Source organism: Micromonospora sp. NPDC048843 (genome assembly GCF_040649965.1).
Classification (GTDB): Bacteria; Actinomycetota; Actinomycetes; order Mycobacteriales; family Micromonosporaceae; genus Micromonospora; species Micromonospora hortensis.
This window is the reverse complement of sequence record NZ_JBEZGJ010000023.1, coordinates 1-56,726: the sequence shown is the minus strand read 5'-3', so window position 1 is coordinate 56,726 and position 56,726 is coordinate 1. Positions and strand designations below refer to the sequence as shown.

The 56,726-nt window shown below is 69.9% G+C and carries 51 protein-coding genes and 4 pseudogenes (1 of these 55 running past the window's edge); 20 read left to right on the top strand and 35 right to left on the bottom strand.

Going from position 1 to position 56,726, the window contains the following annotated elements:
- From AB0C20_RS08570 to AB0C20_RS08535, 8 genes are all read right to left on the bottom strand, one after another.
- On the bottom strand, positions 1-310 hold the 5' portion of the coding sequence (locus AB0C20_RS08570) for a DinB family protein (protein WP_357567647.1). It extends 272 nt beyond the left edge of the window; 310 of the gene's 582 nt are visible here — the first part of the coding sequence; the start codon lies at positions 308-310; the stop codon falls past the left edge of the window.
- A gap of 95 nt (positions 311-405) precedes the next feature.
- Positions 406-1,149, bottom strand: coding sequence for a dihydrofolate reductase family protein (locus AB0C20_RS08565; RefSeq protein WP_357180566.1), 744 nt, complete (start codon positions 1,147-1,149; stop codon positions 406-408).
- Positions 1,146-1,847 carry a GTP cyclohydrolase II gene (gene ribA, locus AB0C20_RS08560; protein WP_238682384.1) on the bottom strand — a complete coding sequence of 234 codons (702 nt, stop codon included), beginning with the start codon at positions 1,845-1,847 and terminating at the stop codon, positions 1,146-1,148. The genes AB0C20_RS08565 and ribA overlap by 4 nt, the downstream gene beginning before the upstream one ends.
- Positions 1,848-1,905: 58 nt before the next feature.
- Positions 1,906-2,844, bottom strand: a complete 939-nt coding sequence (locus AB0C20_RS08555) for a lysylphosphatidylglycerol synthase transmembrane domain-containing protein (RefSeq protein WP_238682385.1) — start codon at positions 2,842-2,844, stop codon at positions 1,906-1,908.
- Positions 2,845-2,910: 66 nt separating this feature from the next.
- Complete coding sequence (locus AB0C20_RS08550) at positions 2,911-3,729, bottom strand: class I SAM-dependent methyltransferase (RefSeq protein WP_357180561.1); 819 nt, start codon at positions 3,727-3,729, stop codon at positions 2,911-2,913.
- The gene (locus AB0C20_RS08545; RefSeq protein ID WP_357180558.1) at positions 3,726-4,772 is read right to left on the bottom strand and encodes a glycosyltransferase family 4 protein; all 1,047 of its coding nucleotides are present in this window, start codon (positions 4,770-4,772) and stop codon (positions 3,726-3,728) included. Before AB0C20_RS08545 ends, AB0C20_RS08550 begins: the two co-directional genes overlap by 4 nt.
- Complete coding sequence (locus AB0C20_RS08540) at positions 4,769-5,167, bottom strand: 6-carboxytetrahydropterin synthase (protein WP_112590267.1); 399 nt, start codon at positions 5,165-5,167, stop codon at positions 4,769-4,771. The genes AB0C20_RS08545 and AB0C20_RS08540 overlap by 4 nt, the downstream gene beginning before the upstream one ends.
- 2 nt (positions 5,168-5,169) lie before the next feature.
- Complete coding sequence (locus AB0C20_RS08535; RefSeq protein ID WP_357180555.1) at positions 5,170-6,153, bottom strand: zinc-binding alcohol dehydrogenase; 984 nt, start codon at positions 6,151-6,153, stop codon at positions 5,170-5,172.
- Between the two features lie 201 nt (positions 6,154-6,354).
- On the opposite strand from AB0C20_RS08535, the pseudogene AB0C20_RS08530 reads away from it, so the two are divergent.
- The 4 genes and pseudogenes from AB0C20_RS08530 to AB0C20_RS08515 form a co-directional block, all read left to right on the top strand.
- A pseudogene (locus tag AB0C20_RS08530) lies at positions 6,355-7,455 on the top strand (choice-of-anchor A family protein); the annotation flags it as partial.
- Positions 7,456-7,530: 75 nt separating this feature from the next.
- Positions 7,531-11,205: a hypothetical protein gene (locus tag AB0C20_RS08525; protein ID WP_357567651.1), complete on the top strand. Its 3,675-nt coding sequence runs from the start codon at positions 7,531-7,533 to the stop codon at positions 11,203-11,205.
- An 87-nt stretch (positions 11,206-11,292) separates the two neighbouring features.
- Positions 11,293-11,991: pseudogene (locus AB0C20_RS08520) on the top strand (transcriptional regulator); the annotation flags it as partial.
- Positions 11,988-12,566: an HD domain-containing protein gene (locus AB0C20_RS08515; protein ID WP_357180552.1), complete on the top strand. Its 579-nt coding sequence runs from the start codon at positions 11,988-11,990 to the stop codon at positions 12,564-12,566. The pseudogene AB0C20_RS08520 and the gene AB0C20_RS08515, both read left to right, overlap by 4 nt.
- 395 nt (positions 12,567-12,961) lie before the next feature.
- Here the strand turns inward: AB0C20_RS08515 and AB0C20_RS08510 are convergent, their stop codons facing one another.
- The 4 genes and pseudogenes from AB0C20_RS08510 to AB0C20_RS08495 form a co-directional block, all read right to left on the bottom strand.
- The gene (locus tag AB0C20_RS08510; protein ID WP_357567650.1) at positions 12,962-13,606 is read right to left on the bottom strand and encodes a HEPN domain-containing protein; all 645 of its coding nucleotides are present in this window, start codon (positions 13,604-13,606) and stop codon (positions 12,962-12,964) included.
- A gap of 30 nt (positions 13,607-13,636) precedes the next feature.
- Positions 13,637-13,867: pseudogene (locus AB0C20_RS08505) on the bottom strand (hypothetical protein); the annotation flags it as partial.
- A complete protein-coding gene (locus AB0C20_RS08500) occupies positions 13,807-14,382 on the bottom strand; it encodes a hypothetical protein (RefSeq protein WP_357567646.1) in 576 nt (191 codons plus the stop codon). The gene AB0C20_RS08500 and the pseudogene AB0C20_RS08505, both read right to left, overlap by 61 nt.
- A 275-nt stretch (positions 14,383-14,657) precedes the next feature.
- Positions 14,658-15,122: a hypothetical protein gene (locus tag AB0C20_RS08495; protein WP_357180547.1), complete on the bottom strand. Its 465-nt coding sequence runs from the start codon at positions 15,120-15,122 to the stop codon at positions 14,658-14,660.
- A gap of 280 nt (positions 15,123-15,402) precedes the next feature.
- On the opposite strand from AB0C20_RS08495, the gene AB0C20_RS08490 reads away from it, so the two are divergent.
- Positions 15,403-15,609: a hypothetical protein gene (locus AB0C20_RS08490; RefSeq protein WP_146755391.1), complete on the top strand. Its 207-nt coding sequence runs from the start codon at positions 15,403-15,405 to the stop codon at positions 15,607-15,609.
- A gap of 277 nt (positions 15,610-15,886) precedes the next feature.
- A complete protein-coding gene (locus AB0C20_RS08485; RefSeq protein WP_357180545.1) occupies positions 15,887-16,783 on the top strand; it encodes a hypothetical protein in 897 nt (298 codons plus the stop codon).
- 103 nt (positions 16,784-16,886) lie between these two features.
- Here AB0C20_RS08485 and AB0C20_RS08480 read toward each other — a convergent pair whose 3' ends face one another.
- Entirely contained in the window at positions 16,887-17,204 is a 318-nt protein-coding gene (locus tag AB0C20_RS08480) for a hypothetical protein (protein WP_357180542.1), read from the bottom strand.
- Between the two features lie 929 nt (positions 17,205-18,133).
- On the opposite strand from AB0C20_RS08480, the pseudogene AB0C20_RS08475 reads away from it, so the two are divergent.
- Positions 18,134-19,932, top strand: a pseudogene (locus tag AB0C20_RS08475) (IS481 family transposase).
- Between the two features lie 39 nt (positions 19,933-19,971).
- Here the strand turns inward: AB0C20_RS08475 and AB0C20_RS08470 are convergent.
- Entirely contained in the window at positions 19,972-20,589 is a 618-nt protein-coding gene (locus AB0C20_RS08470) for a DUF2625 family protein (RefSeq protein ID WP_357180539.1), read from the bottom strand.
- A gap of 272 nt (positions 20,590-20,861) precedes the next feature.
- On the opposite strand from AB0C20_RS08470, the gene AB0C20_RS08465 reads away from it, so the two are divergent.
- Complete coding sequence (locus tag AB0C20_RS08465; RefSeq protein WP_357180721.1) at positions 20,862-22,625, top strand: IS481 family transposase; 1,764 nt, start codon at positions 20,862-20,864, stop codon at positions 22,623-22,625.
- A 15-nt stretch (positions 22,626-22,640) separates the two neighbouring features.
- Here the strand turns inward: AB0C20_RS08465 and AB0C20_RS08460 are convergent, their stop codons facing one another.
- The 5 genes from AB0C20_RS08460 to AB0C20_RS08440 all read right to left on the bottom strand — a co-directional run bounded on the left by AB0C20_RS08460 (position 22,641) and on the right by AB0C20_RS08440 (position 26,562).
- On the bottom strand, positions 22,641-23,021 hold the full coding sequence (locus AB0C20_RS08460) for a hypothetical protein (RefSeq protein WP_357180536.1): 381 nt from the start codon (positions 23,019-23,021) through the stop codon (positions 22,641-22,643).
- 271 nt (positions 23,022-23,292) lie between these two features.
- Positions 23,293-23,763 carry an Imm26 family immunity protein gene (locus tag AB0C20_RS08455; RefSeq protein ID WP_357180534.1) on the bottom strand — a complete coding sequence of 157 codons (471 nt, stop codon included), beginning with the start codon at positions 23,761-23,763 and terminating at the stop codon, positions 23,293-23,295.
- 723 nt (positions 23,764-24,486) lie between these two features.
- Positions 24,487-25,191, bottom strand: coding sequence for an HAD family hydrolase (locus AB0C20_RS08450; RefSeq protein WP_357180531.1), 705 nt, complete (start codon positions 25,189-25,191; stop codon positions 24,487-24,489).
- Positions 25,192-25,298: 107 nt separating this feature from the next.
- Positions 25,299-26,138, bottom strand: a complete 840-nt coding sequence (locus tag AB0C20_RS08445) for an alpha/beta hydrolase (RefSeq protein ID WP_357180528.1) — start codon at positions 26,136-26,138, stop codon at positions 25,299-25,301.
- A 58-nt stretch (positions 26,139-26,196) separates the two neighbouring features.
- Entirely contained in the window at positions 26,197-26,562 is a 366-nt protein-coding gene (locus AB0C20_RS08440) for a hypothetical protein (RefSeq protein ID WP_357567645.1), read from the bottom strand.
- Here AB0C20_RS08440 and argJ point away from each other — a divergent pair.
- The gene (gene argJ / locus AB0C20_RS08435) at positions 26,561-27,709 is read left to right on the top strand and encodes a bifunctional glutamate N-acetyltransferase/amino-acid acetyltransferase ArgJ (RefSeq protein WP_357567644.1); all 1,149 of its coding nucleotides are present in this window, start codon (positions 26,561-26,563) and stop codon (positions 27,707-27,709) included. The two genes, AB0C20_RS08440 and argJ, sit on opposite strands and share 2 nt — an antisense overlap.
- Before the next feature lie 17 nt (positions 27,710-27,726).
- Here argJ and AB0C20_RS08430 read toward each other — a convergent pair whose 3' ends face one another.
- Positions 27,727-28,323, bottom strand: a complete 597-nt coding sequence (locus AB0C20_RS08430) for a helix-turn-helix domain-containing protein (protein WP_357180522.1) — start codon at positions 28,321-28,323, stop codon at positions 27,727-27,729.
- Between the two features lie 76 nt (positions 28,324-28,399).
- On the opposite strand from AB0C20_RS08430, the gene AB0C20_RS08425 reads away from it, so the two are divergent.
- The 3 genes from AB0C20_RS08425 (at position 28,400) to AB0C20_RS08415 (ending at position 33,562) form a co-directional block, all read left to right on the top strand.
- A complete protein-coding gene (locus tag AB0C20_RS08425; RefSeq protein WP_357567643.1) occupies positions 28,400-29,974 on the top strand; it encodes a bifunctional NAD(P)/FAD-dependent oxidoreductase/class I SAM-dependent methyltransferase in 1,575 nt (524 codons plus the stop codon).
- 247 nt (positions 29,975-30,221) lie between these two features.
- Positions 30,222-31,934 carry a hypothetical protein gene (locus AB0C20_RS08420; RefSeq protein ID WP_357180516.1) on the top strand — a complete coding sequence of 571 codons (1,713 nt, stop codon included), beginning with the start codon at positions 30,222-30,224 and terminating at the stop codon, positions 31,932-31,934.
- A gap of 233 nt (positions 31,935-32,167) precedes the next feature.
- Positions 32,168-33,562, top strand: coding sequence for an FAD-dependent oxidoreductase (locus AB0C20_RS08415; RefSeq protein WP_357180513.1), 1,395 nt, complete (start codon positions 32,168-32,170; stop codon positions 33,560-33,562).
- Positions 33,563-33,597: 35 nt separating this feature from the next.
- Here AB0C20_RS08415 and AB0C20_RS08410 read toward each other — a convergent pair whose 3' ends face one another.
- From AB0C20_RS08410 to AB0C20_RS08400, 3 genes are read right to left on the bottom strand one after another with little or no spacing between them, the layout of a single operon-like run.
- Complete coding sequence (locus AB0C20_RS08410) at positions 33,598-34,365, bottom strand: nucleotidyltransferase domain-containing protein (RefSeq protein WP_357180510.1); 768 nt, start codon at positions 34,363-34,365, stop codon at positions 33,598-33,600.
- A gap of 37 nt (positions 34,366-34,402) precedes the next feature.
- Positions 34,403-35,743: a hypothetical protein gene (locus tag AB0C20_RS08405; RefSeq protein WP_357180507.1), complete on the bottom strand. Its 1,341-nt coding sequence runs from the start codon at positions 35,741-35,743 to the stop codon at positions 34,403-34,405.
- 5 nt (positions 35,744-35,748) lie between these two features.
- Positions 35,749-36,225, bottom strand: coding sequence for a hypothetical protein (locus AB0C20_RS08400; protein WP_357180504.1), 477 nt, complete (start codon positions 36,223-36,225; stop codon positions 35,749-35,751).
- A gap of 103 nt (positions 36,226-36,328) precedes the next feature.
- Here AB0C20_RS08400 and AB0C20_RS08395 point away from each other — a divergent pair, with 103 nt between their 5' ends.
- Entirely contained in the window at positions 36,329-37,195 is an 867-nt protein-coding gene (locus AB0C20_RS08395; RefSeq protein WP_357180501.1) for a copper resistance protein CopC, read from the top strand.
- Positions 37,196-37,443: 248 nt separating this feature from the next.
- The gene (locus AB0C20_RS08390) at positions 37,444-39,849 is read left to right on the top strand and encodes a ricin-type beta-trefoil lectin domain protein (RefSeq protein WP_357567642.1); all 2,406 of its coding nucleotides are present in this window, start codon (positions 37,444-37,446) and stop codon (positions 39,847-39,849) included.
- Positions 39,850-39,924: 75 nt separating this feature from the next.
- Here AB0C20_RS08390 and AB0C20_RS08385 read toward each other — a convergent pair whose 3' ends face one another.
- Together AB0C20_RS08385 and AB0C20_RS08380 are read right to left on the bottom strand one after the other, a co-directional pair.
- Positions 39,925-40,884, bottom strand: a complete 960-nt coding sequence (locus AB0C20_RS08385; RefSeq protein WP_357180718.1) for a hypothetical protein — start codon at positions 40,882-40,884, stop codon at positions 39,925-39,927.
- A 171-nt stretch (positions 40,885-41,055) separates the two neighbouring features.
- Entirely contained in the window at positions 41,056-41,442 is a 387-nt protein-coding gene (locus tag AB0C20_RS08380) for a DUF2267 domain-containing protein (protein ID WP_357180496.1), read from the bottom strand.
- A 181-nt stretch (positions 41,443-41,623) separates the two neighbouring features.
- Between AB0C20_RS08380 and AB0C20_RS08375 the strand changes: the two genes are divergently transcribed.
- The 4 genes from AB0C20_RS08375 (at position 41,624) to AB0C20_RS08360 (ending at position 44,003) form a co-directional block, all read left to right on the top strand.
- A complete protein-coding gene (locus AB0C20_RS08375; RefSeq protein WP_357180493.1) occupies positions 41,624-41,956 on the top strand; it encodes a nuclear transport factor 2 family protein in 333 nt (110 codons plus the stop codon).
- Positions 41,957-41,990: 34 nt separating this feature from the next.
- Positions 41,991-42,827 carry an oxidoreductase gene (locus AB0C20_RS08370; protein ID WP_357180489.1) on the top strand — a complete coding sequence of 279 codons (837 nt, stop codon included), beginning with the start codon at positions 41,991-41,993 and terminating at the stop codon, positions 42,825-42,827.
- 273 nt (positions 42,828-43,100) lie between these two features.
- Entirely contained in the window at positions 43,101-43,520 is a 420-nt protein-coding gene (locus tag AB0C20_RS08365; protein ID WP_357180486.1) for an ATP-binding protein, read from the top strand.
- A gap of 105 nt (positions 43,521-43,625) precedes the next feature.
- Positions 43,626-44,003 (top strand): nuclear transport factor 2 family protein, encoded by a 378-nt coding sequence (locus tag AB0C20_RS08360; protein ID WP_112672939.1) that lies wholly within the window; start codon positions 43,626-43,628, stop codon positions 44,001-44,003.
- 1 nt (position 44,004) lies between these two features.
- Here AB0C20_RS08360 and AB0C20_RS08355 read toward each other — a convergent pair whose 3' ends face one another.
- The 4 genes from AB0C20_RS08355 to AB0C20_RS08340 form a co-directional block, all read right to left on the bottom strand.
- Complete coding sequence (locus AB0C20_RS08355; protein WP_357180482.1) at positions 44,005-44,532, bottom strand: hypothetical protein; 528 nt, start codon at positions 44,530-44,532, stop codon at positions 44,005-44,007.
- A 158-nt stretch (positions 44,533-44,690) separates the two neighbouring features.
- Positions 44,691-45,161, bottom strand: a complete 471-nt coding sequence (locus AB0C20_RS08350; protein WP_357180479.1) for a molybdenum cofactor biosysynthesis protein — start codon at positions 45,159-45,161, stop codon at positions 44,691-44,693.
- 101 nt (positions 45,162-45,262) lie between these two features.
- A complete protein-coding gene (locus tag AB0C20_RS08345) occupies positions 45,263-47,365 on the bottom strand; it encodes a PQQ-dependent sugar dehydrogenase (RefSeq protein ID WP_357180476.1) in 2,103 nt (700 codons plus the stop codon).
- Positions 47,366-47,402: 37 nt separating this feature from the next.
- On the bottom strand, positions 47,403-48,350 hold the full coding sequence (locus AB0C20_RS08340) for a LamG-like jellyroll fold domain-containing protein (RefSeq protein ID WP_357180473.1): 948 nt from the start codon (positions 48,348-48,350) through the stop codon (positions 47,403-47,405).
- A 133-nt stretch (positions 48,351-48,483) separates the two neighbouring features.
- On the opposite strand from AB0C20_RS08340, the gene AB0C20_RS08335 reads away from it, so the two are divergent.
- A complete protein-coding gene (locus tag AB0C20_RS08335; protein WP_357180470.1) occupies positions 48,484-49,518 on the top strand; it encodes a LacI family DNA-binding transcriptional regulator in 1,035 nt (344 codons plus the stop codon).
- Between the two features lie 16 nt (positions 49,519-49,534).
- Here AB0C20_RS08335 and urtE read toward each other — a convergent pair whose 3' ends face one another.
- The 6 genes from urtE to AB0C20_RS08305 all read right to left on the bottom strand — a co-directional run bounded on the left by urtE (position 49,535) and on the right by AB0C20_RS08305 (position 55,893).
- Positions 49,535-50,227 carry an urea ABC transporter ATP-binding subunit UrtE gene (urtE, locus tag AB0C20_RS08330; RefSeq protein WP_357567641.1) on the bottom strand — a complete coding sequence of 231 codons (693 nt, stop codon included), beginning with the start codon at positions 50,225-50,227 and terminating at the stop codon, positions 49,535-49,537.
- The gene (gene urtD, locus AB0C20_RS08325; RefSeq protein WP_238682412.1) at positions 50,227-51,003 is read right to left on the bottom strand and encodes an urea ABC transporter ATP-binding protein UrtD; all 777 of its coding nucleotides are present in this window, start codon (positions 51,001-51,003) and stop codon (positions 50,227-50,229) included. Before urtD ends, urtE begins: the two co-directional genes overlap by 1 nt.
- Entirely contained in the window at positions 51,000-52,187 is a 1,188-nt protein-coding gene (gene urtC / locus AB0C20_RS08320) for an urea ABC transporter permease subunit UrtC (protein ID WP_357567640.1), read from the bottom strand. The genes urtD and urtC overlap by 4 nt, the downstream gene beginning before the upstream one ends.
- A complete protein-coding gene (urtB, locus tag AB0C20_RS08315) occupies positions 52,184-53,071 on the bottom strand; it encodes an urea ABC transporter permease subunit UrtB (RefSeq protein ID WP_112605839.1) in 888 nt (295 codons plus the stop codon). The genes urtC and urtB overlap by 4 nt, the downstream gene beginning before the upstream one ends.
- A 75-nt stretch (positions 53,072-53,146) precedes the next feature.
- Positions 53,147-54,391: an urea ABC transporter substrate-binding protein gene (urtA, locus tag AB0C20_RS08310; RefSeq protein ID WP_357180457.1), complete on the bottom strand. Its 1,245-nt coding sequence runs from the start codon at positions 54,389-54,391 to the stop codon at positions 53,147-53,149.
- A 419-nt stretch (positions 54,392-54,810) separates the two neighbouring features.
- A complete protein-coding gene (locus AB0C20_RS08305; RefSeq protein ID WP_357180455.1) occupies positions 54,811-55,893 on the bottom strand; it encodes a substrate-binding domain-containing protein in 1,083 nt (360 codons plus the stop codon).
- A gap of 96 nt (positions 55,894-55,989) precedes the next feature.
- Between AB0C20_RS08305 and AB0C20_RS08300 the strand changes: the two genes are divergently transcribed.
- The gene (locus AB0C20_RS08300) at positions 55,990-56,523 is read left to right on the top strand and encodes a MarR family winged helix-turn-helix transcriptional regulator (RefSeq protein ID WP_357567639.1); all 534 of its coding nucleotides are present in this window, start codon (positions 55,990-55,992) and stop codon (positions 56,521-56,523) included.
- Positions 56,524-56,726: the final 203 nt, after the last annotated feature.

Sequence of the window (56,726 nt, the reverse complement as noted above, 5' to 3'; positions counted from 1 at the left end):
CGCCCGCGCCCGGCCAGACGACGGCAGTGCGCTGTCGCGCCGCTCCACCCCGGAGATGGTCCATCGCCACTGTCCACCACCAGCCGACGTGCCAGGTGAGCCAGCCGATCGTCGCCACCGGGACCGGGTCGGGTTCGGTGTCGGCCCAGTCCGGGGTCCAGGTGCCGTCGGTGCTCTGCCGCACCGACCAGCAGTGATCGGCCGGCTCCCAGAGGAAGTCCGTGGGATCGAGTCGCTCGAGGTGGTACTCGAACAGCGACCACGTCAGGTCGAACTGCCAGCGCAACAAGGCCAGGCTCGGTACGGACATCCGGAGATCCTGTCCCAACCGACCCCCGCCGTCCACAAAATAAACCCACCCCACCCGGGGTGATCATGGGTTTGGCGGGTTCCGCGGAGATTGGATCACCCGCCAACGCCATGATCAACCGGTCGGGCGGCGGGGTTGGTGGGGCAGCGGTCGGAGAGGGCGTAGCGGAGCAGGACCACGTCGCCGATCTGACGGGCCTCGGCCAGGCGCGCGCGGCGACCCGGGTGCCAGGGGAAGCGGCCCTCGCCGACGAACCGGGGTGCCCGGCCGTCACCCACGAAGAACGGGGCGACCACCAGGTGCAGTTCGTCGGCGAGACCGGCGGCGAGGAACTGGGCGTGCACCGTCCCGCCGCCCTCCACCATCAACCGCTGTACGCCCCTCGCGGCCAGGTCGGTCAGCAGCCACCCCGGGTCGACGGGCTCACCCGCGTCGATCACGGTGGCCAGTCGGCCGACCCGCTCCTCGGTCTTCTCCCGCGCGCCAGTGGCGCAGTAGACGAGCCGGGCCGAATCACCGGCGGTGAAGAAGCGGGCGATCGGGTCGAGGTCGCCCTGGGCGGTCAGTGTGACCTTCGTGGGCGAGGCGGGCCGACCGGCCGCCACCCGCTCGGCCCGACGGCTCGGGGACCGCACCAGCAGCCGAGGGTCGTCTCGTCGAACAGTGCCAGCGCCGACCAGGATGGCGTCACAGCTGGCCCGGACCGCGTCGACGCGGTCCAGGTCCTCCTCGTTGGACAGCAGTAACCGCTGCTCGGAGGCGTCGTCGATGTACCCGTCGATGGAGGCGGCACAACTCAGCAGCACGTACGGCCGTGTCGGGCCCGGCCGCCAACTCATCGGGAGACGGGCCGCTCAGGCGCCCGGCCCGCGAGCACATCCGCCGCCTCGACCGCCTCGGCCGCCTCGACCTCCGCCGCCTTGGCCGCCTTCGCCGCCAGGTATTCGGCGTTTGCCGGCGAGAGGAAGACGCTGGTGAGCACCCGTTCGGCAACGTCCACGCCCAGCCGGGTCAACTGCTCGGCCTTGTCCGGGTTGCTGCTCAGCAGCCGGACCCGCGGCACGCCCAACGTGGCCAGCATCTGCGCGGCGGCGGTGTAGTCCCGCTCGTCCTCGCCCCGGCCCAGCGCGACGTTGGCCTGGTAGGTGTCCAACCCGGCGTCCTGCAACGCGTACGCGTCGAGTTTGGCGTACAGGCCGATGCCACGGCCCTCCTGCCGGAGGTAGAGCAGGAAACCGCCGGTCTCGGCGATCCGCTGCACCGCCTCGCGCAGTTGCGGCCCGCAGTCGCAGCGTTGGCTGCCGAACACGTCGCCGGTCAGGCACTCGCTGTGAGGACGGACCAGCGGGGCTACTCCCCCGGCGGCGAGCCGGTCCAGGGCGCCCGCCCAGTCGCCGAGGCCGAGGGCCAGGTGCTCCCGACCGTCCACCAGGCCCTTGAAGGTGAACACCCGGGCGGTCGTGGTGTAGCCATCCGGAAACGCCAGCGGCACCGTGACCTGCGTGCGGATCGTGGCAACCGGCAATGCTTCGGGCATGGGACTCCTTTGTCCGGCGCCACCGCCGTCCGGCGACGCGTACCGTCTCACAACCGACTCAACATCCGCCGCCGGAGGCGGCTTCCCGAGCGGCGACCGGAATTCGACGCCGACGGGCCAGCAACACGGCGGCCCCGGGCAGGCTGGCCACCAACACCAGTGCGCCGTAGACGGTGGCGGTGGCGATGCCCTCGGCCGCGCTGAGGCCGGCCGCGCCGAACACCCACGCCGCCACCCCCTCGCGCGGCCCGAAACCGGCCACGTTCAACGGCAGGCCCATGGCGAGCAGGGCGAGCAACGTCAACGGCAGCAGTCGGGACAGCGGGGCATCCGATCCGGCGGTACGCGCCGCCACCAGGAAGGTGGCCAGGTGACCGGCGACCATCACGGCCGAGGCGACAAGCACACCGAACCAGGTGCGCCGCGCCAGCAGGCCCGACCGTACGTCCGCCACGGCGGTACGCAGTGCCGTCGCCCAGCGCGACCCGCCACCGTTTGGGAGGACCCGGGCCAGCAGCACGACGACCAGCCCGCCGGCGACGAGCAGCGCGGCGGCGACCGGCAGGTACGGCCGGACCGGCGACGGGAAGGCGGCGAGCACCACCAGCGCGACCCCGACCAGGACCACCTGCCCGGCGGCACGCTCCCAGACCACGGCGCGGATGCCCCGGCTCACGTCGCCGGCGTCGCGGCCGTGGCGTACCGCCCGGTGCACGTCGCCGAGCACCCCGCCGGGCAGTGTGGCGTTGAGGAACACGGCCCGGTAGCAGTGCGCCACAGCGGTCGCCAGTGGCAGGCGTACGCCGAGGCCGCCGGCGACAAGGCTCCACCGCCACGCCGCGCAGACGGTGGTGAGCACCCCGATGACCAGCGCCGCAGCCAACGCTGACGCGTCGATCAGTCGTACTCCGGCGAGGAACGGGCCGCTGCCCACCTGCCACAGCAGGACGGCGAGCAGACCCACCCCGCCGACCACTCGTGCCCAGGCCCAGAACATCGGCGCCGGCCTCCCCTTCGAAGATCGTCCACTTGCCCTAGTGCACGTACCCAGGGCGTGAACGGTTCATCCACCGGCGAGCAGGTCAGTGTGTTCGACAATCACTGTGAGTCGGCCGGCCGCCGCGTCAGCCAACCGACGGCGGGCGTACGCCTGGGCGGGTTCGGCCAGGTCGGGGCGCTGCTCGCAGGCGGCCCCGACCCACCCTCGGAACCATTCGGCGGTCAGGTCGGCCTGCTCCGGGCCGAGACGCCACGGGCTGGGCCGTTCCCGCACGTCGACGCCGCGCCGGGCGAACGCGGCGGCGGTGGCGGCGACGGCATCCGGGCCGAGCAGCCGCCGGCCCTCGACGGTACGCCGCTGGTGGTCGTTGAACGCGGCCTCGACCGCGTCGTCGAGCGGGTCGGCCGGGGTGAACCGGACCCGCCCGGTCACCGAGATGGCGAACAGGGCTGGCCGGCCGACGCAGGCATCCGCCACCCGTTCGATCTCCTGGGCGGTGAGCATGTCCAGCAGCGCGGACGCGGTGACCAGGGAACCGTCGGCGAGGTCGGCGGCGGTCAGCCGGGTGAGGTCGCCGCAGCGGGTGTGGACGGTGACCGGGGCGCCGTCGGCGGCGGTCACCCCCCGCATGCCCTCGGCGGCCCGGGCCAGCAGGTCGGCGTCCCGGTCGTGCAGCACCCAGTGCTGTGATCCGGGTAGCCGGGCGGCCAGCCAACGACTCATCGACCCGGTACCGCTGCCCAGGTCGTGGATCACTGTCGGGGCGTCCCCGGTCAGCCGGGCCCGGATGGCGTCCAGCAGGTCCTCGGCACGTGCCGCCGCGTCGGCCGGCTCACGTAACCGCAGCCAGTCGGCGAACGGCAGGGTCTCCTCGGCGGTCATTCCGCCACCTCCTTCAGCACGCCGGCCAGCAACGCGGTGGTCACCGGCCAGTCGGTCAGGGTGTCGCGCCGGGCGAGAGCGGCACGCCGCAGCCGAGCGCGCAGCGCGTCGTCGTCCAGCCAGTGGATGAGCGCGGCGGCCAGCGCCGCCGGGTCACCCGGCGGGACCAGCAGTCCCGGGCGCTCACCGCCGGGCGCGTGACCGAGTGCCTCCGGCAGCCCGCCCACCTCGGTGGTGACCACCGGCAGGCCGCGGGCCAGCGCCTCGGTGACGACCATGCCGTACGTCTCGCCTCTCGACGGCAGCACCAGCAGGTCGGCGGCGGCGTACGCGTCGTCCAACGCCGCGCCGGTCAGCGGGCCGACCAGTCGTACCCGCTCGGTGAGGCCCGCGCCGGTCAACCGGTCACGCAGCCGGTGCACCAGATCCGGTTCCCGGGCCAGGGTGCCCGCGCAGACCATCGTCCAGGGCCGGCCGACGAGCGTGGCCAACGCGTCGACCAGCACGTCGTACCCCTTGTGCTGGGTGACCGCCGCGACGCAGAGCAACCGGTCGCCGGCCACCGAGCCGGCTGCCGGCGGCGCGGGCCGCACCCCGGGCGGCGCGGCCCGGGCCCGGCCGGCGAGGGCCGGGTGACGGGCCAGCAGGGCGCGGCGGGTCCACTCGCTGGTGGTGACGACGGCGCGGGCGGTGGCCAGGGCGCGGGCCTCCGGTTCGTCGTCCAGCGGCAGGTGCACGAGCAGCACCAGGCGCAGCCGACTGGCGTGCGGGGCGAGCAGGTCCGGCACGGCCGACGCGATCAGGCCGTCGACCAGCACCACGGCGTCGTCGGGCGCGGCGGCGAGCACAGCGCCCAGCGTCGCCCGGTCGGCCGGGTCGGGGTGCGGCCACGCGCCGGGCACCGGATGCTCGTGCACCGACCAGCCGCGCTCGCTCAGCCCCGCGCAGATCCGCCGGTCGTAGGAGTTGCCGCCGCTGGGAGTGGCCGGATCGTCGATGTCACCGGGCAGGACGACGTGCACCGCCCGGCCCGCATCGGTCACAACGACCGCTCGTAGCTCGCCCAGGCGATGTGCGACTCGTGCAGAGTGACGGTGATGCCGGTCAGGTCGCGCGCCCCCGCGCCCAGCTCACCGGCGTGCACCCGCTCGACCAGCCGGTCCGCGACAGTACGGGCCAGCACCTCGGTGGTGGTGTTCACCCCGGCGAAGGCCGCCTCGTCGTCGAGGTTGCGGTAGGTCAGCTCGCTCAGCACGGCCCGAAGCTGCTCGGTGGCCAGGCCGATGTCCACAACGATCCCGTCGGCGTCCAGGTCGGGCCGGCGGAAGGTCGCGTCCACCACGAACGTCGCGCCGTGCAGCCGTTGGGCTGGCCCGAACACCTCGCCTCGGAAACTGTGGGCGATCATCATGTGGTCCCGAACTGTCACGCTGAACACTGTCACTCTCCGTCTTCGTAGGTGATGAGGTGGCAGAGCGCGGGCAGGTCGCCCGAGGTCAGTCTGGCGAGCACGTCGGGCAGCTCCGCGAAGCGCGACGCGCCAGTGATCAACGCGTCGAAGGCCGGGTCGTCGAGCAGGTCCAGGGCGAGCGCCAGTCGGTCGGCGTAACTGCGCCGTCCCCGTCGGGCGGGTGCCACCATGCCGACCTGGCTGCTGCGCACGCTGAGTCGACCGGAGTGGAACGCGCCGCCCAGCGACACCTGCACCGGGCGGTCGCCGTACCAGCTCAGCTCGATGACGGTGCCCTCCGGGGCGAGCAGGTCCAGCGACTGTTGCAGGCCGGCGGCGCTGGCGCTGGCGTGCACGACCAGGTCCCGGTCACCGCGGGCGTCGGCCGGGTTGGCGAAGTCGACACCGAGGGCCCCGGCAACGCCGGCCCGCCGCGCGTCGGTGTCGACCAACTCGACGTGCACGCCGGGGAACCGGGCCAGCAGCGCCGCGACGCAGCAGCCCACCATGCCCGCGCCGATCACTGTCACCCGGTCGCCGACCAGCGGCGCCGCGTCCCACAGCGCGTTGACGGCGGTCTCCACAGTGCCGGCGAGCACCGCTCGGGCGGCCGGAACCCCCTCCGGCACCGGCACCACCGCACCCACCGGCACGACGTACGCGCTCTGGTGGGGGTGCAGGCAGAACACCGTTCGCCCGAGCAGCTCCGGCGGGCCCTGCTCGACCACGCCGACGCTGAGGTAGCCGTACTTCACCGGGCCGGGGAACTCGCCCTCCTGAAACGGCGCGCGCATCGTGGCGTACTGGTCGGCGGGCACCCGACCGGCGAAGACCAGCGTCTCGGTGCCCCGGCTGACCCCGGAGTAGCGGGTCCGGACCAGCACCTCGTCGGGGCCCGGGGCGGTCAGCGACACCGGCTGGATCTCGGCCACTCCGGGTTCGCGCACCCAGCAGGCGTACGCCTCGCGAATCACCGTCGCGCACCTCAGCTCTGCTCCGGGCCGAATCGATCGGCCGTGTCGGGTCCCCGGTCGGGGGTTGTCGATCATAAACACGGAAGTTCGGTGCGCACAGTTCGAAGCCCGCCCGGCAGGACCGCCATTCGGACAAACCCGGCATAAGGGTGTTTTTGCCCCTATAGGCTCCCCTGGCACATTCGAACCAACGGGGGCGTGATGAAGATTTCGTGGTGGGGTAGCCGCAGGTCACGAGCGACGGCGCTGGCCGCTGTCGCGGGCGTGCTGGCGGTCAACGGTCTGCTGGTGCCGGCACCCGGCGCGCCCACCCCGATCAATCCGGTGTTGGCCGCCGTCGACGACGCCATCGGCCCTGTCGACCCGGTCGCCGAGGCGCTGAGCTTCGGCGTGATGACCGAGGGCAACGCCACAGTGAACAACGACGAGAACGAGGGAACCCTCGCCGTCGGCGGTGACCTCACCTTCGGCAACTACCAACTCGCCGGGGCGACCGCCGGATCGTTCGTGGTGCCCGGCGACGCCAACCCCAGCGCCCTGGTCGTGGGTGGACGGGTCAACTTCGCCGGCAGCGTCGGCGGCAGCCGCCTCCAGGTGCTCTCCAACGGCTACGCCAAGGTCGGCAACCTGACCGGCACCTTCGTCCGCAACACCGACAACAACGGCGCCCAGGTCAACACCCGGATCCTGCCGGCGAACGACTACGACGCCTCACCCCGGGTGGAACTGGTCACCCGGCAGCCGGTTGCCAGCGTCGGGCCGACCTCGCCGATCAACTTCGCCGGGGCGTTCGCCGCCTTCCGCGACACCACGGCCGGCCTGGCCACCTGCGACAACACCGTGGTGCTGCGGACGCCGAACGGCGACGTGCTGCCCCGCCCGATCCCGCCAGGCAGCAACGCCGTCGTCACGTTGACCCCGGGCGTGACGAATGTGCTCAACCTGACCGCCGCCGACCTGGCCAACATCCAGACCCTGACCTTCGCGAGCCAGCCGACCGCCGACACGCCACTGCTGGTCAACGTGGACACCAGCGGGGTGGGCAACACGTTCGCCTGGACCGCGCCGAACTTCGCCGGGATCGGTGGGCCGCAGGCGCGCTACATCCTGTTCAACTTCCCGACCGCCACCGCGCTCACCCTCACCCCGAACGCCGCCACCGTCGAGGGCACCATCTACGCCCCCAACGCCAGCCTCACCGACCTCTCCTCCAGCAACACCGAGGGCAGCGTCATCACCCGTACGCTGGACCACCGCGGCGGCGAGATCCACTACTTCCCGTTCAGCACCACACTGTCCTGCGCGGGCGCAACCCCGGCCGATATCGCCCTGATCAAGTCGTCGACCACCACGCTGATCACCAGCGTCGGTCAGCAGGTGCCGTACTCGTTCCACGTGGTCAACACCGGCGGCGTCCCTCTGACCAACATCTCGGTCAGTGACACGCAGACCCCGCCGTCGTCGAACGCCAACCTCGGCCCGATCACCTGCGCCGCCACCACCCTGGCGCCAGGGGCGCAGACGGCCTGCACGGCCACCTACACGGTCACCCAGGCCGACCTGGACAACGGCGGCGTCACCAACGTCGCCACCGCACAGGGCAGCCCACCCACCGGTGCACCGGTGGTCTCCGATCCGAACTCGCTGACCATCCCGGCGCCGGTGCTCACCGCAGCCGTCACCGTGGTGAAGTCGTCCACCACCACGTCGATCACGACGGTCGGGCAGCAGGTGCCGTACCGGTTCCTGGTCGCCAACACCGGCGGTCTGACCCTGACCAACGTGGCCGTCACCGACGCGCAGACGCCGCCGTCGTCCAACGCGAACCTCGGCCCGATCACCTGCCCGGTCACCACACTGGCGCCCGGCGCGAGCACCACCTGCACCGCCACCTACACCGTCACCCAGGCCGACCTGGACAACAACGGCGTCACCAACGTCGCCACCGCGCGCGGCACCCCGCCCGGCGGCGGTACGCCGGTCACCTCACCGCCGTCGACGCTGACCATTCCCGAGGCCGGTCTGATCGCGGCGATCGCCATCCTGAAGACCTCGACCACCACATCGATCACCACTGTCGGGCAGCAGGTCCCGTACCAGTTCCACCTGCTGAACATCGGCGGATTCACCCTGACCGGCGTGAACGTGACCGACGTGCAGACACCGCCGTCGTCAAACGCGAACCTCGGCCCGATCACCTGCGCCGCCACCACCCTCGCCCCCGGCGCGCAGACCCTGTGCACCGCCACCTACACGGTCACCCAGGCCGACCTGGACAACGACGGCGTCACCAACGTCGCCACCGCGCACGGCACCCCAACGGTCGGCGCACCTGTCAACTCGACGCCCTCGACACTCACCATTCCGGAGACCGGCCTGGTCGCCTCCATCGCGATCCTGAAGACCTCCACCACCCCGTCGATCACGTCGGTCGGGCAGCAGGTGCCGTACCAGTTCCACGTCGTCAACACCGGTGGGTTCACCCTCACCGGAGTGACAGTGACCGACACGCAGACACCGCCGTCGTCCAACGCGAACCTCGGCCCGATCACCTGCGCCGCCACCACCCTCGCCCCGGGCGCGCAGACCACCTGCACCGCCACCTACACCGTCACCCAGGCCGACCTGGACTTCGGCTCGGTCCGGGACAGCGCGACCGTTCAGGGCACACCACCCGGCGGCAGGCCGCCCGTACAGTCGCCGCCGGCCACCCTGACGATCCCGAGCGACGTGGTCGTCCCCGGCATCTCACTGGTGAAGTCGTCGACCACCACGTCGATCACGGCGGTCGGTCAGCAGGTGCCGTACCGGTTCCTGGTGGCCAACACCGGCGGCGTGACGCTCAACGACGTGAACGTGACCGACGTGCAGACACCGCCGTCGTCAAACGCCAATCTCGGCCCGATCACCTGCGCCGCCACCACCCTCGCGCCGGGCGCGAACACCATCTGCACCGCCACCTACACGGCCACCCAGGCCGACCTCGACAACGACGAGGTCACCGACGTCGCCACCGCACACGGCACACCGGCCGGCAGTGACGACCCGATCGACTCGACACCCTCGACGCTGACCATTCCGGCGGCCGACCTGATCCAGTCGATCTCGCTGCTGAAGTCGTCCACCACCGTCTCGATCAACACGGTCGGGCAGCAGGTGCCCTACCGGTTCCTGGTGGCCAACACCGGCACCGTGACGCTCAACGACGTGAACGTGACCGACGTGCAGACACCGCCGTCGTCAAACGCCGACCTCGGCCCGATCACCTGCGCCGCCACCACCCTCGCCCCGGGCGCGAACACCACCTGCACCGCCACCTATACCGTCACGCAGGCCGACCTCGACAACAACGGCGTCACCGACGTCGCCACCGCACACGGCACACCGGCCGGCAGTGACACGCCGATCGACTCGACGCCGGCGACGCTCACCATTCCGGACGCGGGGATCGTCGCCGCGATCCAGGTCGTGAAGACCTCCACGACGGCGGCGATCAACGCGGTCGGGCAGCAGGTCCCGTACCGGTTCCTCGTGGTCAACACCGGTGGTCTCACGCTGAGCAACGTCAACGTGACAGACGTGCAGACACCGCCGTCGTCAAACGCCGACCTCGGCCCGATCACCTGCGCCGCCACCACCCTCGCGCCCGGCGCGAACACCACCTGCACCGCCACCTACACCGTCACGCAGGCCGACCTCGACAACAACGGCGTCACCGACGTCGCCACCGCACACGGCACACCGCCGGGCGGGGGCGCTCCGGTCGACTCGCCGCCGTCGACGCTGACCATCCCGGAGTCCGGCCTCGTCGCGAACATCGAGGTGATCAAGTCGACGACCACTGTGGCGATCGCCGCGCCGGGCCAGCAGGTGCCCTACACCTTCCTGGTCGTCAACACCGGCGGCTTCACCCTGACCAACGTGACAGTCAACGACACAGTGCTGCCGCCGTCCGAGCGCGGCGTGCTCGGGCCGATCACCTGCGGTCCGCAGGACATCCCGAACGGCGCTGTGACGTTGTCGCCGGGCGCCTCCATCCAGTGCCGGACGACCTACACGGTGACCGCTGAGGACTTCACCGGCTCGTCGCTGCGCAACGTCGCCACTGCCACCGGTACGCCACCGTTCGGGCCACCGCCGGTATCCCCACCGTCGCCGGTGGACATCCCGATCCCACACCCGGCGATCGCCATCACCAAGTCGGTGACGCCCACAGTGGTGTCCGCGGCCGGTGACGTGGTCACGTACCGGTTCGTGGTGAGCAACACCGGCACCACAGCGCTCAGCGCGGTGACTGTCGACGAGACCGACTTCTCCGGCACCGGGACGCCCGGGGCGATCACCTGCGGCACGCCGCCGGTCGCCAACGGCGCTGTCACCCTGGCCGTCGGGGCGAGCACCACCTGCACGTCGACCTACACGGTCACCGCGGCGGACATCGAGGCCGGCCGAATCACCAACACGGCCGTCGCGGCCGGCACGCCGCCGACCATCCCCGGCCAGGCCCCACCCGCACCGGTACGCTCCGCGCCGGCCTCGGCCGAGGTCACAGCCACCCGCGGCGCGGCGATCACCGTGGTGAAGTCGAGCAGCACCAACAAGATCGTCCGACCGGGGCAACACGTGCCGTTCCAGTTCGTGGTCACCAACACCGGTCAGGTGCCGCTGACCGGCGTGACGATCACCGACACCCTGACCGCGCCGGCCTCGGCGGCCAACCTCGGGCCGATCACCTGTGGTCCGGAGCGGACCCCGAACGGCGCCGTCACCCTCGCGGCCGGTGCCGCAGTGACCTGCACGGCGACGTACACGGTCAGCAAGGCCGACTACCACAACGGGTCGCTGCGCAACACCGCGACGGCGACCGGCATTCCGCCGGACGGCCCGGCGCCGATCTCGCCCGAGTCCACCATCACCATCCCGGTGAAGGGCAAGCTCCCGGTTACCGGTACGTCGTTCCCGGCCGGGCTCTGGATGGGTGCCGGCGTGCTGGCGGTGCTCCTCGGCGCGGCGCTGCTGCTGGTCGTCCGGCAGCGCAGGATCCGCGCCTAGCGCGGACCTGATCGCGGGGGTCGGACCGGAGGGGAACCGGTCCGGCCCTCGCGGCACGTCGCCAAAGGGCTACCCGCCGCCCATCTCCGACGGGATCCAGTCGCGTCCGGGCCTAGCCTGCCCGTCGACGAGCAACGTGCGTTCTTCGCTCACCTTCACATGCTCGCCGATCGCGCCGCAGCCGCACGGCATCGCAACCTACTGCCGCACCGGCAAGCGTGCTTCCTTGCCGGTGCGGACCCCACCAAGCCAGCAGCAGGTTGGCTCACCCAGACCACCGCCCGAGCACGCCGCACGACCACCTTTCGCACGTGGTCACCGCTGTGGCCCGACGCCCGCTCCGTTGTCACGTCCCTCGCTAACCAGGGCGACCCGGACCCGTTACGAGACTTCATCGCTCGCGCACACCCCGACGACGCCTGCGAGCGAGCGGCCCTCAACTACTCGGCCTACTGCGTGGGCGAGATCCCGCACCGCCACCGCGACGACTCCTTCATGCCCGAAGCGCTCGCTGACTGGCACGACTCAATCCTTCTTCGACACCTGGTCCATCGCCTCGAACCAGAGCGTCCTTTCGTCGACCTCACCATCCACAACGTCCGGGCTCTGCTGGCCGCACGACGCGGTCTCGCTCTCGACAACCCCGCCGCGACTCGGGCGCTCCTCGACCGCAGCGTCCCGCTCCTGGACAGTGACCGGATCTCCGCGCAGTCGCGGCAGGAACTAACCTCTATCGTCTACAGCCTGCGGGCGGACGGGCTCACCGGCACAGGGACGGGCAGATGACCGACGACCACGACGCCGCCGGAGCGATGAACTTCATCTTCGAAGCTGGCGTCCTCAAACGCGCCGCCCGGACCGGCTGGTGGTTCGCCGGCGTCAAGCAACCCGAAACCATCGCCGAGCACTCCTTCCGAACGGCGCTCATCGGAGTGATGCTCGCCGCCATGGAGGGCGCCGACCCAGCCCGAGTGTCGATGCTCTGCACCCTGCATGACACCCAGGAAACCCGAATCACCGACATCCCACACATCGCCAAGCGCTACCTCACCGCCGTACCAAACACCGCCGTCACCGCCGACCAGGTCGCCGCCTGCCCACCGGCCGTCGCCGACGTCATCACCGCCGCAGTCGCCGAATACGAAGCTGGCGAGACACTAGAAGCTGTCGTCGCTCGTGACGCTGACAAGCTGGAATGCCTCGTCCAAGCCGTCGAGTACCGCCACCAAGGCGTCGACAACGTGCAGCGCTGGATCGACAGCTCGCGAGCCGCTCTGAAGACCGCCAGCGCCCACCGCCTTGCCGACGCCGCCCTCAACGGACAACCCCTGGCTTGGCTCACACCCCCGCCACAGGAGTAAGCGTTCAACACTTGGCGTTGTATTGATCCCGACGATGAGCACAGCCGATCAAAGTGGACGAGACGCCTCGTGACCTAGGCTTGAAGAGGTCATAGCCGGTCATCGGTAGTCACTGCTGGTCTACCTAAGACGGCCTGGGAACGGCATGATCTTGGGTCTGCCGATGCCGGACCCCAGACGTGCCCCAGGCGGCATCAGACGCACACGGTTTAGGAAGGGGCTAGCGCCGGCAGGCGCACCCCTCGTCCTACCAGGACGTACGCTCGCCGACTTCCAAGCGGTGCGCTTGATCATTCCGCGCATGTTCCGGATCTTGCCGGTCACACCCGACCCGCCCCGCCGATGCCGGGCGGAGGTCGCCAGCAGGCGAGCAGGGCCAGGGCAGGGCCAGCGCTTCACAGAGCCGAACGACGTTGATCGAGCAGCTGACGTGCTCGGGTGAGGGCGTCATCGAGCCTGGTGCGATACCAAGTCGTTCTGCGCGATTCACCGATGTGGCGCATCACCGCTTCGCCGACACCTGCATGACGCAGCATGGATGCACGCGCCAGCGAGAACACAGACTCGGCTAGCCAATATAGTAGGGAGCCATCAAACGCATGCATCCCGGGGCGATCTTGATGCACTAACCTATTTCTGACCTCGGCAACAGTTATCGACCAACTCCTAACGTCAGGAACTAGCCCATCCAAAGCGGGTTCAACTTCGCTGGCAAGCGACTGCAGCCGATCGGCTAGAGTTGGCTCGTTGTACCGCAGTCTGCCTTTAATCCATGCTCGATCCTTTCCGTTCGGCATGCTCTCAATAGCCAGCTTCCGCAAGGTTTCAAACCGCGCTGGGGATATTTGAGTACCCCCGTAAATCAGGCGATGGAAAGCCTCCGCCGCAGCACAAATGTTCAGAAATCGGTTTTCGACATACACGCTTCTGTTTGTTCGGCCCGTCATCAACAAGCCCAAGACGTATCCCAAATCATCTGCATTATCGAGCCACTTGCATATGGTCTCGATTCCACCAACATCATCCAATCCGACCAGCATGCGATGACTATGAACAGTCTTCAATCCGTTGGGCGATTCGACCGGCTCATTGAAGTATTCAATCGGGTCTTGCGAGTTGGGAAACGGTTTCCCAGCCAGACTTATCTGCGGTAGGTCCGGTCGTTGCAATCTGATCGAGTTGATTTGACTAGGCGCATCAGTGCAAAGTGTGACTAGGTCTTGAACGTGCCGAAGATCCCTCAGAACTTCGCCGAGTGGGGTGGGGTGGGGTGGGGATAGGCAACTCGGACGCTGGGCCACTCGACAATTCGTCTTTCGCGAAGATCTTCTCCATCGGATCGCCAGCTGAAGTCTACATAGACGGTCCCGCGAGAAAATTGGCCTGTTAGCGCATCAGGCTGCTTGTATCGGATTGTGATCTCGTCCAGGCTATCGTGACGATCAAAAATGAAGCCAGTGCGATTGACCCATTGGGGAAGGTTATGATATCTCGCGTGAGCGGTTGTGAAAGATGGCTCATCTTCAGGTATGAAAGATTGGCCCATGAACAGGTGCTGGGGACGATATCTGCTGTACGCCAGGCCAGCACCGTAAACCGTTTCGGCGAATCGCCCGGAATCAAGTAGCGTTACTTTCTTATTTCTCACTTGCCCGAGGATGCGCGGAACGGCATCTCCTGATTGACGCGGGACGGCAAAACCTTCGAGTGCAACCAGCGACGCTCCGCCCTCAGCACTAAACTTCAGGTGGCCAACAAATGTTTTTTCTGGTGAGCCAGGCAGCCAGAATATGCCGTTTTCGTCAATGTCTTCCATTGGTACGCCTCCCCCGATGAAATTGTCTTCCCCTAAGGCAGCGACGCACGGAGCCAGCATCGACGGTCTTACGTGACGTTGGCCGAGAATAACCCCGTTGGTCTCTCGCCCCATCCCGATGCTCCTATGGATGTCAACCCCGCGACCCCTTGACCCCCAGGCAACCAACACGGCTCGCTGACCTGCGCTGTCCTGGGCGTGTACCTGCGACAACGGTCCACGATCGTCCGTGCACGTCCGCCGCCGCTCGTGCCCGTCGTCACCCAGATAGTCACTCAGCCATTGCTGGGGCTGGAAATCCCTCGTTCCGCAAAGGACGCCGCGACCTCATCGAAGGCGCTGACGGCAAGCTCCATCTGCGTGACGGCATCCGACAACGGCAACTCCAGCTGGGGGTCGTACCCGGGTAGGCCCGTGACCGCCTGGACGGCTTCGCCGAGTTGATACATCGCCGTGACGACCGCCCGAGCATCTCCGCCTCGGTACCAGTAGGGAACCGTGATCCCAGCCTCTTCTGCGTAGTAGCTGACCTGGATGCCAGTCGGCTCGTGGGTTAGCTCGTAATTGTGGGCCCCCTCGAAGACAGAAACCTCACCGAGCACCTGTCGCGCCGCCGCCACCAGTCGGGCCCAAGCCTCGCCGCTTGGCCGCTCGTCGCTGTCGGCGTCTTCTGCCGCGTCCAACGCATCATCCCAGGACTGCTCGTCGCTTCGAGGCACAAAGATCAGGTCATAGCTCATGGCGATGGACCGTACATCCACCTGGTCTCGCCGGGGAGGTCTCCACGGTCGTCAGTTTGGAAGGTGCTTAACCTCAGCTTGGGAATCGCCTTGATTCGTACGGTGGGTAGTCACGTCACGCGAGACACAGCTACAGGGCGTCGATTGCAGGACCGGCTGGGTATCGGTGTGGCCCCGTGTTGACCGCTGCGTCGGGCACAGATCGGGCACGCCAATCGCACGCACGTTTCTCGGTGGGCGACGCTAGCCCTCCGCTGGCGGGGACGTCATTATGGTGGGTATGAGGAGAAGCCTCCCGCTGGTCGGCCTGGTCCTGGGAGCGCTCGGTGGGGCGCTCTGGGGCTGGTTGGGCGGCGACGGGTACGAGGCAGGAGACTCGGCGCTGGGCACCGGCCTGATGGGAGCCATCGTCGGGCTGCTGATCGGGGCCGTCGCCTACGGCCTGGCAGGTCGCGGCAACCGGAACAGCCCCGGCCGGAACCGCTGAGAGAGAGGAGCATCATCGACTGCATCTGGCGGGCCCACGGACGGACTCACGTTGCGGTCGGGTGCGGGCTGTGCAGTTCAACAACTACAGGTAAGGAGGCGGTGGCTGGCCTGGTCAAGAGGCGCATCACGCCTTGTCACCTGGGTAGACGTCGTCACCAGTGGTTGTCGTTAGTCGCTCATGATCGGCCTCCGACGGCCTAGGGACGGCCTAGGGACGGCCTGAGCCTGACCCTCGTCGACGTGGGCTCGATAGCACCAGTCGGAAGGCATGCCACATGCGCCCCAGCAAGCGTGAGCAAGAGGCAGTCCGTGCCTATGTCCGGGACCAGGCCAAGGAAGAGGTTGTCCACCTTGAGAAGGCCGCTTCCGAGCTGGTAGGACGTGTGCGGCACGACATCTGGGATGTGCACTGCACCGGTAGTCGCTGGTGGGTTGTCACGGAACCCATGTATCTGTACAGCCAAGTCGACTTCAAAAGCCGCGATGTTGTATTGACATTCCATGTCGGCTTGGCTCTACGACTGTCCTATCAGCAGGAGCGTGAAGTTCCAGTCGCCGAACCTCACGCTGAGCTTCTGCCGGGATCATGGCGACGTTGGCAGCAAGCATTTGATGCCTATGATAGCGGCGATGAGGCCGAGAACTTTCAGGCCGTCGGCATGCGGCTGCGGGAGTGCCTCGTATCATTCATCGACGAGACTGCCGATGAAAACCTGGTGCCGGACGGCACCCCGCCGCCGAAAAAGGCCGATTTCAAGGGCTGGGTGGAACACTTGGCCAATCGCCTTGCACCGGGCGATTCGTCCGCGAAACTGCGATCTTATCTAAAGGCTATTTCGATAGAGACGTGGTCATACACCAACGGCTTAACACATGCCAAGAACGCCGCACGGATAGATGCGGAGATCGCGCTCAAGATGGTGGAGCACTTGCTTGGCATGTTCAGTGCTGCACGGTTGCGTCACGCTCGACTGAGCGTTCGATGCGAGTCCTGCCAGTCGTACCGGGTGGTCGCTGGCGTCTGTGGGCACTGTGGCTGGGTCGATGCTGAGCACGTACCACATCCACGACGTGAGATCAGCGAAGACGAACGAGCACGACGGCTGGCCGAGCCATGCACGCCGAGTTCAGATATCTCGACATTTATGACACCGATCGACTTTAGCGCTTGAGCCGCGAGCGGGGTCCCGCCCATCCGGCAAACCCTCACTCTCAGCTTGCATATCGAGTTGGCCGACGGCCAGGGGCTCAGACAGTCAGGCCATTGCTCGCGCATCAGTGCTCCTTAATCGACAGCTCCGTCAGTTGACCGCGTGTGTTGCGCCGCCAGCGATATCCCGCTGCGTCAGTAAATTCGATCGCTACGGCAAAGTCTTTAGTTGTTTCCGAAACCACAGGTTCACCGTATGCGTCCAGCTCGCCCCCCTCACGGGTCAGGTCACCGTCAGGCAAAACAACCGTCGGCTCACTTGCGGGTGGAAGAACGCTCATCAACTTCGTATCCCGCAAGTCCGGCTCCCCCTCCGTGCCAAACTTGCGGAAGTAGAATTCGACTTTCACATCGTGAACAGGAACAGGGGAGGCGTTCTGCATCCAAGCACACCAGAACCCGCCCATAACCCCTGATCTCGGCGTTCTGCCGAACCATCCGCAGACCTGCACAGCTTGGGCTCTCCGCTGCTCCTCCGAGCGCTCACGCCGGTCTTCCTCCGCGCGCTGATCGCGTGCTGATTCTCGCTCATAAAGTCTCCGGGCTGTCCTGCCCGCCCAGATAGCGGCTACGAACGCACCTAGAGTGGTGACGAATGAACCCCACGCTGGGACATCTCCTAAGTCAAGGTCACTGATCAGCGACATACTGCCAACAAAGCTCACAGCAGGAAGATAGGCGGTTGCCGCAACCCCTGACGAGAGCTGCGCCATCCCGTCCGCCGTCGACCCGCCCTCTGGGGAGCGGGCCGCCTCCCGGCCCGCCACGTCAAGACGGCCTTGACGCACGTTCGGACGCTGGCGGGTCGGGTGGCGGTCTGCTCGGCTTGCCCGGGTCGTCGGCTGGCGGGATGGCTCGCGCAACCACCCACGGACCGCAACCCGCCGACGGGGTTGCAACCATCTCGGAGCCCGAGCGCCCCCGCCGGAGGCGCAGTAACCGCAACCCCGCGACCATCGCCAGCTCGCCGACGCGGCCGGCGTGCGCTCCCGTGCGTCGCGCGGGCTCGTGGCCGCGCGGCCCGGCCGGCTGCCGGCTCACCACCTGGCCAACGCTCCCTGTCGTTCTGCGGCGGCCCCTTGGGCTTCCCGCTTCCGCGCCAGCCGCCGGGCGTGTTGCGTGGCCGGAGTCGGAGCGTCAGCGGAGCGACGGACGCGCGCCCAGGCGGCGGCGCGTGCGGCCCGTTCAGGGCCGCCTTGAAGACGTACAGAAACTTTGCACGACATCGCCGGCAGTCCGGTGTCCGGTCTCGGGACCTGCGTGACACATCGGTATCAGGACCTGGGTGACACTCCGCCGAGTGTTGGTGGAGATGAGCGTGATGGAACAGCGGTACCGAGCCGTCCAGGACGTGCTCGCCGGGTCGACGGTCACGGACGTCGCCGAACGGTTCGGAGTCTCCCGCCAGGCCGTGCATCGCTGGCTGGCCTGGTATCAGGACGAGGGCCTGGAAGGGCTGGCCGATCGGTCCAGCCGTCCGCGTTCCTCGCCGGGGCAGACTCCGCCTGAGGTGGAGGCGCTGATCTGTGAGCTGCGGCGGAACCACCCTCGCTGGGGTGCTCGTCGTCTGGTCTTTGAGCTGGGCCGCCGCAACTGCCCTGGCCCGATTCCGTCTCGGGTCACGGTGCATCGGGTGTTGATCCGGCACGGGCTGGTCAACCCGACGCCCCGCCGTCGTCGTCGGGAGGACTACAAACGGTGGAACGGGGCCGGCCGATGGAGCTGTGGCAGCTGGACATCGTTGGTGGTATCCGGCTGGCTGACGGTGGTGAGGCGAAGGTTGTCACCGGCATCGACGACCACTTCCGGTTCTGCGTCATCGCCCAGGTCGTCAGGCGGGCCACCGGCCGGGCTGTCTGCCTCGCCTTCAGCGAAGCGTTGCAGCGGTTCGGGATCCCCGAGGAGGTCCTGACGGACAACGGCAAGCAGTTCACCGGCCGGTTCAACCAGCCCCGCCCAGCGGAGGTGATGTTCGAACCCATCTGCCGCGAGAACGGCATCGTGGCCCGCAACACCAAACCCCGCACCCCGACTACCACCGGCAAGGTCGAACGGTTCCACCAGACCCTGCAACGCGAACTCCTCGACGAGGTCGAGGTCTGGGCCAACCCGGAAGAAGCCCAAGCCGCCATCGACGCATTCCGCCACGAATACAACACCCAACGGCCGCACCAGTCCCTGAGCATGGCATTCCCCGCCGACCGGTTCATCGCCCCACCAGCCGACGAGCAGCTGCCGCTGCTGCTTCCGCGAACGCTGACCACCACCGTTCCTGAGCCCCGCCGCCGGCTGTCGGCGCCGCCACCGGCGCCCGCACCATCCGCCGAGCAGACCACCGTCCCCGCCGCGCCGGTGGCCACCAGCGACGTGGGCCTGGCCGTGGAGGTCACCCGGATCGTTCCCGCCTCGGGCAACCTCACCGTCTGCGGGCAACAGTTCTGGCTCAGCCCCACACGCGCCGGACTACCGGTCGCCCTCTGGGTCGACACCACCGTCGTCCACCTGCTCATTGACGGCGTCCGACTCAAGACCGTCCCGTCTCGGCTCACCCCCGACCACCTGCGCCAACTCCTCGCCGACGACGCCCGACCTGCCGGGCCACCACCGATCACCACAGGCACCGTCCAGGCCGGCGCCCCGATCGAAGTCGAACGGCTCGTCAACGCCACCGGCCTGATCAGCCTCGCCGGCCGCCAACACCCCGTCGGCTACCACTTCGCCGGACAGCGGGTCACCGTCCGACTCGACCGTGGCCTCATGCAGATCACCGCCGACGGCGTCCTACTACGCAGCCTGCCCAACCCGCTGGCACCGGCCGAGATCGCCCGCATCCGCGACGCCCGCCCCGCCGGACCACCACCAACCCCGACACCCGAACCGATCCGGGTTCAACGCCGTGTCAGCTGCCGCGGAGCCCTGGTCATCGCCGGTCAACGCATCCACGTCGGCATCGCCCACGCCGGATCAACCTTGACCGTCGAAGCCGCCGACACCACCTTCCGCGTCCATGACGGCGACCAACTCGTCACCGAGGTCACCCGCACCACCGTCAAACCGATCGCCCGGTTCAAGGTCCGCAAACCCGAGCCTGCCCGAAGGACGCCACGATGACACCGCGTTCGGGCCGTCGACCGGAGAGGCAGCGGTGTTCTAGAGGTAGCGGAGCTGACGCGCAAACTCCTGGTGAACCGAAACGAGCTCAGCAAGCCGGATCGGCTTACGGGACACCACCGAGAGATCCTTCCCCTCCCTGGTCCACGGCGGCGGCAACGCGCTGATCCCCTCATCCAGAGCGACGCTGGCCACCTCGGCTTCCCACCCCGGCCAGCGCAAACCCTCATAGAACTGCGTCACCGCGCCAGCGAGCATCGCATGCAGCCAGTCGCCGTACCCGAGCTCAAGATCATGACACGCCAGGTCCTCCGGGCCGAAGTAATGCACCGTCGGCCTCGCGCCTGGCTCTGCCGGCAACCACGCGAACTGTCCGCCCATCACGTCGAAGGCGACGACCAGACGACCATCATTGGCATCCATCTCGGCAGCTACATCCGGCAGCCCGTCCTGCCCACCGCCGAGCACCCGAAGCCAACCGTGATCGATCACCAGCCCGCCACTGTTGGCCACCACCGCGCCGAGCCACGACCTCGTCGTGATTTCCAGGGCCGCCAGGCAGGCCGCCGCCCGCTCAGAGTCGGCCGGCAGCACCTCCACCGGATACGGAGCCGCTGCCACCAGCGCCGATATCTCCGCCCACGCAGACTGTTCCACCCCCTCAGCCTCCCAGGGGCATCAACCATGCGACGCTGAGGGCCTGCTACATGGGAAACAAGATCGTCTAGCCGGACGTGTCACGCAGGTCCCGAGACTGATCTGTCACCGACGTCCTGAGACCCGACATCGCCGGCAGTCCTGTGTCCTGCGCCGGTTCATGGTTGACACTGCGGCCTCGGTTGACGTTTGACACCCGGTCGGCTTGGTGCTCGTTGCGCCTGTAACTCAGGCGGGAGGAGCACCGGGTGGGACTCGCGGAGTTGAGCGTCATGGAACAGCGGTTTCACGCCGTCATGGAGTGCCTGGGTGGGACTCCGAAGACGGAGGTCGCCGCCCGGTATGGAGTGTCGCGGCAGACGATTCACAACTGGCTGGCCCGGTATGCCGCCGAGGGCGTCAGGGGCTTGGAGGACCGATCTCACCGTCCGCATGTCTGCCCGCACCGGGTTGACCCGTCGACGGAGGCGTTGGTGTGTGAGCTGCGTCGGGATCATCCTCGGTGGGGTCCGCGTCGGCTGCGGTTCGAGGCAGGGCGTCGGGGTGTGACTCCTGCGCCAGCTCGGGCGACGGTGTATCGGATCCTTCGCCGGAACAACCTGGTTCCGGCGGTGCCGCGGAAGCGTCGGCGGGAGGACTATCGGCGGTGGGAACGTCCGGAGCCGATGGAGCTGTGGCAGATGGACATCGTCGGAGGGGTCCTGCTCGCTGACGGCACGGAGGCAAAGGTGGTCACGGGGCTGGATGACCACTCTCGTTACTGCGTGATCGCTACCGTTGTTCGTCGGGCCACCGTCCGGGCGGTCTGCGCCGCGTTCGCCGCCGCGCTGACCCGGTTCGGGGTGCCGGGTGAGGTGCTGACCGACAACGGCAAACAGTTCACCGGCCGGTTCACCAAGCCCCGCCCTGGTGAGGTGCTGTTCGAGCGGATCTGCCGGGAGAACGGCATCGTCGCCCGCAACACCAAACCCCGCTCCCCAACCACCACCGGCAAGGTCGAACGGTTCCACCAGAGCCTGCAGGGCGAGGGCCTGGACGGACGGGTGTTCGCCACCATCGAGCAGGCGCAAGCCGCGGTGGACGTGTTCGTCGCCGAATACAACTACGACCGGCCGCACCAGGGCATCGACGACGAGTATCCCGCCGACCGATTCCACCGACCCACCCCTGCCCGGAACCGTTCCGGAACAGAGGCCCTGCCGCTGCGCCTGCCGTCCGGGCTGCTGCCCACCGCACCACCGGCCCCGAGAACGCCACCCGTCGTCGAGGTCGACGCCGGATCGGTGACCGTGTCCACCGGCCGTTCCCAGCCGGTGCAACTCGTTCGGGTCGTGCCACCGTCGGGCAACCTGACCGTCGCTCAACAACAGGTGTGGCTCGGCCCCGCCCTCGCCGGCACCCCGGTCACTATCTGGGTCGACACCGACCGGCTGCACGTCCTGACCGCCGACGGCACCCGCATCAAGTCCAGCCCCTCCCGGCTGTCCCAACGCGACCTCGCCCGGCTCCTGGCCGACGGCGGCACTCCCGCCGGACCGCCCCCACTACCTCAGGTCGAACAGCAGACCACCGCCGTCAAGGTCGACCGGGTCGTCAACGCCTGCGGCGGGATCAGCATCGCTGGCCGGCAGATCAGCGTCGGCATGCCACTGGCCGGCCAACGGGTCCGGGTCCGCCTCGACGGCACCCTCCTGCACGTCATCGACGAGACCGGGCAGCTGCGCCGCACCCTGCGCTGCCCCTTGCCGCCCACCGCCTGCGGCCGCATCCGCGACGCCCGACCCGCCTCCCCGATCCCACCACCGGCCACCACGCCCACCGTCGAACGGGTCGTATCGGTCAACGGCAGCATCCAAGTCGCCGGGCAACGCATCCAGGTCGGCGTCGTGCACGCCCGCAAGCTTGTCGCCGTTGCCTTGGACGAGCACACCGTCACCGTCTACGACGCCGACACTCCAATCAAAGCCGTCCCCCGACGCAGCACCACCGACCTGAACCGCACCAAGGCGCACCACCGCATCAGCACCACTGGCTGAACCTTGAGCCTGAGGCTAGGCGGTGAACCACCCAACAGCCGGGGCACCGCGATAATCCGGCCGGCTCGCCCACACCTGGCCCCACGCTCTCTCCTGTGTCGAGTCCAAGCGTCCGTGGCGGGATGCCTCAGCGTATGCGCCCAACTGACGGTGCAGCGCTGACGCGGCCTCGACGCCCGCGGCCCTGATCTCATGCAGGACATAGCGCCGGGGGCGATGGCCCAGTGGATAGACCCCCGCAAACCAGAACTCCCGCCCATCCCACCGGGCCAGCCCGTCGATCGCTCCGTCGTAGAAGTCGTCGCACCACAGAATCTCGACGCCGGACAGCTCGACCAGACTGGCCAACACCGACTCCTCGTGCATCATAAAATATTCGTCGGGTTCCTCAGGCACGCGGAACACGCTAGCCCTTCCGCCTCACGCGGGTGACCAGCCCTACCATCGGCCGTAGGCAGTAGACCTAATCGATCACGACCTGGCGTCAAGGATCCTCCGACGCCGGTCCGTCAAACATCATCCGAGACCAGGCATTGCCGGCAGCACTATTGTCGTGTCCCGGCTGACGCCTTACATCTGCGTCCCACCAGATGCTTGACATGATCGACATTCGGTTTCTCATGCCAGGTGGTGCAGTGGCATATCCGCCGCCCCGGTTCGGCGCTGATCAGAGACGATCCCCGCGTGAGGGCTTCGGGCGCAGCGACTCCACCCACATGTTCGGACGGTCGTCGAAGTGGTCGCGCAGCCGGTCCTCGATGTGCTCGGGGCTCCAGATGGCTTCCCGTTCGAGGCCCTCGCAGTCCTCGACTGTGGCTGGCCGTTCGCTGAAGTACACCGAGGGAGGGTGCGATCGGGAGGCGATGCTCAACGCTCCACTGAACATGTCCTGCCGGAACTTGACGTCCAGGCGCTGCCGCTCCCGCTTCAGGAGCGGGACCGTTTCGAGCAGGACCCAGCGGCCGTTGCGTTGGAGACATCGGTCTGTCACCCAGGTCGTGAACGCGACCGGTTTCGCCACCAGTTCCAGAAGGTCAGCAGCCTGCCCAGTGGCGTCGACGTGGTCGTAGAACTCCGCGTTGATCGACCACAGTTGCCGACCGTAGGCCCACCGACCGTCGCCCAGGTCGATCCGCACTACTCGCCCAGGCGCGCGATTCTTTCGCGCCTTCCGGATCACTCGCTGTTCCAACGACGGCTGCTCCACACCGCGGATCGTCTCAGACCGCCCCCTGGGTCTTCCGACGTCCCACCGCAACAGCTCGACGCCTCCCAGCGCCCTGGAAGGCTTGAGGCGAGCCGTTGCTGCACTTCGCTGCTTTACAAGATCAGAAATGGCCATCCGGAAGGTTCCGAATGGCCTCTGACCTGCGTCGGGACGGCCGGATTTCGAACCGACGACTCCTTGACCCCCAGGCAACCATCACGACGCCCTGACCTGCGGCTGCTGTCCGCTGCGCTGGGCCAGATCGTCCGCCAGTGTCCACTCGCGTCCAGCGTTGTGCTTCTCGATCGTCACTCAGCTAGTCACTCGGAAAGGTGCCCGTGGCGCGGTTCCCGCATGGCGTCGAGCCCGCTCCGTCGTGTCTCGGAACGGTGACCCTACATGAGGGTGACTCGACGGAGTGCAGCCGACAAGATTGCCCGGCGACGGGCAACATCCATTGGGACGTCGAGGCGTGCGATACGACAGGCTGCGCCCGTTGTCCGTCGGGACCGACGTGGAGCCACTGGACGTCTTCGGTGTGAGCGGGCGATCACCCGGCGATGAGCTGCGCGAGTAGCAGCGCCGAACTGCCCGAACGGATCATCAGCGTCCATGGGCGTCCGGCCGCGGTCGCGTCCGTTGTCACCCAGTTGGTCACTCAACCCGGCCGTCAAACGTCGAAGCGGAACTTAGACCGGCCGATTCGCGCAGCAGGGCGGGCAGGTCGCCAAGGGTAGCGAACGCGCGTCCGCCCCAGCTCGGGTCGGTGTCGTTGTGCTCAGTGGTACGAAGCGCTGTCATACCGACCGCTGCCGCGCCGGCCAACTCGCCGTCTGCGCCGTCACCGACGAAGACGCACTCGGCCGGCGCGACGCCCAACCGCTCAGCGGCATTGCGGTAGATCGCCGGGTTCGGCTTGGCCAGCCCGACTTCGCAGGAGAAGACCGCGACGTCGAAGCAGCGGGCAAGCGGACTCTGCGGCCATGCCTCGGCGGTCTCCGAGGTGGCGTTGCTGATGAGGGCTAGCGGGCGCCCGTCACCGCGCAGCGCGTCGAGCACGTCCAGAGTGGCGGTCGAGACAGTGCCCAGCACCCGGCGCGCGAGGGCTCGTCGATGTCCACCGGCCCGTATCACCTGTTCGTCGGTTGGCCTGCCGCCAAGGCGTGCGGCGAGAATGCGGACGGTCTCCTCCACGTCCCACCGGACCAGCCGGTCACGCCACGTGGCGTGGTACGCAGCGACCAGCGCGGCCGGAGCCACCCCGACTATGAGCGCCATCTCGCCAACTACCCGGTCACGCTCGCCATCAGCGCCGTGAACCAGGGTGTGAAAGAGGTCGAAGATCACTGGCCGAGACACGTGCGCATCCTACTGAGATCGGTCAGACGGCCTACTGACAGCGGTCGAGTATCGCCAGCGCGCACCGCCCAACCAGCGGCATGAGCAATGCCGGCGAGGACAGTGCGTCAGGCAGCCAGGATCCGGGTGAAGAACGCCAGGCTGCCGCGGATCAGCGGCTCCAGCGGCACTCCGCCGAAACAATGGTCGGCGCCCGGCACCACCGACAGCTCGACCTCGGCCCCCACCGCGGTCAATGCCGCGGCAAGCTCCTCGCTCTGCCCGACCGGTACGATCACGTCCTGGTCGCCGTGGATCAGCAGCATGGGTGGGGCCTGGTCGGTGACGTAGGTGATCGGACTGGCTACCCGGCCCAGCCCCGGGTTGTCGGCCAACGGGGCGCCGATCAGAAGGGACTCGGGCGAGTCCGCCGCGTCGTGGTCGATCGTTCCGGACGGGTGTGCCTGCGACTGCATGGTCAACAGGTTCGATGGCGCGTACCAGCAGACCGCCGCCCGGACGTCACTGTCGTCCTGGTCGTTCCCCGTCAGCGCGACCATCGAGGCCAGGTGTCCACCGGCCGACTCGCCCCACACCCCGATCCGCTCGCGGTCCACGCCCACCTGGTCGCCGTGTCGGCGCAGCCATCGCACCGCCGCCTTGACGTCGTCGAGTTGAGCGGGAAAGTGCGCCTCGCCGCTGAGTCGGTACTGCGCGGAGGCGACCGCGAACCCGGCACGGATGGCGGCGGTGAACGGGTCCGCCTCCATGAGCCAGTCCGCCGGTTGCTTGGGCGAGCCGAACAGCCACGCGCCACCGTGGATCCACACCAGAACCGGGACGGGTCGGGGTGCCTCCACCGGCACGACAAGATCCAAGGTCAGTGGGCGGAAGCCCGGCACCTCGTTGACGATGATGTCACGGTGCTCGATCCGGTCGCTCCAGCGCTTGGATGCCGCATCGGTCATCGGGCCATCCTCGCATCGACGTCGACCGGGCGGACCGGACGCGGACCTGCCTATTTGATCACCCCTTTCCCTGCGCGGCGGCGGGGCGGGCCCGGACGTGCAGCCGCTCCCCCTGCCGTCCGAAGAGGCTGAGGCCTCGGCGGTGCCGGGGGCCGGAGTTGACGAAGCGGCGGACCGTCCCTGGGATGCGCCGGGCGGGCGTCCGTCGGACAGCGACCGCATTGATACCTTGGGTCACGAAGGGCGTGCCGCTGCGGCTGCCCTTCGATGGGCTTCGGCCTGCGCCGTGCCGGCGCGCGGAGGTCCGCTCCGGCTTCGGTGACCGCAGGTCACCGGTGTCCGAGTTGGTGTGAGCCTTGACGTCGTCCGCCGCGGCATTCGCGGCCCAGGAGCGGGCCGAGATGAGAAGGATGGAGCAGTACATGATCGTTCCCCAGGGGTTCCGCGCGGTGGTCGCGAACGCCGGGCTCAAGGAGGACGAGGACGACTTCACCGCCCTGGTCTCCGAGGTGCCCGCGGTCAGCGCCGCGGTGTTCACCCGCTCCCGGTTCGCCGGCCCCAGCGTCGTACTCAGCCGTTCGGCGGCGTCGACGTCGTCCGCCCGCGGCGTCGTGGTGCTCTCCCGCAACGCGAACGTGGCCACCGGCAAGGAAGGGCTGGAGAACGCCCGCGAGGTTCGGTCCACAGTGGCTCGCGCCGCCGGGCTGGACGACGAAGAGCTGCTCATCGCGTCGACCGGGGTGATCGGGAAGCAGTATCCGATGCCGAGGGTGCGACAGCGCCTGGCCGAGCTTCGGTGGCCCTTTCCGCCTGCCGATTTCGACCGGGTCGCACGGGCGATCATGACCACCGACACCACACCCAAGGTAGTGCGGGTCAGCTGCGGAGCGGCAAGCATCGTCGGCGTCGCGAAGGGCGTTGGCATGATCGAACCGAACATGGCGACCCTGTTGACGTTCTTCTGTACAGACGCCCGCATCGAGCCGGTCGACCTGGACCGGGTGTTCCGGTCGGTCATCGCTCGCACCTTCAACGCGGTCAGCATCGACACCGACACCTCCACCAGCGACACCGCGGCGGTCTTCGCCAACGGTCTCGCCGGGCCCGTCGATCTCGACGAGTTCGAACAGGCGTTGCACACCGTCGCACTGGACCTGGTGCGGATGGTTGCCCGCGACGGCGAGGGCGCCAGCAAGCTCATCGAGGTCCGGGTCAGCGGTGCCCGGGACGGCGAGCAGGCCAAGCGGGTGGGCAAGGCCGTCGTCAACTCGCCGCTGGTGAAGACAGCCGTGCACGGCGCGGACCCGAACTGGGGCCGGGTCGCCATGGCGATCGGCAAGTGCGAGGACGACGAAGACATCGACCAGCAACGGGTACGGATCGGCTTCGGCGGTATCGAGGTCTATCCGACACAGGCCACCGAGGAGACCCTGGTTCGGCTGCGGCGCCACCTCGAAGGCGACGACGTGGTGATCGAGGTCGACCTGGGAATCGGCGCCGGCGCCTTCACCGTGTACGGGTGCGACCTGACCGACGGATACATCCGGATCAACGCTGACTACACCACCTGAGCGACGACGCACCCGGGCTATGGCTGCTTGTCGGGTCTGGCCGGGCGGGCGCGGACGTGCAACCGCTCCCCCTGCGGCCCGAAGAGACTGAGGGCTTCGGCGGTGCCGGGCCCGGGGTTGAAGAAGAGGTGCGGGATGCGGGTGTCGAACTCGGCCACCTCCCCCGGGGTCAGCGTCAGATCACGGTCACCCAGCAGCAGGCGTAGCCGGCCGGAGAGCACGTAGAGCCACTCGTACCCCTCGTGGGCCTGCGGGATTCGGCCCCCGGCGGACGGGTCCGGCGGGAAGATCTGCTTGAACGCCTGGACACCGCCCGGTCGGCGGGTCAGCGGCAGGTACGTCACGCCGTGGATGACTATCGGTTTGGGGCGTACCCGGGGGTCGCCGGTGGCGGGGGCGTCGACCAGTTCGTCCAGCGCCACCTGGTAGGCCCTCGCCAGCGGAAGCAGTAACTCCAGGGTGGGGCGACGACTACCGGACTCCAGCCGGGAGAGGGTGCTCACCGAGATGCCGGTCAGGTCGGCGAGCTGGGTCAGCGTGGTCCCGCGTTGGTGACGCAGGGCACGCAGCCGGGGGCCGACGGCCGCCAGCGCGGCGCTGTCCTCGTTTGCCATAACGGCAAGGATAGTTGCCACCCCGCCGACGGCGACGGATGGTGGGCGCAGCCGACAGAGCAAGAGGGAGATACCGGTGGACGAGACATACGACGTGGTGGTGGTGGGTGGCGGCGCCGCAGGGCTCAGCGGAGCCCTGGCGCTGAGCCGGGCCCGACGGTCGGTGCTGGTGATCGACTCCGGTGAGCCGCGCAACGCGCCGGCCGACCGGGTGCACAACTACCTGGGCCGGGAGGGGACGCCGCCGGGCGAGCTGCTCGCGATCGGACGGGCCGAGGTGGCCGGGTACGGCGGGCAGTTCCGCACCGGGCGGGTGCAGGCCGCGACCCGGGACGACGACGGGTTCCGGCTGAGCGTTGACGGCGGGGATTCGGTGCGGGCCCGGCGGCTGCTGGTGACCACCGGTCTGACCGACGAACTGCCCGACGTGCCCGGCCTGGCCGAGCGGTGGGGTCGCGACGTGCTGCACTGCCCGTACTGCCACGGCTGGGAGGTTCGGGACCGCCGGATCGGCATCCTGGCGACCAGCCCGCTGAGCGTGCACCAGGCCGAGATGTGGCGACAGTGGAGCTCCAGCGTGCTGCTCCTCCTGCACGACGCCCCGGCACCCGACGCGGAGGCCGCCGAGCGGCTCGCCGCCCGCAGCATCGCTGTGGTGCCCGGCCCGATCGCCGCCGTGGAGGTGACCGACGACGCGCTGACCGGCGTACGGCTCGCCGACGGCCGGGTGGTGGCGCTCGACGCGATAGTGGTGGGGACGCGACTGACGCCCCGCTCCGATGTGCTGGTGGGGCTCGGTCTGGCCCCGGAGGAGGTGATGATGGGCGAGCACGTCATCGGCGCCCAGATCCCCGCCGACGCCACCGGCGCGACCACCGTCCCGGGTGTCTGGGTGGCGGGCAACGTGGCCGACATCCGCGCTCAGGTGATCACCTCCGCCGGGGCCGGCCTGGCCGCCGCGGCGGCGATCAACGCCGATCTCATCGCCGAGGACACCCGCGACGCGGTGGCCGCGTACCGGCAGTTGGTGGCCACGACGTTCGAGGAACCGGCGTGGGAGGAGCGCTACCAGTCCCGGCCGTCGGTCTGGAGTGGCCGGCCGAACGCGCAGCTGGTCGCCGAGGTCACCGACCTGGCCCCGGGGCGCGCGCTGGACGTGGGCAGCGGCGAGGGCGGCGACGCGGTGTGGTTGGCCGAGCGCGGCTGGCAGGTGACGGCGGTGGACATCTCCAGCACGGCGTTGAGCCGGGCCGCCGCCCACGCCGAGGCCGCCGGCGTGGGCGACCGGATCGAGTTCACCCACGCCGACCTGCGGGACAAGCCGCCCACCGAGGAGGCGTACGACCTGGTGTCCGCGCAGTTCATGCACCTGCCCCCGGCGCAGCGGAAGGAGTTGTTCGGCCGGCTGGCCGCGGCGGTGGCACCGGGCGGTGTCCTGCTGATCGTCGGGCACCACCCGTCGGATCTGTGGGGGTCGGCGCACCGGATGCACATGCCGGACATGATGTACACCGCTCAGGACGTGGCCGCCGATCTGGAGCCGGCCCACTGGGAGGTGCTGGCGGCGGAGGAACGCTCCCGCCTCGTCACCAACCAGAACGGCGAGGACATCACCCACCACGACGCCGTCCTGGTCGCCCGCCGACGCTGACCTCGCGCCGAGGTGACCTGCGTCGATCATGGAGTTGTGGTGGATGACAAAGGTGGTGGAGCACCATCTTTCCGGCACCATGAGTCCATGATCGGCGCGGGAACGGGGGAACGCGGGGCGGCAACGTGAGAGGTGGTGGGGCAGGACTTCGCATGAGGTCCGCTCGGCGGTAGCGTTGCGCCACACTGACGGCCCGTGGGGCAGGCGACAGCCGACCCTGACGCCCCGATCGTACGGAGGATGGTGCATGTCCATCGGCGCTGAGCCGCACGCAGCACGCGACGATGCGGCCTCCCGGCCGAGCTTCGAGCTCGCCCTGCGCGGATACGACAAACGCCAGGTGGACCGGCACCTGGAGCAGCTCGACGGCCAGATAGCGATGCTGAGCGGAGAGCACGGGCGCTCCGCCGTCCGCGTCCGTGAACTGACCGCCGAGGTGCAGCGGCTGCGCGCCGAACTGGCCGAGCTTCAGGAGCAACCCGTGCAGGTGGACCGCGCTTCGTTCCACGATCTGGGCCCGATGGTCGGCGAGATCATGGCGCTCGCCGAAAAGCAGGCCGGCATCATCACCGAGTCGGCCACCGACCGGGCCAACGAGCTGCGCAGCGAGTCCGAGCGGATCCTCGCCGACACCCGTGAGCGGGCCGCGCAGGCACGTCAGGATCTGGCCGAGGAGCTGGCCGCCCGGCGGACCGAGCAGGAGCAGGCGCACGAGGAACGGCGCACCCACGCCGAAGCCGAACTGACAGCGATCCGCGAGCACGCCGAGCAGTTGCGGGCCGACGGTGAGGCCGCGCACGAACGCGCCCAGCACGAAGCCAAGCGGATCACCGAGCAGAGCGCGCAGCAGCTCAACCAGACCCGGGTGGCCGCCGACGCGCTGATGAAGTCGGCCCGTACCCAGATCCAGCAGGAACTCCAGTCGACCCGCTCCAAGCACCAGCAGGAGATGGCCCAGTGGCAGGCCACAGTGGAGCGGGAAGTCAACGAACGGCGTACCGCCGCCGAGCAGGACATCGCCGAACAGCAGGCCGCCGCCGAGCAGGAGCTGGCCGAGGAGCGCAGCGCGACCGAGCAGCAGATCGCCGCGCTGCTGGCCGAGGCGCAGCAGCACGTGACCGAGCTGCGCAACCGCGCCGACGAGCAGGCCGCCAGCCATCAGCAGCAACTCGCCGCCCTGCAGAAGGAGCTTGAGGAGCGCCGGCAGGAGGCCGCCGACCTGAACGCCGAGCTGGACACCGGCCGCCAGCAGCTCGCCGAGATCCGCCAGGAGGGCGAGACGCTGGAGAACGAGCTGTCCCGAATGCAGCAGCGACTCAGTGAGGTCCGTCGGGACCTGACCGCCGAGAGTGCCCGGTTGGACGAGGCCCGGCGTGCCGGGGACTCCGCCGAGCGGCACGCCAAGGAGGTCCGCGCCCGCGTACAGCGGGAGGCGAAGCGGGTGGCCGACCTGGCCGCCGCCGCGGTCATGGCCGCGGCAGCCGGCGGTACGGAGACCGCTGAGTACCCGATGGTGGGTTCCCGCTCCAGCGCTGACCGGCCCGCCCCGGAGCGGGTAGGCGTCGAGCGGCTCACCGTCGACCGCGTCGGCGTCGACCGGTACCCCGTCGAGCGCCCCGCCGTGGACGACGCGGACGCCGATCGCGCCGCCGTCGACCGCGCCCCGCTCAACGCCGCGCCTGCCGACCGGAGCCCGGTCCAGAACGGCTACGCCGACCTCACCCCGGTAGGACAGGCCACTGGCGACCGGTCCCCGGCGGAGCAGGCGAACGACGAGCATGCGGACGCACCGGCGGTGGCGGACGAGCCGACGACGTCCGAACCCACGGTGGCCCGAGAAGTTGGCGCCGACGACGCCGAGCGAACCTTCCCTCGGCACATCGGCACTGACGCACCGACACCCGTGCCGTTCCTGGCCTTCGGGCAGCCGGTCAGCGAGAACGGCGCCGCCCGGCACTGACCTCAGCCGCGGTCGCTTCCACACCCCGCCCCGCCGATCTTGCAGTTTCGGTCGCCGGGATGCGCGGAATGCCCCCTACGTCGCGACAGTAAGTGCAAGATCGCGGCATGGGGGCGGCCCGGGCGATTCTGCGCGGAACCGGGTCGCCGTGACTGGTTGAGCTGGCAGGCTGGGCTGGCCGCCGCGTACCAGCGGTGGCCGCCGGCCTGGCCGGTGACCGAGAGGAGCGCCCGGTGACCGACCAACCGGAGGAGTTCGACCTGCTCGTCGTCGGTGGCGGCAAGGCCGGCAAGACGTTGAGCATGGACGTCGCCCGATCCGGGCAGCGGGTCGCCATGGTCGAGCGAGGCATGATCGGCGGCAGCTGCATCAACGTCGCGTGCATCCCGACGAAGGCGCTGGTGACCAGCGCGCGGGCCGCCCGCCAGCTGCGGGACGCGTCGGCGCTCGGCCTGACGGTGGAGGGCGGCCGGGTCGACATCGACCTGTTGCGCGCGCACAAGCAGGACGTGGTCGAGGGGATGGTCGCCGCCAATCGGCAGCAGTTCCTCGACTCCGGCCTGCACCTGGTGATCGGCGAGGCCCAGTTCGTCGGGCCTCGAACCGTACGGGTGGCACTCGCCGACGGCGGCGAGCGACTGCTGTGTGGCAGCGACGTGGTGATCAACACGGGCACCCGCCCCCATCTGCCGTCGGTGCCCGGGATGGCCGAGGCCGGGGTGCTCACCAGCGACGAGTTGCTACACCTGGACCGGCTGCCGGCCCGGCTGGTGGTGCTCGGCGGCGGCACCGTCGGGGTGGAGTTCGCGCAGATGTTCGCGCTGTTCGGCAGCGCTGTGACACTGGTGGAGGGTGGTCCACGGCTGCTCACCCGCGAGGACCCCGACGTCAGCGACGCGGTGATGCGCGTCTTCCTCGATGACGGCATCGACGTACGGGTGGGTGTCGCCGTCGCGCGGGTCGACCGGGAGGCCGACGGCTCGCTCCGGGTGACGCTGGACGACGGCAGCGTGGTGATCGGGGACGACGTGCTGGTGGCGGCCGGGCGGGAACCGGTCACCGACGGGCTCGGCCTGGACGTGGCCGGCGTACGGCTCAGCGAGCGGGGCTTCGTGGAGGTCGACGAGCACCTGCGCACCAGCGCCGAGCGCACCTGGGCGGCCGGGGACGTCGCCGGCAGCCCGCAGTTCACCCACGTCTCGCTGGACGACTACCGGATCATCCGGGCGAACCTCGCGGGTGGCCAGCGCAGCACCGCCGACCGGCTGATCCCGTACACCGTCTTCACCACCCCGGAGCTGGCGCGGATCGGGCTGACCGAAACCGAGGCGCGCCGCGCCGGGTACGACATCCAGGTCGCCCATCTGCCGGTCGCCGCCATCCCCCGGGCACGCACCCTGCGCCAGACCCAGGGCATGTGGAAGGCGGTCATCGACACCAGTACCGACCGGATACTCGGCGCGGCGCTGCTCGGCGCTGAGGCCGGTGAGGTGATCACCTCGGTGCAGCTGGCTATGCTCGCCGGGATGCCGTGGACCGCCCTGCGGGACGCGATCATCACCCACCCGACCATGACCGAGGGTCTCAACCTGCTCTTCGCCTCGCTGAAGTCCAGCCCGGTCCGCTGAGCGCCGCGAGGCCTGCCCCCGCAGCGGCGAAACGACTACCCGGCGATCTCGTCGCGTACCCGCCGTTGGAAGGCCCGGGCCTGCGCACCGGTGGGCGGCGGCCCGCCGTGTCGCGCGGCGACCGCTTGACGGATCACCTCGGCCGGGTCGCCGGCGTCGATCAGCCGCTGCCCGGCGGCCACCTTCGCGAGCCAGACGCCGTCGCGGTGGCGCACCAGTGACCGGCAGGCGCCGAGTACGGCGTCCTCGGCGCCGGGCGCGGGTTGGTCGGCCGGCGGTGTGGGCAGGGCGAGCCACCAGGACGCCGCCTCGAGGAGCAGCCGGCGCAGGTCGGCCGGGGCGAGGTCGGTGAAGGCCTCTCCGGCCGGCGGGCCGAGCAGTGGGAGTCCACTCTGGTGCAGGATGCTGCGATCGAGGCCGTACCAGAATCGGCCGTCGGCGGCCGGGCGGTCGGCGGGGTCGAGGGTGCGCCGGTACGGCATGCCGGCCCCGGTGTTCAGTTCGACCTCGAAGCCGGGCTCCGGGGTGCCGGAGGCGGCCACCGCCCGGTCGTAGACGACCAACTCCAGTCCGCGTGCGGGGCAGGGCAGCGCCTCGTGCCGCAGCCGGGCGACCAACGTCCGCTTGGCGGTGTCGGTGAGCGGCCCGGCGCTGAGCAGCGCCACGTCCACGTCGCTGCGGCCGGGCTGGTACGCCCCGAGCCCCACCGAGCCGGCCGCGTACGCGCCGACCAGGTCGTCGCCGAGCACGTCCCGGGCGGTGCTGACCAGGTCGTCGAGGTAGCGCTGGAGATCGGAGTCCACGGGCCATCATGACGCACGGGTCGGAGCCCGGGCGGGACTACCCCGCGTAGAGCAGCAGCAGACCGGCGACGGTGTAGGCGACCATCAGCGCCAGCAGGGGTAGTTGGCCGGCCACCGCTCGGGCCCGGGGGAACAGGTACAGGGCACGGTCGTGGGCGAGCAGCGTGCCGAGCAGGTGCCCGAGGATGATGACGGTGATCTGGAGGGTCGCGACCCCGGACGGCGTGATCAGCGCGGTCCGCGGCTCCCAGTCGGCGGTGCCGAGCCAGTTGGCGCCGGTGCCCAGGGGGTCGGAGAGCAACGCGACGGTGCGCTGGCCCTCCAGGATCAGCAGCGAGTAGTAGTGCGCGACCACGTACCCCACTGCGATCGGCACGATGGAGTGGGCGATCTCGCCCGGCACCCCACGGGCCTCGGCCGCGTCGGCGCGACCGATGCGCGCCGCGGCACCGGTGGCGGCGAGATACGCCACCGCGACGGCGGCGATGACGAGGCTCAGACCGGCGCTGCCGGTGACCGCCGGGTGCAGGCCGTTCTCCTGGCTGAAGCGCAACCAGCCCGGCGCGTTGGAGAGGCTGTCGTACATGGTCGAGCCGAGCAGCACGATCACCACGGCGACCAGCCCGGGGCGGGGTCGCAGGCCGGCGATCCCGTCGAGCGGGTTGCGCCAGACCAGCACGCCGTCGGCGGCCCGGCCGAGCGGGGCGAGTTGACCGATCAGTGTGCTGTACGCCTCGAACGGGTCGGCGTTGTCGAACCAGCCGGCGCCGAACAGCACAGCGCCGGCCAGCAGGACCACCGCGTACCCGACCAGCCAGGCGGTGATGACCGGCAGGGTGGCCCGGTCGGGGGCGACCAGTTCCAGCCAGACGAACCCGAACACTGTGGCTGCGGCCGGCCACCAACCGACGCTGTCGGGCAGCTCACGGAGCCCACGGTTCGGGTCGCGCCGCGCCGCCAGCGCCGTGAGCAGGTGCACGGTGCGCAGCGGGTTGACCGCCCGCCAGATCGGGCCGAGCAGCAGCGACAGCGGGGCCAGCCCGACCCAGAGCAGCACGTAGAGCGCGCCGGCGGTCGGGTTGTCAGCGGTGTCGCGCCCGCCCAGCAGACCGAGGCAGAACCAGGCGGCGGCGAACAGGCCGAGCCCGCGCAGGGCCCACCGGAACGCGGGCGCGTCGACGAGTCGGGCGAGCCAGCGCGGCACCGGGCGACCGCCGGTGGCGTCCCGGTCGAGCCGGGGTTCGCGCCAGAGCAGGCCCAGGGCCACGAACGTGACGACGAGGGTCAGCGCGGCGGCGACGACGAGCTGCGGGAGCGTGATCGGCAGGTCCTGGCGACCGCCGACGCCGTGTGCCAGCAGCGTGGGAGCGGCAGTCATCTCGTTCAGCGGACGACGAGCTGGAAGAGCACCAGCTCGGATTCGTGCGTCTCCACCTCGAACAGCCCGGTCTTGTCGGCGCGGAACTCCACCGAGCCGGGCGTGCCGGCCGGCAGCCGGGCACCCAGGTCGTAGCCGTGCACGTGCAACTCGTCGGCCACGTCGGAGGTGACGGTGATCCGGACCAGCTGGCCCTTACTGACGGTGACCCGCCCGGTTGGCGGATCGACCCGCTTCTTCGCGATCGTCACGGTGATCTGTTGGTCCACCGCGGCGGTGCTGGCGGAGGCGCTGGGCGTGCTGGTGGCCGTCGGGGTCGGCGCGGTGGGGGTGGCGCTCGACGGGCCGACGGACGTGGGCGCCGACGAGGGGGTCGCCACCGAGGGGTCGTCGTCCTGCCCGCAACCGGCGAGGAGCAGGGCGCCGAGGGTCGCGGCGGCGAGGGTGGCGGCGGTCCGGGCGGCGGGGGTACTGACGAACACGGGCGGACTCCGAACGACGCGAGGGGGACGGGTGTCGGGTTGATCGTCGGGGAGGAGAACTCTACGTCTTGTTCGGTGCGGGGGAAATGACCATGATGAACGAATGCGATCGAAGCTGGTCACTGTGCGTGAGGTTCTGAGCCGTGTCGTGGCGGCGCTGGCGGCGACACTGGTGGTGTCGCTGCTGCTGCCGGTCGCCCCGGCGTCCGCGCACGGCCAACTGGCGACCTCCACCCCGCTGAAGGGCACCGTCGTACGCGAGCCACTGACTCAGTTGGCGTTGTACTTCACCGAGAAGCCGGCGTCCAACGCGCACTTCGCCATCAGCGGTCCGGACGGGTCGCGGGTGGACAACGGGTGGTCCTACGGTGAGCCGAAGCGACTGGACAAGCCGGTCACCGAGTACTTCATGGTCAACGGCGTGTTCGAGCCACGGCTCTACCACACCGGCTTCCCGGCCATGGTGACCGTCGCGCACTGGCCGGCGAAGGGCCGCTACACCGCCAGCTACCTCTCGGTCGCCTCTGACGGTGAGGCGGTGCGGGGCGAGGTGACCTTCGACTACCAGGGCCCGGGCACGCCGGCTCCGGCTGGCTGGTCGGCGCCGACGGCGGGGCCGGATCCGGCGCTGCTCGCCCAGGCCGAGGGCGAGGGCTCGGCCAGCCCGGGGGCGACCGGCGCCCCGGCGGACGCCACCGGCGACCCGGCGAGCGACCCGGCTGGCGCCACCGAGGAACAGAGTGACGGCGGATTCCCGGCCTGGTTGGTCCCGGCCCTGATCGTCGTCGTGGTCTCGGCGATCGTGCTGGTGGCGGCCCGCCGTCGGCCCGCAGCGCGCGGAGCATCTACTGGGGACCGTCGGCCCGCCGGCGGCGCGGGCCGAGGCGGAGCCGCAACCCGCAAGTCCGCCAACCCGACTCGGAAGACCGGCAATCGGAGCGGTGGCCCGCCGCGGCGCGGACGGCGGTAGACGGTCGCCATAGTCGGGCATTCTTCGCGTATTATCGCGAACTTTCGCACGGACATTGGGAACTTTTGATGTATCGAGGCGAAGCCATGGACACTCCAATCGAAACGCCTTAATGTTCCGAGCCATCCACCCGGTGTTTCCGCAATGTCACTCGTCGGCGTCGAGGACGTTACGGAGCCGGGCCGACGGTCATCCTCACCACTGATCCACGCCGGCCGTCGGACACTCCACTGCCTCCTGGAGGAACGATGGGCACACGCCTGCTACGCCGACTCCACCATCCCGTCCTGGGTGCGCTGACACTCGTCCTCGCCGCCGGTCTCTGGGCCGTCCCCGCCAACGCCGCCCCCGCGCAGGAACCGGGCGTCACGCTGCGCGTCTTCGACGTGCAGGTGCCGCTGTCCGAGTTGTGCACCCTCAAGCCCGCCCAGACCCCCAACGTGGACAAGCTGATGTCCACCATCAACTGGACCTCGGCGGCCGACTTCGGCTTCGAGGACAACTTCGTCTCGCAGGTGCTCGGCAACATCACCACCACCCAGGCCGGCAGCTACACCTTCCGGCTCAGCAGCGACGACGGCTCCAAGCTGTCGATCGACACCGCCGTGGTGATCAACCACGACGGGCTGCACGGCGCGACGCCGCCAAAGGAGGGCACAGTCACCCTCACCGCCGGCCTGCACCCGCTACGCATCGACCACTTCGAGCGTGGGGGCGGGCAGCAGATCACCCTGGAGTGGAAGACCCCCGGTTCGTCGACCTTCGTGGTCGTACCGAACTCGGCGCTGAGCACCGACGCCGGCGTGGTCCGGGTGACAGCACCCGGACGCAAGGAGTGCGAGGGTGTCTCCGACACCCCCGGCGACGGCCTGCCGCTGACCGGCGTGCACCCCGGCTACACAGTGACCAACCTGCGGCCCAGCGGCTTCCAGCCGAAGGTCACCGGCATGGACTGGCTGGCCGACGGCCGGCTGGTCATCAGCACCTGGGGCGGCAGCGACCAGTCCGGCAGCTCGCAGGACGGCGAGGTCTGGATCCTCGGCAACACCGGTGGGTCGACGACCCCGGGCAACGTGACCACCAAGAAGATCGCCGGCGGCCTCAAGGAACCGATGGGGCTCAAGGTCGTCGACGGGGTGGTCTACGTGACCGAGAAGCAGCGGCTGACCCGTCTGGTGAACACCGGCGGTGACGAGGTGGCCGAGCGTCTGGAGACCGTCGCCACCTGGCCGTACGGCGGCAACTTCCACGAGTTCGCGTTCGGCCTGCTCTACCAGGACGGGTTTTTCTACCTGAACCTGTCGGTGTCGATCAACTCCGGCGGCGCCACCACCAACCCGCAACCCGCCACCAACCGCGGCACCACCCTCAAGGTCAACAAGGACACCGGCGCGGTCAGCTACGTCGCCGGCGGCCTGCGGACGCCGCACGGCATCGGCTGGGGCCCGGAGGGCGGCATCTTCGTCACCGACAACCAGGGTGGCTGGCTACCCTCGTCGAAGCTGGTGCACGTCAAGCAGGGCCGATTCTTCAACCACTTCACGAACCCGGCGGGTCCGTTCGACACCGCACCGGTCACGCAGCCGGTGCTCTGGATGCCGCAGAACGAGATCGCCAACTCGCCCAGCACGCCGCTCTACCTGACCAGCGGTCGCTACGCCGGCCAGTTCGTCATCGGTGACGTCACCTACGGCGGCCTGCAACGGGCGAACGTGGAGAAGGTCAACGGCGAGTACCAGGGCGCGCTGTTCCGACTCACCCAGGGCCTGGAGGCGGGCGTCTCCGAGGTCAACGTCGGCCCGGACGGCGCGATCTACGTCGGTGGGCTCGGCGCGGGCGGCAACTGGGGCCAGACCGGCAAGCTGTCGTACGGCCTGCAGAAGCTCACCCCTAACACCGCCACCACGTTCGAGATGCTCGCGATGCGCGCCACCACGACCGGCTTCGAGGTGGAGTACACCCAGCCGGTGTCGACGGCGACCGCCGCCGAGCTGGCCGCGCGTTACAAGCTCAAGCAGTGGAGGTACGTGGCGACGTCGAACTACGGCGGTCCGAAGATCGACGAGGAGACGCTGACCGTCACGTCGGCCACCCTGTCGGCGGACGGCAAGAAGGTCACCCTCACGGTGCCCGGTCGCAAGGCCGGCCGTGTGGTGCACCTGCGCTCGCCGCGCCCGTTCACCTCCACCAGCGGCGAGTCTCTGTGGAGCACCGAGGCGTGGTACACGCTCAACTCGATCCCGGGCAGTCCCCCGCCACCGACCGGCGGCACCATCACCGGCGTCGGCGGCAAGTGCCTGGACGTCGACAACTCGGGCACCGCCGACGGCACAAAGATCCAGCTGTGGACCTGCAACGGCACCGCCGCGCAGTCGTGGACGAAGGTCGGCGACACGTACCGGGTGCTGGGCAAGTGCCTGGACATCGACAACGCCGGCACCGCCAACGGCACGAAGGTCCAGCTCTGGACCTGCAACGGCACCGGCGCGCAGGTCTGGCAGCCGCAGGCGGACGGGTCGATCCGCAACCCGCAGTCCGGCAAGATCATGGAGGCCGCCGGCGGTAGCAGCGCCGACCGCACCCAGATCCAGCTCGGCACGTACGCGGGCGGCGCACACCAGAAGTGGGTGGTCAGCAGCGGGGTAATCGGCTGACCTCGGGCGAAGGGGTGCGGCCTGACCGGCGGGTCAGGCCGCACCCCGCCAAGTCCGTGGTGCGAGGAACGCCGCTCAGCGGAACAGCACCGGCCGGTTCCCCCGGGCGCCGACGAGCTGGCCCCGAATGTTGATGTCCACGATCGAGTCGGTCTCCCACACGCCCCGGGTGGTCAGGTCGGTCATCACTCCGTTGCGCCAGAGGAACGGGCGCCACGCGGCGGTGGTGGTGCTCTGGCCCACCACGTCGCCCCGGTCGTTTATCGCGGTGGCTCGGCTCCAGTCGCCACCGAGCGTGCCGAGGTCGGTCAGTGTCCCGTTCTGCCAGCGGAAAGCCCGCCCGTTCGCCGCACCCACCACCTGGCCCCGGTTGTTGACCCCGATGGCCTCGCTGCCGATCTGGGTGAAGACGCCGTTGCGCAGGAGACCGCCGACGCAGGTGCACGGGTAGTCCTGCGGCGGCACGTTGAACCCGCCCACCACGTCGCCCGCGTTGTTGAAGTCGGCGGTGAACTCGTAGAAGTACTCCAGGCCCAGGTCGGTGAAGACACCGTCGCGCCACAGGAAGCGGTGCGGCATCTCGCCGGCCGGTTCGCTGGTGCCGAGCACCTGCCGCCGGTCGTTGACGCCGATCGCCACACTGTTCTCCCCGCCCAGGGTGCCCAGGTCGTGGAGCTGACCGTCGCGCCAGAGCACCGCGCGGGTCAGGTAGTCCGAGCCGAAGGAGGTGATCGCCACGTCACCGAACTCGTTGACGTCCACGGCGCTGGAATCCGTGTCGCCCGGCAGCACGCCCAGGTCGGTGATGACACCGTGGCGCCAGAGCACGGCGTGCCGGGCTCCGCTGGCGACGGTGCTCCAGCCGACGATGTCGCCGCGGTCGTTCATCGCCGTCGCAGCGCCGTCACCCCCGCTCAGGGTGCCGAGGTCGACGACCCGATAGCTGTGCGGGGACGCGGTGGCGGGAGCGGGAGCGAGGGTGATCAGCGCGACGACTGTCGTCGCCGCGGTCAGCAGGGGACGTGGGGACACCATGGACGCCAAGGGGGACGCTCCTCGGATCGGAGCGGCGACGACCCGGCGGACGGGCGCGGGGCCACCACCACTGTGCGTTCGATCGGTAACGCACAGTAGATCCGGTGCCGTGGCGGCACGCCACTGACCGAACGGTCACCGACGCCCGAGGCGCGCGGCGGTGGGCGTTGGTCAGGGGCCGTGCGGCAGCGGTTGCGCCAGTGCCCGCAGGTCCGCCGGGAGTTGGGCCAGGGCGTCCTCGAACTCCCGGTGCCCGACCACCCGGTGCATCGTCTGGAGCACCGCGCGGGTGCCCCGCTCGGCGGCCGCGCCGTCGATCCCGGCGCGATCGGCCACCCGGCGCAGGAACTCGTCGTAGCCGAACGATTCCGGCGGCTCGGCGGCCTTGACCAGCAGCGGGCTCAGCTCGTCGGCCAGGTGGGGGGCCAACGCGCCCGCCTCCCCACCACTGAGCCTCTCGGTGAGGGTCCGCAGGACCGCCTCGGTGAGCGAGCGCGCCTGCTCCGGCGGGAGACCCGCCCGTGCCGCAACCTTGTCGACGAACGCCAGCTCGGCCATGCCCCCGCCCTTCGCTGTCGGAAACGCGTGGCTACCCGGGCCCACCGGCAGCAAACCAGGCAGCCGCAGCCTGGATGGTTCTGCTGGTTGCTCCGCGCGGTGCCGTCGGCTTCTCGTACGGTGAGGTCGGACCGGGAACCCGACGGCTGCCCGACGGCGGCCCGTGCCGCAGGAGGAGCAGATGGCCCTCGACCTGCCCGACGTGATCGACAGGTACTTCCGGGCCGTCAACGACCGGGACCTGGACGCCTTCGTCGCCTGCTTCGCGGACACCGCGAGCGTCGCCGACGAGGACCGCCTGTACGACGGGCGGGCCTCGATCCGCGCCTGGCGACAGAAGACGATGGAGGCCTACTCGTACACCGCGGAGCCGGTCCGGGTCACGTCGCAGGCGGGCGACTCGTACCTGGCTATCACCCGGGTGTCCGGTGACTTCCCCGGCAGCCCGATCGAGCTGCGGTACCGGTTCACGCTGCGCGACGGGCTGATCGGCGCTCTGGACATCCGACCCTGACGACGAGTAGGTCCACCGACACGAGGGGAATGCCGTGCCGCGAGTCTGGCTCATCACCGGCTGTTCGCGTGGTCTCGGCCGCGCCCTCGCCGAGGCGGTTCTGGCCGACGGCGACCACCTGGTGGCCACCGCCCGCAACCCGGCACAGCTCGACGACCTGGTCGACCGCCACGGTGACCAGGTCCGCACGGTGGCCCTCGACGTCAACGACCCCGCCGCCGCCCGCGCCGCCGTCCGCACCGCTGTGGACACGTTCGGGGCGCTGGACATCCTGGTCAACAACGCCGGGTACGCGGACGTCGCCGCGATCGAGGACATGTCGGAGGACGACTTCCGGGCGCAGGTTGAGGCGAACTTCTTCGGCGTGGTCAATCTGTCCCGGGCCGCCCTGCCGGTGATGCGCGACCAGGGGCGCGGGCACATCCTACAGATCTCCAGTGTCGGCAGCCGGGTCGCGAGCACGGGTCTGGGCGCGTACCAGTCCGCCAAGTGGGCGGTCAGCGGCTTCTCCGCGGTGCTCGCCAAAGAGGTCGAGGCGTTCGGGATCCGGGTCACCTCTGTCGAGCCGGGTGGGCTGCGCACCGACTGGGCCGGCTCGTCGATGAGCGCCCTGCCGATCAGCGAACCGTACCGGCCGGTCATCGACCCGGCCGTGCAACGGCTGCGCCAGGCCAGCGGCGCCCAGCCGGGCGACCCGGCCCGCGCCGCCCAGGCGATCATCCGGATTACCCGGGTCGACGACCCGCCGCTCCGGTTGCTGCTCGGCGCCGACGCGGTGGCCGCCGCCCACGCGGCCGCCGAGGCCCTCGCCGCCTCGGACGCGCGGTGGCGGGAGTTGAGCGAATCGATCGCCTTCGACGCGACACCCTGACCCGGCTCCCCTGCCGGACCGGCCAGGCTGCCCGGCCCGCCAGGCTCATCTCATTGCTCTTGGGGCCGCGACGCTGGTCGGGCCGGTCCGCAAGTGATCAACCGCCGAACGGACGAGACAGTCAAGCGGGCAGTGGGTGACATGATGTGGCGACAACAGCTGTCGCTACGAGAAGGGTTCCTGCTGCCCGATGGCGCACTTCGAGGCTCGCACGCCCACGGCACCCGCACGGGACGCGGTGCCGCTGGCCGGGCAGCCGCATCGGGCGGGCTGATGCCGGGCGAGCGACGGGAGACCGTGGCCGAGCAGAGTGTCCCCACCCACGCAGCGGACACCATGGCGTATCAGGTCGCGACCGACATCCGAGCGCTGCGCGCGTTCGTCAGCGCCGGGGCGCTGGCCCGTGGCCTGTCGACCGAGCGGGCGGAGCTGTTGACGTTGGCGGTCAGCGAGCTGGCCACCAACACGTTGCAGCACACCGCAGGCGGCGGCTGGGTCCGGCTCTGGGCCGAGCCGGGTCAGGTGTTCTGCGACGTGGTCGACCAGGGGCCGACGCGGGCCTTCGGCCGGAGCATGCCGGCCGCAGACTCGGTACGGGGTCGCGGGCTGGCGATCGTGGAGCAGATCTGTGACGAGGTCGCGGTGCTCACCGGTCCCGGGGAGACCGTCGTACGGATTCGCCTGAGTCTGTGAATGTCAGCGGCGATCCCTCCCCACCCGGGTCGGGTTGGCTGCCACAATGCGGACAGCCCGGGCCGACTGTGGCACCGGGTCGGACCCGAACGGGAGGACGGCACGATGCCGGACAGCGCACGCGAGGCTGAGCTGCTCGACGCCGAGCGCACCCTGCAGGCAGCCCAACGGGCCGGCGACGTCGCCGCCCTCGATCAGCTGCTGGTCGACCAGTTGATCGCCATCGGCCCGGACGGGCGTACCCACAGCAAGCAGGATGACCTGGCCGCCCACCGGGACCGCCGCACGGTCGTCGAGGAGTTGGTGGAGGAGGAGTTGGACCTGCTCGTCGTCGGCAAGACGGGGGTCACGTTCTTCCTGGGCCGGGTGTCCGGCTTTTCCGAGGGGGCGCCGTTCGCGGCGCGGCTGCGCTACACCAGGACGTGGGTCCACGACGACCCGCACGGCTGGCGGGTCCTGGCCGCACACATCAGCCCGGTCTGACTCAGCTGCCGTCCTCGTCGTCCTCGTCGAGCAGGCCCTGCTCGTCGAGGAACGCGAACCACCGGTCGTCGGCGGGGGTCAGGTCGGCGTAGCCCGGCCCGAGCAGGTAGTAGTCCACGAAGGATTCCACGTCGGGGGCAAGCTCCTCGAACGCGTCGGACATGAACCACTCGGTGCCGGTGGGTGGGAAGTACCAGATCGCTCCCGTGCCACGATCCATGAAGATCGGCTCGTCGCTGCGGACGCCGACCACCAGCCAGCCTGCCCGGTCCTGTGGAATGGACGAGAAGTCCGGAGCGTAGTCCAGGTGGTACTGCATCCCCGCGAGGGTCGACGAGGACGCCAGCTCGACCCGGCCCGCCCGCAGCCCGTCGGCCACCAGCAGGAGGTCCCGCAGGTCGGCCGGGAGCCCCACCGGCACGGCGTCGATGGCCGCCCCCTCGCCGAAGTCAGCGTAGGCCAGGCTGTCCGGCACGTCGGCCAGCTCAGCCCGCAACTCCTCGATGAGCTGCCGCAGCTCGAGGTTCAACGCACCACCTCTGTTTCGGATGAGGTCCCGTCCGGCATTGCCCCCGGCTGCCCGGAGACCTGCGAGCCGATGCGCGGTTTGGTTCTACCACGCACCGGCTCGCCAGAGCGTCACCTCGCCGAATCGACCAGCCGGGCCGTCACCGTCGAGCCCTTTCCTCAGCTCACGACGGCGTCGATCGCGCCGATGCGCAGGGTGCCGTCGTTGAGCGGTGTGCAGCGGATGCCGCCGGTGGTGCGCAGCGCCTTCCACGTCCCCGGGCCGACTGTGACGTCCATCCAGGCGCACGGTCGGGCCGCCCGGTTGACCCGCAGGCTGACCGGGCCGTCGCCGGAGTCCAGCACCAGCACTCTGCCGATCAGCTCGTCCACGGCGATCCCGGTGGTGAGGATGTTGCGCCGTACCTCGGCCAGACCGATGCCGACCGGCAGCGACTCCTGGGCGATGACTGTGACGCTGGCGTCGCGGTGCGCCGGCTGGCCGAAGTATCGGTCGCCGACGATGCCGAGGCCGGCCCGGATCCGGACGGCGTCGACCAGCTCCCCGGGCGGGGCCGGTGCCGGGCCGTCGGCGGGCCGACCCAGGAAGCGGTGCACGGGCGAGGCCAGCAACTCGACGATCTCCGGCATGGCAGGAATTCTACGAACCGGACCGGCACCGCCGGGGCAGGTCGACGGATGAGCCGGTGGGGACGGCGGCGCGAGCGTCGCCGTCCCCACCGTGACCCGGTTCAGGCAGGTGTGCCGGTGACGGTCAGGTTGCGCAGTCGGCCCACGTTGTCGAACGAGCCGAAGCCGACCCGGCCGGAGCCGAACGTGGTGTCCTTCGCGGTCAGCAGCGGGTCCCGCTGCCCGTCGACGTAGACGGCGATCTCACCGGTGGTCGGCAGGTGCACCACCCGGACGTGGTGCCACCTGGCATCGGTGATCGCCGGGTTGGCGCCCCGGGACCGGCCGTTCCACTGGTGGTCGATGCGCTCCCGGTCGGCGTTGTTCACCTTGAAGATGCCGTTGTGCGGATAGATCGTGTTGTCGGTGGAGAGGTGGGCGTAGTAGTACTCGGTGTCCGAACGCCAGCCGAAGACGATGATCACATCCCGGTTGGTGATCTCCACCGGCGTGTCGAGCCTTACCTGGGCGTCGACCCGCACCGACGACCACGCCGGACCGTTGGTCAGCACGGCGTACTCGAAGGGCCGGCGCGGGCCCGGCCGGCTCTCCCCGGCCTCGGCCAGGATGACCTGGTCGTGTGTGAACTGCCACTTCGCGGGCGTGACCGGCGCCCAGTTCGCGGCCCCGGCGGTGCGGCGGAGTGTGACGTCCCCGACGTCACCGCTGGCGAACTCCCGGGTACCGGTCACCTTCCAGACCTTTCCGTTGGCCTTCGCGACGACGTAGAGCTCACCGGCGGCGTCGGTGCCGAAGCGCAGGTCCACCCGGTTGGGGTCACCAGGCGCGCCCGGTGCGGACAGGTCGCGCATCCGGACCGGGGTGCCCGCCGTGTCGAAGAGCGCGAGCTGGTGGATCGTGGCCAGCCCTCGGCCCCGGCGCATCTCGTTGGCCTCGGTGTAGAGCACCCGGCCGTCGACAAGGTCGCCGAAGACGTACGTGCCGCGCAGCGCGGGCAGCGTCCGCCCCCGGTAGACGAAGCCGCCGGCCACCGCGACACCGACGTCGTCGGTGCAGTTCCAGCCAGCCGCGGGGTCGTGGTCGTACGCGGCGACCGGATAGGTGTAGCCGTACCTGTCGTCGTCGGCGGGCAGCGGGAGCAGCCGGTCGCAGGGGTTCGTGGCCGCCTTGTCGAAGACGAACGAACCCTCGCGCTCGCTCCAGCCGAAGTTGTCCCCGGCACGGACCTCGTAGATCGCCTCGACCGCGTGTTCACCGATGTGCCCGAGGTACATCCGGCCGGTCGCCCGGTCCCAGCTGAACCGGTGCGGGTCCCGGAAACCCACTGCGTAGAGCTCGCCGAGCGCGCCGGCCCGGCCGACGAACGGGTTCCCGGCCGGGATGCCGTAGCGCCCGTTCGCGGAGTTGGTGCCCCGCGGGTCGATCCGCAGCAGCTTGCCGTGTGGCAGGGCCAGGTTCTGCGGATCGGTGTTGCGGGCGCCCTGGCCACCGTCGCCGACGGCGAGGTACAGCAGGCCGTAGTCGCGGTCGTGGCGCTTGGCGGTGGGATTGAAGTTGATCTCCTGGATGCCGTGCACCTGGCCGCCGAAGCCGATGCGCAGCACCTCCCGGTGGGTGCCGGCGAAGGTGGCGGCGGCCGGATCGGTCGCCGTCCATTCGGTGATGACACCGTGGAAGAGCGTGTTGGGCTGGGCGTAGTCGGGGGCGACGGTCGTCGTCGACGCCAACTCGGTGTGGATGGTGTAGAACCGGCCGTTCACCCCGAACTCCGGGTGGAACGCGACGTACCCGAAGCCCTGGCCGAGCCCACGACCGGAGAAGAACCGCGGCGCGAACGTCGCGGCCACGTCCAGGTAGACGTGCGGCACGCCGCCCTCGACCAGGTAGAGGCTGCCGTTGAGGTCGGGCACCGCCCGCCGGCCGGAGCCGTCGGGCACCTCCATGATGGTGTTGATCCGCGCGGTACGCATGAGCCGCGCGTCGGTCGGCGCCGGCGTGGGGTACGACTGCGGGAAGCTGGCGTACTCGCTGAGGACCAGCCCCAGTCGGGACTGGACCGGCATCTCGGGGATCGGGTCGTCGACCGCGTCGGCGGCCCGCGCGGGCGTGGCGACCAGTGTGGACAGGATCAGCACGAGGGCGGTGAGGCCGGCCCTCACTGTGGGCCGGCGGACGGCGCCGGCGCGGCGGTGCAGGGTGCGCACGCGTGTCTCCTTCTCGGTGGGACGGTGCCGAGGGTGGTCAGCGGGCAAGGTGGCGGTACTGCCTCCGCACGTCGTTCGCGGAGACCACACTGTCGAGGAACATCAGGCCGTCCATCCGGCAGTCGCACGGGTTGCGTTCCAGGGTGTCCTGGGGGAAGCTGCCGCCGATCTTGATGCCCCGGGGGTCGGACGCGGTGGTCACGTGCGGGCCCGGCCCGGACACCAGCCACGGGTCGTCGGCGCGGGTGTAGAAGCCGTCCACCGGTTCGCCGTTGCGGTAGAGGGCGAGCGCGCCGGTGGCGAAGTCGAAGGTGGCGGCCAGGTGCACCCACTCCCCCACCGGCAGCAGCTCGCGCCAGTCCCGGGTGGCGGCGAAGGTCTGTGAGTTGCCGCCGTCGAGCCGCCGGCCGAGCGCGACGAGACGCAACTGCCCGTCGACGTCGATCAGCTCCAGCAGTGCGCGGACGCCGTGGCCGTCGGAGTCGCCGGTCAGCACTCCGGCCAGCCCGATCGCGTTGTACCTGTCGTCCGGGTCGGCGGTGGTGGAGTTGGGTAGCGGGCTGTCCATGTTCAGCTTGAACCAACCCATGACCGTGGTGCCGGCGGTGGCGCTGAAGGCACGCAGCGTCCGCACCCCGCTGGCCGACCAGGTGCCGGCCTTCCAGTCGTCGTTGCCGGCGACGGCGGGCGCGACCTGCCGGGTCTGTACCGCGTTGCGGCTGCCCCGGTAGGCGCGGTCCGGCACCCGCATGGCGGCGCCGCCGTTGATCAGCTCGATCTCGGTGCCGGAACGCGCCTGGTCGCGTTCGAGGGCGCTGTCGCCGGGCACCGGGTGGTCGAAGTCGTACGCGGCGACCAGGTGCACGCGCAGCGCCGGGTGGACGTCGTGCGAGAGGCCGCGATCCGCCTGCGCCGGTGGCGCGCTGGCGCCGGTCAGTGCGCCGATCGCCAGGAGGGAGACGGCCGCTCGTCGGGCCCTGGACATGGCTGTCACCTCGTTTCGCGGCATGCCGGATGCCGGTCACGTAAGCGCTTACGAAAGCGCTTACGTACCCTAGGCTTCGATCGATGTCGCTCGCAACAGATCGGGTGACATGAATGTTTTCGGAGGGTTGCCGATGCCCAGGGCCAGCCAACGGCCGCGCCTCGTGGACGTCGCCGAACACGCCGCCGTCTCGCTGGCGACCGCCTCCCGAGCCCTCGCCGGCCGTGAGGGGGTCAGCACCGAGGTGGCCGACCGGATCCGGCAGATCGCCAGTGAGCTGGGCTACGTGGCCAACCCGTACGCCCGCACCCTGGCCAGCGGGGCCACCTCCACTGTGGGGTTGATCGTCCACCAGGTCGACGACCCGTACTTCTCCGAGATCGCCGCCGGGGTCATCCAGCTCGCCGCCGAGCAGGGGCTGCTGGTGCAGATCTGCCAGTCCGGCCGCGACCCCGGCTACGAGCTGCAACAACTGCGCCACCTGATCGCCCAGCGGGTCGGCATCGTGCTGATCAGCGGTTCCGGCTACGACGACCCACGGATGGAGAGCGCGGCCCGCGCCGAGCTGGCCGCGTTCCAGGACCACGGCGGACGGGCCGCCGCCATTGGACGGCACGCGCTCGGCGTCGACGCCGTCCTGCCGGACAACGAAGCCGGCGGCCACGCGCTCGCCCAGCACCTGATGGATCTCGGCCACCGGCGGATCGCTGTCGCCGCGGGCAGCGCCGGCCTCACCACGGTCGCCGACCGGCTGGCCGGAGTGTCGTCGGCCCTGCGGGAGCGCGGGCGGTCTCCCGCCGACCTCGCCGTTGTGCACAGCGACTTCACCCGCGGCGGTGGGCGCGCCGCCGCCGAGCAGATCCTCAACGAACATCCCGAGACGACGGCGATCATCGCCCTCAACGACGTGATGGCCATGGGCGTGCTGTCGACGCTGCGCTCCCGCCGCGTGCCGGTGCCCGCACGGATGTCGGTCGTCGGCTTCGACGACGTCTCCGTGGCGGCCGACCTCGCCCCCAGCCTCACCACCATCCGCCTGCCCATGACCGAGATGGGCCGCACGGCACTCACCCTCGCGCTCAAGCCGCGCACGACACGCCCCCGCCGCCGCCCCACCGGGCACCTGCTGGTCGTCCGCGACTCGACAGGGCCCGCACCGAGGACCTGACCGACGCCACCCCCGCTCACACCGCCAACGCCGCGCGGACCTCCCGTGCCGCCGTGACGCCCCCGTCGCCGTGCGAGGTGACCCGCCCGGACTCCAACACGTGGTAGCGGTCCGCCACCCGCAGCGCGAAGCCCAGGTGCTGCTCGACGAGCAGCACACTGAACCCGGACTGCCGGGTCAACTCGACGATCCGCTCCTGGATCTCCGCGACCACCGACGGCTGGATGCCCTCGGTCGGCTCGTCGAGCATCAGCAGCCGCGGCCGGGTGATCAGGGCGCGGGCGATGGCCAACTGCTGGCGCTGACCGCCGGAGAGCAGCCCGGCCCGACGCCGCAGCAGCGCGCGCAACGCCGGAAACAGGTCCAGCACCTCCGCCGTGGCCACCGCACCGTCGCGCCGGCCGTCGGCGACCAGCCGCAGATTCTCCGCGGCGGTCAGGTGCGGAAAGCACTGCTGACCCTGCGGGACGTACGCCATCCCCCGCGCCACCCGCTCGTGCGGCCCGGCGCGGGTGACGTCCTCGCCGTCCAGCTCGACGGTGCCGGCACTCGGGCGCAGCAACCCCGCCGCGACCCGCAGCAGGGTGCTCTTGCCGGCACCGTTGTGCCCGAGCACGGCGGCCACCCCGTCGGGCGGGACCGCCAGATCGACCCCGTGCAGCACCCGAGAGCGCCCGTACCCGGCGTGCACCCCGCGTAGCGTCAGCATCATGCCTCCAGGCCGGTGCGGGCCGACCCGGCGTCGACCGGGTGGCCAAGGTAGACCTCCTGCACGCGCGGATCCGCCTGGACCTGCGCGACGGTGCCCTCGCTGAGCACCCGGCCGGCGTGCAGCACTGTGACGCTGCGCGCGAACCGACGGAGGAAGTCCATGTCGTGCTCGATCACGACGACGGTGCGATCCCGGCTCACCAACTCCAGCAGCGCGCCGGTGGCGTCGCGTTCCTCATGGCTCATCCCGGCGACCGGCTCGTCCAGCAGCAGCAGCCGCGCGTCCTGCACCAGCAGCATGCCGATCTCCAGCCACTGCTTCTGGCCGTGCGCGAGCGTCCCGGCGAGGTCCGCGGCCCGCTCGGCCAGACCGATGGTCTCCAGCGCGGCGGCGATCTCGTCGGGCACACCCCGACGGCGGCGGGCCAGTGTCGCCCAGCTACGCCGGGCGCCCGCCGCGATGTCGAGGTTCTGCAACACCGACAGCTCCTCGAAGACCGTCGAGGTCTGGAAGGTCCGCCCGATACCGAGCCGACTGATCCGGTGCACCGGCCGGCCGAGCAGTTCCTCGTCCCCGAACCGGACCGAGCCGGTGGCCCGGACCAGACCGGTGATCGCGTCGACCAGCGTGGTCTTCCCGGCGCCGTTCGGCCCGATCAGGAACCGGATGTCGCCGGCTGGCACCTCCAACGAGACGCCGTCCACTGCGGTGAAACCGTCGAAGCTGACCCGCACGTCACTGACGGACAACCCGTCCAACCGCTCGCCGCTCATGCCGCGGGCACCTCCGTCCGCTCAACGCGTCGTCGGCCCAGCGACAACCGCCCGCGCCACAACGGCGGCGCGGCGGTGTCGCGGCGGCGGGCCAACGCCCACAGCGACGCCAGGCCGCCGGGAAGGAACGCCACAACGACCACGAAAAGCAACCCCTGAAGGTACGTCCAGGTGCCCGGGAAACGCTCGGAGAGCGCGGTACGCGCCCAGGCCACCGCCACCGCGCCGAGCACCGGCCCCAGCAGTGTCGCCCGGCCGCCCACCGCGACGCCGATGACGAACTCGATCGACGGGACGATGCCGATCAGCGCGGGCGAGATGATGCCCACCGCCGGCACGAACAGCGCCCCGGCCAGCCCGGCCATGCCCGCCGCCACCACGTACGCCACCAGCTTGACCGACGCCGGGTCGTAGCCGAGGAAGCGGACCCGTTCCTCACCGTCGCGAACCGCCACCAGCAACTCGCCGTAGCGGCTGTGGATGAGCTGACGGGTCAGCGCGAGCAACGCCAGCAGCGTCCCGGCGATGATGAAGTACACCATCCGCTGGTTGACCGGGTCGTCCAGGTCGTAGCCGAAGAAACCCTTGATGTCGGTGAGCCCGTTGGTGCCACCCGTGGTGCCCTGCTGGCCGATCAGCAGGATCACCATCGCCGCCGCGAGCGCCTGACTGAGGATGGCGAAGTACGCGCCGCGCACCCGGCGACGGAAGACCAGCGAGCCGAGCCCGAAGGCGACGATCATCGGCAGCAGCACCGTGGCGGGCAACGCGAACCAGGGGCTGGCGAACGGCCGCCACCACAGCGGCAGCTCGTCGAGTTGCCCGTACAGCTGCATGAAGTCGGGCATCCCACCCGGGCCCGCGTCGGCGAGCTTGAGGTGCATGGCCATCGCGTAGCCGCCCAGGCCGAAGAAGACACCCTGGCCGAGGGTGAGCATCCCGCCCCGGCCCCAGGCGATCCCGATGCCGACCGCGACCATGGCGACGCAGAGATACTTGGCGAGCAACGCCAGCCGGAAATCCGACAACACCAGCGGGGCGACGGCGAACAGCAGCGCCGCGCCGAAGGCGAAGCCGGCCAGGGTCCGTAGTCGCGAGCGGCCGGCGGGGCGGCCCGGTGGTACGGCGCCGGCGGGCGCCGGGCGGACGGCGGTGTCGGGTGGCGCGGGGGTGACGGCTGTCATGCGAGGCTCCTGGTCCGCAGGGTGAACAGGCCCTGTGGCCGCCACTGGAGGAACGCGACGATCGCCACGAACACGATCACCTTGGCGACGCTGAGGGTGGTCAGGTACTCCCCGGTGGCCTGGAGCACGCCGAGGGCGAAGGCGACGATCACACTGCCCTTGAGCTGGCCGATCCCGCCGACCACGACGACCAGGAAGGCATCGATGATCAGGTTGGTGCCCATGGTCGGGCCGATCGGGCCGAGCAGGGTGAGGGCCACCCCGGCGAGCCCGGCCAGGCCGGAGCCGAGGAAGAAGGTCGTCCGGTCGACCCGGGAGGTGGCGATGCCGGAAACGGCGGCGAGGTCGCGGTTCTGCACGACGGCGCGGATACGACGCCCGAGCGGGGTGAGTCGCAGCGCCAGGGTGAGCGCCGCGACGGCGGCCAGCGCCAGGGCCAGGATGAACAGCCGGTTGTTGGCGATGGTCAGCCCGCCGGGCAACGCCACGTTGCCGGTGAGCAGCTCGGGGGCGCGGGTCTGCACGTTCGGGCTGCCGAAGATGTCCCGGGCCAGCTGTTGCAAGATCAGTGAGACACCCCAGGTGACCAGCAGGGTGTCCAGTGGCCGGGCGTAGAGCCGGCGGATGAGCAGCACCTCCAGCAGGACACCCATGGTGCCGGCGACCACGAAAGCCACCGGCAGCGCGACCGCCAGCGACAGGCCGGCGCCGGTGATGCTCTGTTGCAGAACGTAGGTGGTGTACGCGCCGGCCATGATGAACTCACCGTGCGCCATGTTGATCACGTTCATCTGGCCGAAGGTCAGCGCGAGGCCGAGCGCGATGAGCAGCAGCACCGCGCCGATGCTGATGCCGGTGAAGAGTTGACCGAAGAGGACTGTCACTGTGGGTACTCCGAACTGCTGGTCGGGTGGCCCGGGCGGAGCGCGCGGCAACGCGTTCCGCCCGGGCCGGCGTCGTCAGCTCAGGCCGCTCGCCCACGGGTAGGTCTTGAGGTACGGGTCCGGCGCGACCGGCTTGCCGGAGTTCCACACCTCGGTGATCAGGCCGTCCGCGCCGATCTTGCCGATCCGGGCGGTCTTGGCGATGTGCTGGGTCTTGCCGTCGACGGTGACCAGGCCCTCCGGCGCGTCGAAGGTGATTCCGTCCGAGGCGGAGCGGACCTTCTCCACGTCGAAGGCGCCGGCCTTCTCGACCATCGCCTTCCACAGGTGCACGCCGACGTACGCGGCCTCCATCGGATCGCTGGTCGGCTTGTCCGCGCCGTACTTCGCCTTGTACGCGGCCACGAACTTCGAGTTCGCCGCGCCTGGGGTGGTCTGGTAGTAGTTCCAGGCCGTCAACTGACCCTCCAGGTACTGGGTGCCGATGCCCTTCACCTCTTCCTCGGCGATCGACACCGACACCACAGGCATCGCGGCGGCGCTCAGGCCCGCGGACTTGTACTCCTTGAAGAAGGCCACGTTGCTGTCACCGTTGAGCGTGTTGAACACCGCGTCCGCGCCGGACGATTTGACCTTGTTGACGATGGTGCCGAACTCGGTGGAGCCCAGCGGCGCGTAATCCTCACCGAGCACCGTCATCCCGTTCGCGGCCGCGTACGCCTTGATGATTTTGTTGGCGGTCCGCGGAAAGACGTAGTCGCTACCGACCAGATAGACCGACTTCGCGCCCTGCGACTTCAGGTAGTCCAGCCCGGGAACGATCTGCTGGTTGGTCGTCGCTCCGGTGTAGAAGATGTAGGGCGACTGCTCAAGTCCCTCGTACTGCACCGGGTAGAACAGCAGCGCCTTGTTCTTCTCGAACACCGGCTTGACCGCCTTGCGGCTGGCCGACGTCCAACAGCCGAAGACGGCGGCCACCCGGTCCTCGGAGATGAGCTTCTCGGCCTTCTCCGCGAAGGTGGGCCAGTCCGAGGCGCCGTCCTCACCAACCGGCTGGATCTTCTTGCCGAGGACACCGCCGGCCGCGTTGATCTCATCGACGGCGAGCATGATGGAGTCGCGGACGGTGACCTCGCTGATCGCCATGGTCCCGGAGAGCGAGTTGAGCAGGCCCACCTTGACGGTGTCGCCGGAGACGTCGGCGGTGACGCCGGTCGCGCCGCCCTCGTCGGTGGTCTTGCTGCCGCACGCGGTCAACGCGGCCGCGGCGACCAGGGTCATGGCACCCGCCAGGATGCGGCGGCCCCGGAATAATGACATCTACTCTCCCTGCGGTGCACTCAAGTGGCGAAAGGACGGTCGGTGCGGTCCGATGGAGCTGACGTGGGCGATGCCAAGGTCGACGGGTGGACGCCGCGCAGGGCACCGGATCGGATATGGGCACCGAAAGCGTCGACCGGCATGATTGCGCGGGTGTTTCCCAGTCCTTAATTGACTGTTTCCGACGGGACCGTCGAGGCGCGCACGAAAAGCGGCCGACACCGTTGGGGAGGAAACGGTGTCGGCCGTTCGGAAAACGCATGATAAGTGCCACCACAATGGTCGACGGACGAATCCGCCGACGGTGGGCACGCAATGGTGAGATCTGACCCGTGGCCAGATACTTCACGCAGGAAGCATCTTAGGACGGCGTCGGGTGGCGCTGTCAAGGGTCGGGTGTGCCGACTACCGTGCCCGGTTCAGAGCTGGGCGAGCACCGTGAAGTCGAGCCCGTCGGCCTCGGCCAGGTAGATGCGCTGCCGGACGTGCCGCTGACGCAGCCGCAACCGCCCACGCGGCCCGTGGTAGGCGACCGTTTCGGCGGCCGTCTCGATGGCCCGTACGTCGAGGGTGCGGGCCTGGCCGATCAGCGCGGCGAGCAGCATGACGCCCTCGTAGCAGGACTCCCCCAGGCTGCCCAGCGGCGGCGCCTCCACCCCGAAACGCCGCGCGAACTCGCCGTGGAAGTCGAGATTCTCCTGTGTGACCAGCCCGGCGAAGAAGCCCGCGGTGCTGTACAGCCTCCGGGTCGCGCCGGCGCCGCTGGCCAACAGCATGTTCTCGTCCATCAGGGTGCTCAGCCGCAGGCAGCGCTGATCCAGGCCGGATCGGGCGAACGCGCGGTTGAAGCGGACCGCGTCGGCACCGACCAGCAGCATCAGCACCGCGTCCGCGTCACTGTGCTCGATGCGGCGCAACACCTCGGTGAAGTCGTGCGCGTCCAACGGCAGGAAGTGCCGCCCCACCACCTGCCCGCCGCCGCGCAGCGCGTACCGCTGGGCCGCCCGCGACGTACGACGCGGCCACACGTAGTCGTTGCCGACCACGAACCAGCGGCGCACACCCTGCTCCCCGGCGAGTAGCCGCATCGCGGGCCACAGTTGGGCATCCGGCGTCTCGCTGGTCAGGAAGACCCCTTCGGTACGTTCGCCGCCCTCGTAGAGTGCGGTGTAGACGTACGGCACCCGGTGCGCGACGCGGGGCGCCAACGCCTGGCGCACCGAGGAGATGTGCCACCCCGTCACCCCCTGCACGGCTCCCACCGACACCAACGCCTCGACCTCGGCGGCCACCTCGGCCGGCGGCGCGCCACCGTCGACCGGCACCAGCCGGACCTCCCGGCCCAGCACGCCACCGCACCGATTGATCTCTTCGACCGCGAGCTGCGCGCAGAGCTCACAGGTGGGGCCGAACATGCCGGCCGGCCCGCGCATCGGATAGACCAGCGCGATGCTGACCACGGCACGGTCGACGGTCAGCCACGGCGGTGCCGGCGCGGACATGAGCACATGATTGCCCGGCCCACCACGGAAGACCAGCGCTCACCACTGACCGGGACGACTCGCTACCATGACAGGGCCACCGGACCAGGGAGTTTCATGTCTAACGTGCCCGGGGCGCCAGCCGACCTGCTGCGCTCGCTCACCCGCGCCGAACGGCTGCTCTCCCGCCGGCTGGGCGCCGTTCTGGCCGACGACGCGATCAGCATCGAGGCATGGCGAGTGCTCTGCCTGCTCGCCGACGGCCAGGGTCACCCGATGAGCGAGGTGTCCGCCGAGGCGTCGCTGCCGCCGGGCACCCTCACCAAGCTGGTCGACCAACTCGTCGACCGCAACCTCGTCTTCCGCCGGATCGATCCGATCGACCGCCGCCGGATTCGGGCGTACCTGACCGTTCGGGGCCGCCGTGAGCACGCCCGCCTGGACGAGCGGGTCCGAGCCAGCATCGCCGAACTGGGCATCACGGAGATGGGCGTCGCGGAGATGGGCATCACGGAGATGGGCGTCGCGGAGACCAGCGGGCCGGGCACGCCCCCGGCCGCCAACCTCGTACGCCAGCTCGACGACCTGATCGACCGCCTCGACCCGGCCCGGCAACGAGTGCACGCCGACGCGGCCGGCCCACACCGCTGACCCCTTCCCCGCTCCCCTTCCCCTTTCCGCTCCGCGCTCCCGTTTCCCGCTCCCCGCTCCCCGCTCCCCGCTCCCCGCTGCGGGCTGCGGGCTGCGGGCGTTCGGCTCCGGGCGTTCGGCTCCGGGCGTTCGGCTCCGGGCGTTCGGCTCCGGGCGTTCGGCTCCGGGCGTTCGGCTCCGGGCGTTCGGCTCCGGGCGTTCGG

Excerpts from the sequence above, each read along its gene's own strand:
- AB0C20_RS08480 (WP_357180542.1), bottom strand. The coding sequence starts at position 17,204 with ATGCAGAACGCCTCCCCTGTTCCTGTTCACGATGTGAAAGTCGAATTC.
- AB0C20_RS08550 (WP_357180561.1), bottom strand. The coding sequence starts at position 3,729 with ATGACCGCCGAGGAGACCCTGCCGTTCGCCGACTGGCTGCGGTTACGT.
- AB0C20_RS08495 (WP_357180547.1), bottom strand. The coding sequence starts at position 15,122 with ATGAGCTATGACCTGATCTTTGTGCCTCGAAGCGACGAGCAGTCCTGG.
- AB0C20_RS08420 (WP_357180516.1), top strand. The coding sequence starts at position 30,222 with ATGTCCATCGGCGCTGAGCCGCACGCAGCACGCGACGATGCGGCCTCC.
- argJ (WP_357567644.1), top strand. The coding sequence starts at position 26,561 with ATGATCGTTCCCCAGGGGTTCCGCGCGGTGGTCGCGAACGCCGGGCTC.
- AB0C20_RS08385 (WP_357180718.1), bottom strand. The coding sequence starts at position 40,884 with ATGGTGTCCCCACGTCCCCTGCTGACCGCGGCGACGACAGTCGTCGCG.
- AB0C20_RS08335 (WP_357180470.1), top strand. The coding sequence starts at position 48,484 with ATGCCCAGGGCCAGCCAACGGCCGCGCCTCGTGGACGTCGCCGAACAC.
- AB0C20_RS08300 (WP_357567639.1), top strand. The coding sequence starts at position 55,990 with ATGTCTAACGTGCCCGGGGCGCCAGCCGACCTGCTGCGCTCGCTCACC.
- AB0C20_RS08430 (WP_357180522.1), bottom strand. The coding sequence starts at position 28,323 with ATGGCAAACGAGGACAGCGCCGCGCTGGCGGCCGTCGGCCCCCGGCTG.
- AB0C20_RS08440 (WP_357567645.1), bottom strand. The coding sequence starts at position 26,562 with ATGTACTGCTCCATCCTTCTCATCTCGGCCCGCTCCTGGGCCGCGAAT.
- urtE (WP_357567641.1), bottom strand. The coding sequence starts at position 50,227 with ATGCTGACGCTACGCGGGGTGCACGCCGGGTACGGGCGCTCTCGGGTG.
- urtC (WP_357567640.1), bottom strand. The coding sequence starts at position 52,187 with ATGACAGCCGTCACCCCCGCGCCACCCGACACCGCCGTCCGCCCGGCG.
- AB0C20_RS08490 (WP_146755391.1), top strand. The coding sequence starts at position 15,403 with ATGAGGAGAAGCCTCCCGCTGGTCGGCCTGGTCCTGGGAGCGCTCGGT.
- ribA (WP_238682384.1), bottom strand. The coding sequence starts at position 1,847 with ATGCCCGAAGCATTGCCGGTTGCCACGATCCGCACGCAGGTCACGGTG.
- AB0C20_RS08565 (WP_357180566.1), bottom strand. The coding sequence starts at position 1,149 with ATGAGTTGGCGGCCGGGCCCGACACGGCCGTACGTGCTGCTGAGTTGT.
- AB0C20_RS08305 (WP_357180455.1), bottom strand. The coding sequence starts at position 55,893 with ATGTCCGCGCCGGCACCGCCGTGGCTGACCGTCGACCGTGCCGTGGTC.
- AB0C20_RS08405 (WP_357180507.1), bottom strand. The coding sequence starts at position 35,743 with ATGACTGCCGCTCCCACGCTGCTGGCACACGGCGTCGGCGGTCGCCAG.
- AB0C20_RS08445 (WP_357180528.1), bottom strand. The coding sequence starts at position 26,138 with ATGACCGATGCGGCATCCAAGCGCTGGAGCGACCGGATCGAGCACCGT.
- AB0C20_RS08365 (WP_357180486.1), top strand. The coding sequence starts at position 43,101 with ATGCCGGGCGAGCGACGGGAGACCGTGGCCGAGCAGAGTGTCCCCACC.
- AB0C20_RS08395 (WP_357180501.1), top strand. The coding sequence starts at position 36,329 with ATGCGATCGAAGCTGGTCACTGTGCGTGAGGTTCTGAGCCGTGTCGTG.
- AB0C20_RS08510 (WP_357567650.1), bottom strand. The coding sequence starts at position 13,606 with ATGCTGGTCGGATTGGATGATGTTGGTGGAATCGAGACCATATGCAAG.
- AB0C20_RS08465 (WP_357180721.1), top strand. The coding sequence starts at position 20,862 with ATGGAACAGCGGTTTCACGCCGTCATGGAGTGCCTGGGTGGGACTCCG.
- urtD (WP_238682412.1), bottom strand. The coding sequence starts at position 51,003 with ATGAGCGGCGAGCGGTTGGACGGGTTGTCCGTCAGTGACGTGCGGGTC.
- AB0C20_RS08500 (WP_357567646.1), bottom strand. The coding sequence starts at position 14,382 with ATGGAAGACATTGACGAAAACGGCATATTCTGGCTGCCTGGCTCACCA.
- AB0C20_RS08555 (WP_238682385.1), bottom strand. The coding sequence starts at position 2,844 with ATGTTCTGGGCCTGGGCACGAGTGGTCGGCGGGGTGGGTCTGCTCGCC.
- AB0C20_RS08340 (WP_357180473.1), bottom strand. The coding sequence starts at position 48,350 with ATGTCCAGGGCCCGACGAGCGGCCGTCTCCCTCCTGGCGATCGGCGCA.
- AB0C20_RS08360 (WP_112672939.1), top strand. The coding sequence starts at position 43,626 with ATGCCGGACAGCGCACGCGAGGCTGAGCTGCTCGACGCCGAGCGCACC.
- AB0C20_RS08350 (WP_357180479.1), bottom strand. The coding sequence starts at position 45,161 with ATGCCGGAGATCGTCGAGTTGCTGGCCTCGCCCGTGCACCGCTTCCTG.
- urtA (WP_357180457.1), bottom strand. The coding sequence starts at position 54,391 with ATGTCATTATTCCGGGGCCGCCGCATCCTGGCGGGTGCCATGACCCTG.
- AB0C20_RS08390 (WP_357567642.1), top strand. The coding sequence starts at position 37,444 with ATGGGCACACGCCTGCTACGCCGACTCCACCATCCCGTCCTGGGTGCG.
- AB0C20_RS08485 (WP_357180545.1), top strand. The coding sequence starts at position 15,887 with ATGCGCCCCAGCAAGCGTGAGCAAGAGGCAGTCCGTGCCTATGTCCGG.
- AB0C20_RS08375 (WP_357180493.1), top strand. The coding sequence starts at position 41,624 with ATGGCCCTCGACCTGCCCGACGTGATCGACAGGTACTTCCGGGCCGTC.
- AB0C20_RS08515 (WP_357180552.1), top strand. The coding sequence starts at position 11,988 with ATGACCGACGACCACGACGCCGCCGGAGCGATGAACTTCATCTTCGAA.
- AB0C20_RS08380 (WP_357180496.1), bottom strand. The coding sequence starts at position 41,442 with ATGGCCGAGCTGGCGTTCGTCGACAAGGTTGCGGCACGGGCGGGTCTC.